The organism is Methylobacillus draconifructus, from assembly GCF_045984385.1.
In the GTDB taxonomy this organism is placed as follows: domain Bacteria; phylum Pseudomonadota; class Gammaproteobacteria; order Burkholderiales; family Methylophilaceae; genus Methylobacillus; species Methylobacillus flagellatus_A.
On sequence record NZ_JBJQIJ010000004.1, the window covers coordinates 113,954 to 170,014 of the forward strand.

Genomic DNA, 56,061 nt, shown 5'->3' on the forward strand with positions numbered 1-56,061 from the left:
GAACCGAACTAAAGCCCTTGGATACCTGGATCTTGGATAGATCGTAGGTCGTGAAACGGCCCAAATCAACATAGCCGTCATAGCTGACGTATACCGGGATGCCATCAATATAAATAGGAATCTGGCGCAGGTTGAATCCGCGAATCTGTACCATTTGTTCGTTACGTTGGGCACCGTTACCTGCTTGTTGAACGCCAGTCAAACTGACGCCAGGAAGCATGTTCAATGCAGAACCTACAGTTTCACGATTAAACAGTCGCAAGTCATCCTGGGTAATGGTGTCATTTGACAGCCTGGCAGCTTCTTCTTTGAAAGTTGTGACATTGATTTCACCCAAGGTATAAGGCGCAACTTCCGCCAAAGCGACTTGAGTATTGGCTGCCAGCGCGGCAATCACTGCCAGCTTGAGCGGTTTTAGGTAATTGGACATTGATCTCCCCGATGCTAAGTAGTTGAAACAAAGGCGGGATTAAATATTAATTCAATATATTTGTAAATATATAACGAATATTATTTTAATGAACCTGGAAGATGCACATGCATAGATGACAGGGTTAGGGGAGAAACCTTGCGCAGCTTGAATTAATCAATTGTTCTGGTAGGCTTGCCTGAAACTTTTAATAGGTATTGCCGTGTCGCCGCTATCAGAAATCCGCAAGTATCTTGAGTCCGCTGCGCAGAGCTCCTTGGACGATATCTATGCGATCGATCCGCATAGCTTGCAGTTGGTGGGGGTGCTGGTGGATGGCGCGGAAGCGCAGATTACCGATCATCCCTTGGACGACTTGCTGCAGGCGTTGAGGGAGCCAGAAGCCAGGGAGCTTCTGGATGCGGTGCCGATGGAACTGGCGATGGCGGATATCAGCCATGAGTTGCATACCATCAACCGTTATTTTGGCGAGTTCCGCTTGCTCATGGTGGGGCGAGGCAGCGGGCGGGTGTTGTTGGTGATGCGCGACAGCCAGGCGTTCAGCCGGCACATCCTGCACGTGCTGAACGAGGGCGCCAATTTGAGTGCCCTGATTTCGAATGCGCCTGGAGTGGTATACCAAGCCCATATGAGCCGTGATGGCGTCATGGGGTTTCTTTATCTCAGCGATGCTTGCAAGCCGCTGCTGGGCGAAGACGCCGAGGTACTGATTGCCAATCCTGACATTTTTCTTTCTTTGATCGATGAAGAGGATCGCGGAGCTTATGAAAAGAATGTCAGCCAGTCTGCCCATAGTTTGAGTGTGCTGAACTGGACCGGCCGTTTCTGGATGCAGGCGTGGCAGGATACCAAGTGGATCAACCTGCGTGCCAGCCCGCGCAAGATGCCTGACGGTACCGTGGTGTGGGAGGGCATCATGACGAATATCACGCAGAGCCGGCGCGAACAGCAGGCGATTCGGCAATCGCATGAAAAGCTGGCAAGGCTTTCTGCCCAAATGGCCCAGATCAAGGAGAAGGAACGCTTGAGAATCGCCCAGGAGGTGCATGACGACCTAGGAGGAAATTTGACGGCCATCCGGCTTGGGCTCTCTTCCATTATCAAGCGGTTGGGGCCTGGGCAGGAGGCCTTGCTTGCCAAGGCCAAGCAGCTTGAGGCTATCGTCGACGATACATTTGAAGCTACGCACCGGATTGCGAGCGACTTGCGGCCCAATGTCCTTGAGTTGGGCATCGTGGCTGCCTTGGAGTGGCAGGCTATCCAGTTCGTGGACAAAATCGGCATTCCATGCGAGTTTGTTTGCAATCACGCGGAAGTCGATGTCTCTACCGACCATGCGATCACCTTGTTCAGGATTTGCCAGGAGGCCATGTCCAATATCGCCAAATATGCGAAGGCCAACCATGTCGAGGTGACGCTGGAAGCTACGCTTGAGGAAATCGTGATGCAGGTCATTGATGATGGCGTTGGCATTGCGCCAGTGGACAGGCTGAAAGCCAACGCATTCGGTATCAGCGGCATGGCGGAACGGGCTGTGGCTCTAGCTGGACAATGCAGGGTGCAAGCCGGCAAGCAAGGAGGTACAATAGTCAGCGTTACTTTGCCGTTGCAACCCGTGAATATCGAGGCTGCCGGTTGAATAATAAAAATTACTTTTAATCATTAGCATTGCTCATGTCGCCCACTTCCACTATCAAAGTCATTATTGCTGACGATCACGCGATCCTGCGTGAAGGCTTGAAGCAGATTCTTGCTGAAACCGAGGATATAGAAGTGGTCGCCGATGCGAAGAACGCGGCTGAAGCCATCAAGCTTGCAGGTACCAAGGGCGTGGACGTGCTGGTGCTGGATATCTCGCTGCCCGATCGAAGCGGTATCGAGGCATGCAATATCATCAAGAAGGAATATTCCCGAGTGGCCGTCCTGATGCTGTCCATGCACCGGGAAGATGCTTATGCGATCCGGGCTCTGCGCGCAGGCGCTGCCGGGTACTTGAGCAAGCAAAGCGCTTCAGACCAGTTGGTGACGGCAATACGCACCGTTGCCAAGGGCAAGAAATACATCAGCGCGGAAGTGGCATTGGCGCTGGCCGACCAAGTGGACGGGGGCTTGGATAAACCTATCCACGATACGCTCTCCAACCGTGAGTTCCAGACGCTGACCATGATCGCGTCGGGTTTGTCCGTCAGTGAAATTGCCGACAATCTGTCGCTTTCGGTCAAGACCGTCAGCATGTACCGGGCACGGCTGCTGGAGAAGCTGAACCTGCGCCATAACGCAGAGCTCACGCACTACGCGATCAAGAACGACCTGATCGATTAAGAGCAGCTGACAAAACACTCCTGCGTCGTTGCTGCCTTGTGTTTTACTGTACTGCCTGCGGCAGAGCGCCTAGCCAGGATCGCTTCGCTGAGTTTTGCTGGCTGCTCCTAGTTTCAAGCGCAGATCTGGCGCTTTTTACCCCGCCTGTTATCCCAATTGCCTTGTCTTGCCGCCCGGTAAGATGTCGTCATGCCTCAAGCAGCAGTTTTTTTTATTCAGGCAAACGTTCGTGATTAACTGCCTGAAAACTTTAGGGTTAAAAATAAAATTTTTTTATATTTTTATTTAACTATCTGAATTTAATATATTTTTTATTTGATGGACATTGCAGGAAAGAGAGGGCTCTAAAGATTTTTTTAATCAATCCGACATCAGGGGCATGGCATTGCAATCAGATGCTGCTCGAGAGAAAAACAAGTGCAGTAAAGCTCCTAAATTTTCTCCTGAAGCGACCGATAACAGTCTTAACAGTGATGTGATTCAAGGCTGTAAAGCGATACCAAACGCAACAAAGTGTTTGATGGAAATTAACTAAATCGAAGGAGAACCAACATGGCTGCAGTTATCAACACCAACCTGGCTTCGCTGAATGCGCAACGTAACCTGACGACTTCGCAATCCAGTCTGAATTCATCCCTGCAACGCTTGTCTTCCGGCCTGCGCGTCAACAGCGCCAAGGACGACGCTGCCGGCCTTTCCATTGCAACTCGTATGGATGCGCAAGTACGCGGCCAGACAGTGGCAATTCGTAACGCCAACGATGCGATTTCGCTGGCGCAAACTGCTGAAGGCGCACTGGGCAAGATTACCGACGCCTTGCAGCGTATGCGTGAACTGGCTGTGCAGTCCGCCAATGCGACCAATGAAGAAGGCGATCGCGACAACCTGCAAGCTGAATTCAAGCAATTGCAAGATGAAATCACCCGTATCACTGCCGGCACCAAGTTCAATAACAAGGCGTTGTTCACTGGCAGCAGTGGCCTGACATTCCAAGTAGGCGCGGGCACTACAAGCCAAGATACCATCACTGTGGATGCGATCAACCTGACTTCCGCCGCAACTGGATCGACAAGTGGCGTAGCCGCAGCTGCTGCAACCGGAACCGTAGCCATCAGTGGCGCCTCTGCAGATAACGCAACTGCCGCGATTGATGCGATTGACGATGCACTGGATGCCGTCAACACCAGCCGCGCCACCTTGGGTGCCGTGCAAAACCGCTTCGAGTCCGTGATCAGCAGCTTGCAAGTGTCGGTCGAGAACCAATCTGCTGCCAAGTCCCGTATCCTCGATGCTGACTTCGCTGCGGAAACGGCCAACCTGACCCGGGCGCAAATTCTGCAACAGGCGGGTACTGCGATGCTGGCACAAGCCAACTCTGTCCCTAACAATGTGCTGACCCTGTTACGTGGCTAAGCAGGTGGCAGGTTAGTATGAAAGTCCCGCAGTCTTCTTGAATAAGGAAGCTGCGGGTTTTGCTTGAGGAACTCAACATGGCGATCACGAATATAGAAGCATACAGTCAGGCAGGTAGCCTGGCTTCTACAGTACGCAATGCGGGGCCTGCCGTACCTTTGCCGGGTGCTGGATCAAAAGAAGCGGAGCAACAGGCGTCTGTGGCAAGTGATGCCGATGTCCGGTCCGCGGTGGAACAGATCAACGAGTTTATCTCGCCTATCATGCAGTCGATCCAGTTTTCCACGGATGCCGATTCTGGCCGGGTAGTGGTCAAGGTGGTGGATTCCGAGACGCAAAAAGTATTGCGACAAATCCCGAATGAAGAAGTATTGGCGATTTCAAAAACTCTGGACAAGCTCCAAGGGTTGATCATCAGGCAGACGGCCTGACTTTTAATTTCAAGTATTCAGGGAAGCGAGGTATTGTCATGGCAAGCACTAGCGGGATTTCTGCCAGTACCAATTTTGATATCGATTCAATCGTCAGCAGCTTGATGGCGGTCGAGCAAAAGCCTTTGACATTGCTGAGCCAGCAGAAGACGTCCTATCAATCGAAGATATCTGCCTATGCGACCTTGCAAAGCTCGCTTTCCAGTTTCCAGACGGCGTTAGCCAACCTTTCCACCAGCAGCAAGTTCAATGTGCAGTCTGCCACTTCGGGCGACAGCGCGGTGTTTACCGCAACCTCCAGCGGCAGTGCAACCGTCAGTAATTATGCGATCAAGGTCGGCCAACTCGCGCAATCCCATAAAGTTGCCACTTCGAATTTTTCCAACACCAGTGCCGCTGTCGGCACGGGCACGATCACGATCGCCCTGGGCACATATGACGAGGCAACTAACACCTTTACCGCCAATCCGGACAAGGCAGCAAAAAGTGTGACCATCTCCGCTTCCAACAATAGCTTGGCGGGCATCCGGGATGCCATCAATGCAGGCGACATGGGAGTGACGGCGACCATTGTCAACGACGGCCAGAGCGGCGGTGGCCGCCTGGTATTGACTTCAAAGGAGTCCGGTGAGGTCAACAGCATCAAGGTGAGTATTGCCGATGCCGATGGTGACAATACGGACAGCGACGGGCTGTCCCGCCTTGCTTACGATCCCGCGGCCGCTTCCGGTGCCGGCAAGAACCTGGTTGAATTGCAGGAGGCACGCAACGCCAAGCTCAATATCGACGGCATCGATGTCGAAAGCGCCAGCAATGTCGTGACCGGCGTCTTGAGCGGCATTACGCTGAATTTATTCAAGACCAGCCCCGATACGGCCGTTTCCTTGAACGTAACCAAGAACGTGACCGCGATCAAGGATTCGGTCACCGCCTTTGTCAATGCCTTCAATGCAGTGAATACCACGCTGCGCAACCTGACCAAGTTCGACGACAGCACGACGACGGCCGCCGATAGAAAAAACGGCGCATTGCTCGGGGACGCGACAGCGCGCTCAATTTCCTCCCAGATCAAGATGGCGCTCACCAAGTCCGTGGGCGGTACGGATAACTTCAGTTCGCTCAGCCAGATCGGCGTCGCGATACAGCGCGATGGCTCCTTGGCCCTGGATTCCAGCAAGCTGGAAAAAGCCATCGAAACTAACTTGGACGACGTCGCCAAGCTGTTCGCCGCCGTGGGGAGTGCCTCGGATGTCGAGACAAGGTTCGTGACTCAGGGAAGCAAGACCCAGCCTGGCAATTACGCTATCAACATCACGCAGGCCGCCACACGCGGCGCATTGACCGGAAGCGCCGCGCCTGACCTGAATATCATCGCCGGCGTGAACGACACGCTTGCGGTCAAAATCAACGGTTCAAGTTACAACCTGACGCTTGCCGCCGGCAGCTATGCATCGGTGGACGAGCTTGCTCAACAGCTGCGGACACAGCTTGCCAATGCCAAGTCCTCTGCTGAGGTGGCTGTCGAAGGCGGGATGCTGAAAATTATTTCACCGGAATACGGCACCGGCTCAACTGTGGAAATCACCGGCGGCACGGCGGCAAGCAGCCTGTTTGGCAGCGATCCGGTCTCCGTCGAGGGGTTGGATGTCGCCGGCACCATCAATGGGGCTGAAGCAACGGGCAAGGGGCAAGTGTTGACGAGCACTGCCGTCGGCAATCCGGCAGAGGGCCTGGTGGTCTCGGTACGCGGCACGGCAACAGGTGACAGGGGCAGTATTTCCTTGAGCCTGGGCTATGCCGCGCAACTGAACGAGCTGGTAAAAGGATTCGTCAGCGATACCGGCCTGCTGGCCAGCAGGACCGACGGCCTGCAGGACTCCATCAAGCGCGTGACCAAGCAGGAAGAGGCGATACAGGTCAGGCTGACGGCAGTGGAGGCGCGCTATCGCGCTCAGTTTGTCGCGCTGGACGTGCTGATGACCCAGATGCAGACGACCCAGTCCTATCTCACCCAGCAACTAGCAGCGATTAGTGCTAACAGTTAATTAAGGAGCTTTCATGTTCGGGTTCAACGCAGGTGTCAATGCCTATGCAAAAGTCGGGGTGGAAACTGGCGTGGTGGCTGCCAGCCCTACCCGCTTGATCGTCATGTTGTATGAAGGCGCCATTGCCGCGTGCAACCTTGCCATCAAGCATATCCGCGAGCAGGATTATGCGGGCAAGAGCGCCGACCTGACCAAGGCTATTTCGATCATAGAAAACGGCTTGCGTGCCAGCCTGGACAGCAAGGCGGGCGGAGAGATCGCCAACAGTCTGGATTCCTTGTACGCCTATATGAGCAAGCGCCTGTATCTTGCCAATAGCCAAAGCGATATTGCGGCAGTGGAAGAGGTGGTAAGATTGCTCAACGAGCTGAACGAGGCTTGGTCTGCTCTTGCGGGCCAATCGCCGGATGCGGCCCCGCGTCAGGACATTCAACAACAAAACCAGCACCAGTTGGAAAAGGCATATTCATGAGCACTCAGCAAACCTTGTCTTTATATGCGGCCGTGGCGGACATTACCGACCAAATGCTGGCGGCCGCCAAGCAGCATGACTGGGAGAAGCTGGCTGTGCTCGAGGCCGAGTGCGCCGCACGTATCAAGCGTGCCGACGAGGATACATGCGACGAGCCACTGCGCGAGCCTGAGCAGAAAATCAAGTTTTCCCATCTCAAGCGCATCCTGGATTCCGACCGTGAAATCCGCAACATCATCGACCCGTGGATGGTGCGTCTTTCCGATATCCTCACCAACAACACTGCCAACCGGCAGATGTTCGATACCTACAAGCAGTTGATACGGCCCGGCAGATGATTATCAAGCAATCTCCCGACCCTGCCGCCGCTGTCGCCCCGCTTGCCAGGGTCGCTCCGGCGCAGGCGGTCGAGGAGATTGCCAGCAATGTCCAGGACCTTAATTTCCGCATTGCCCAGCTGACCAAGGGTCAGAATTACTTCGGCCAAGTGATGAGCCGCCTGCAACCAGGCGTCTTCCAGGTCAACGTGCAGGGCAACACCTTCAAGATGGAACTTGGCCAGCAGGCTGCCGTGGGCCAGCAGATGCTGCTGCGCTTCGTTGGCGACAGCCCCGTTCCCACTTTCCGCTTGCTGGGTCAGCAGGCAGGCCAGCTCGAAACTGCAAAACTGCCAGGCACCTTGCTCTCCGCAATGCCGCTGGCGACGCCTGCAGCCGATCACGGCGTGTCGGCTGCGCTCAGCAATGGGGCACGTATCCTGAGCCAGCAGTTGGCACAGGCGGCCAGCGGTGAAACTTCCAAGGCCTTGATCAGCCAGCAAGTCCTGACCCATGCGCCGCAAAACCCGCGTATGATGGCGCAGGACATGCAAAGGGCATTGGCCACCTCCGGCCTGTTCTACGAATCACACCTTGAAAAATTCACCGCAGGCAAGCTGCCATTGGCTCAACTGTTGCAGGAGCCACAGAACCAGCCGCATGTGGCCGCCGAAGCCATGATCAACAAGCAGATCGCCGTGCTGGAGAACCAACGCATTCATTGGCAGGGAGAAGTCTGGTCCGGACAAAAAATGGATTGGCAAGTGCAACTGCATGAAGGGACGGTCAACCCTGACGAGCATGGGGCGAACGCTGATCCCGAGAACCGCCCGGTATCAAGCAATATGCAGTTGGAGCTGCCGAGCCTGGGCGCCATTGCTGCGAACATTACCTTGCATGCAGGGCACTTGCGCGTACGTATCGCCGCGGCGGACCAGACAGCCATCAAGCGCCTGAAGGCCGAACTGCCGGCACTGGCCACAGCATTGACCAGTCACGGGCAAGCATTGGATGCCTTGACGGTGGTACGTGATGAGTGATCCCGTATTGCAACAGCAGGCGATCGCGCTTGCTTACGAATCCGGCGATTTCGCGCCGCGCATGGTCGCCAAGGGCAAGGGCATCATTGCCGAGCAGATCATTGCCAAGGCCAAGGAGCATGACGTATTCGTCCATGAATCCAGGGAGCTGCTGGCGTTGCTGATGCAGGTCGACCTGGATGACCATATCCCGCCAGCCTTGTATCAGGCCATTGCAGAGATACTGGCCTGGCTGTATCGCCTGGAGCATGGCGAGGATGCATCGCCGCCGAAGCCCCTGATTCCATCTGAAATCAGCTAACTGGCTGCATTAGCTGGTGAGTTAAGATATTGAACAGGCTATTACACCTGCATGTTCATGATGTCCTGATAGGCGGATACCAGCCGGTTGCGTACCTGGATGGTGGCTTGCAGTGAGATGTTGGCTTTTTGCCCGGCAATCATGACGTCAGACAAGCTGACCCTGTCATCGCCCATCGCAAAGCTTTTGCCTAAACCCTCCGCCTTTACTTGTGCCTGGTTGACCTGGTTGATCGAGGATTTCAGCACCTCCGCAAAATCAACGCGGTTGGTCGCTTGCGGCTTCTGGGCAATGCCGCTACCGGTAACGCCCTGTACCAACGTCTCCGTACTCGGTTTCTGAGCAGCCGCCTTGAGCTGCGCAAGCATGGCTTCTATCCTGCCCGAGTCTATCGCTGAAGTTTTCATGGAATTCTCCTGGTTGCTGCGATCCTTGCGGACTTATTTCAACATGGCAGCAGCTTAACACTCGCCAAAATGCTTCTTTGATGGGAATAGGGCGGTAAAACCTGGCTTATTTTCCTGATTAAACTTGCAAGCTGATCGCGATAATGGCATCGCAGTGATAAGAGCCGTTCACAAACCTCTTCTGGCATTGTTGCTCTGCCTTTCCGTACCAGTTTGTACTGTCTGCGGCAGAGCGCCTAGCCAGAAATCGCTACGCTGAGGTTTATGAACGGCTCTAAAGGACCAGTTTTTGCCATCGCATGGGAGAAGTAATATGGCAGCAGCCAACGAAGCGGCCCTGGCCGCGGACACCACCACCGGAGCACCAGCACCTGGCTCGTTCAACTTCAAGTCGCTCTTGGAGAACAAGCTGCTGCTGGCCTTGGGTGCCGCTGCCGTGATCGCCTTGATGGTGGTGTTCTGGCTCTGGAGCCAGAAGCCGGAATACCGCGTATTGTTCTCCAGCTATTCTGACAAGGACGGAGGCGCGATTGTCGCAGCGCTGGAGCAGATGAACGTACCGTACAAGATCGCCGAAGGCGGCAGCGCCATCCTGGTGCCCGCGAACAATGTGCATGACATCAGGCTCAAGCTGGCGTCCCAAGGATTGCCCAAGGGCGGCAATATCGGCTTTGAATTGCTGGAGAACCAGAAGTTCGGCGTTTCCCAGTTTGTAGAGCAAGTGAATTTCCAGCGCGGCCTGGAGGGCGAGCTTGAGCGCACCATCCAGTCGATCGGCGCGGTGCAGGCGGCACGCATCCACCTGGCCATGCCGAAACCTACCGTGTTCACGCGCGACCAGCAGAAGCCGACGGCTTCCGTCATGCTGAACCTGCATCCTGGCCGGGCCCTGGACCAGCGCCAGGTGAGTGCTATTGTGCACTTGGTGGCCAGCAGTGTCCCTGAGTTGCCGACCTCCAACGTGACCGTGGTCGACCAGAACGGCAACCTGCTCTCGGACAACGGCAAGGATGCCGGCGCAAATAACCAGCTCGACCCCACCCAGTTGAAGTATGTGGATGAGCTCCAGCAAAACATTGTGCGCCGGGTCGAGTCCATTATTGCGCCACTGGTCGGCGCCAAGAACGTCCATGCCGAAGCCAGCGCTGAAGTGGATTTTTCCGTGGTGGAGCAAGCTGCCGAAATCTACAAGCCCAACCAGGCACCAGACAGTGCAGCCATCCGCAGCAGCCAGAACAATGAGTCACAGACATTGCCTGGGCAAGGGACGGGCGGCGTGCCCGGCGCGTTGACCAACCAGCCGCCGGCGCCAGCCACTGCGCCGATTGTCGCCCCCGGCAGCGAACCCACCACCACGACCAATGCCAATGTGGTGACGACCACGACGACGACACCGCCCGGCACCACGGTGACGACCCCGATCATGAATTCGGAGCGCAATACCACGACCAATTATGAAGTGGACAAGACCGTCCGTTACCAGCAGCAGCCAATGGGCGGCATCAAGCGCCTGACCGTGGCGGTGGTGGTGAATCATAAGTCGGTGGTGGATGCGCAAGGCAAGGTGACTACGCGCCCGCTGACCGACGACGAGAAGACCCAGATCAGCGACCTTGCCAAGCAGGCCATGGGTTTCAATGAAGAGCGCGGCGACTCGCTGAGCGTGGTCAACAGCTCCTTCATGCCGGATATTGCCGAGGTTTTCCCTGAAGTGCCGTTGTGGAAGGATCCGGAAAATATCGACATGGCCAAGGAGTGGCTGAAGAACGGCCTGGTCCTGCTGGTGTTGTACATGCTGTACCGCCGCTTCCTGCGCCCTTTGCTGCGCAAGCTTTCGCCAGAGGAGGAAAAGAAGGACGAGCTTGCCAAACTGGATGAAGAGGATCAGGATGCAATCGTCCGCCTGTCCGACGGCGAGGGCGGCATGGCGGCCGGAAGCCTGGAAGAAGAGGAAGCCAGGAGCCCGGCGGAGCGGACCTACAAAAAGAACCTGGAAACTGCGCGGAAGCTTGCAAAGGAAAACCCCAAGGTAGTGGCCAGCATTGTGACGAACTGGGTGAACGGCAATGAGTGAGAATGGCGTAGTCAAAAGCGCGGTACTGATGCTCGCCCTCGGCGAGGACGAGGCTGCCGAGGTGATGAAATACCTTGGCCCGCGTGAAGTGCAGAAGCTGGGCACCGCCATGGCGTCGATGAAGTCGATCGGACACGACCAGGTGGAGTCCGTGTTGGCCTCTTTCATGGACGAGGCGGAAAAGAATACGGAGATCGGCCTGGATTCCGACGAATACATCCGCTCGGTGCTCACCAAGGCGCTGGGCAACGACAAGGCTTCAGGCCTGTTGAACCGCATCCTGCAGACGCGTGACTCCAGCGGCATCGAAAGCCTGAAATGGATGGATGCGCAGACAGTGGCCGAGTTCATCAAGAACGAGCATCCGCAGATCATTGCCACGATTCTGGTGCATTTGGAGCCGGACCAGGCTGCGGAAATCCTCGGCTATTTCACCGAGCGCCTGCGCCAGGATGCCATGTTGCGCATTGCTACCCTGGACGGCATCAAGCCGACGGCGCTGCGCGAGCTCAACGATGTGCTGACCAAGCTGCTGAGTGGGAATGAAAGCATCAAGAAGCAGCAGATCGGCGGCGTAAAGGCAGCAGCCGAAATCATGAACTACATGAATAGTGAAAATGAAACCCACCTGATGGACGGGTTCAAGAGTTACGATAGTGAAATGGCGCAACGGATCATGGACGAAATGTTCGTGTTCGATAACATCATGGATATTGACGACAAGGGCATCCAGATCATGCTGCGCGAGGTGCAGTCCGAAACACTGATCGTGGCATTGAAAGGCACGACCGACGAATTGCGGGACAAGATATTCCGCAATATGTCCAGCCGTGCCGCTGAAATGATGAAGGAAGACCTTGAAAGCAAGGGCCCGGTCAGGCTGTCCGAGGTGGAAACCCAGCAGAAACAGATACTGCAGATAGTCCGCAGGCTGGCCGACGAAGGCCAGATCGTACTGGGCGGCAAGGGTGAGGATGCTTATGTCTAATGTGGTGATTCCCAAAGAGAAGCAAACAGCGTATCAGCGCTGGGAGATGGCTTCTTTTGCCGAGGAAGCATCGGAGAAAACAATCGCTGCAGCGCCTGTGGCACCGCAAATTGTCCAGGAAAGCGAGGAAGAGAAGAACGCGCGCCTGGAGGCTGAGCTGGAACAGGCAAGGCGCGAAGGCTACAAAATCGGCTTGCAGCAGGGCTTTGATACCGGCATTGCCGATGCCGCATCGCAGGTGCAGCAGGACCGCGAGCGTCTGCTTGCCGTCCTCGGCAGCATGGAAGAAGCGCTCAAGACGGCCGATGAGGCGATTTCGGAACAACTGCTTGCCCTGGCGCTGGATATTGCCAAGGCGATGGTCAAGGACAGGTTGAGGGTGGATCCTACCGTGATTCTGCCTATCGTGCAGGAGTCTATTCATTACTTGCCTACAGTGCAGAAACCGGCAAGGCTGATCGTGCATCCGGACGATGCGCTGGTCGTGAAAAAATACCTGCAAGAGGATATGGCCGACAGCAACTGGCATATCCATGAAGACAGCAGCCTGGAGCGCGGCGGTTGCATGGTGGAAACGGGCGACAACCAGATCGACGCCAGCAACGGCACGCGTTGGAAGCGCATCTGCGATGCTCTTGCGCAACATAACAACTGGGTAGAGCCGAATGAATAGCGCGCTGGCCCATCAGCAAGGCTGGAAGGAGTATCTCAATGATTGCAGCGAGATACTGGAGATCGTCGAGTCGTTGGAAGTCTCCGGCCGCATCACCAAGTTGACGGGCCTGGTGATGGAGGCGGTCGGCATCAAGCTGCCGATCGGCAGCGCATGTTATGTACCCCTTGCGGAAGGCCGCCGTGTCGAGGCCGAGGTTGTCGGCTTCGATGGCGGACGTATGTTGCTGATGCCGCAGAGCGGCGTCGAGGGCGTGACCCCGGGCGCCAAGGTCTTTGCACTAGAAGTGGCAGAGGCATTGCCCAAGCCCAACCAGGCCAAGCATCCGCGCCGCCGAGCGATTGACCGTGCGCGGCATCTGCCGGTAGGCGAGGCCTTGCTTGGCCGCGTTGTCGACGCTGCAGGACGCCCCTTGGACGAATTGGGGCCGCTCAATAGTGAAAACAGCGTGCCGCTCAACACGCGCCCCCTCAATCCCTTGTCGCGTGCGCCGATCGAGGACGTGCTGGATGTCGGGGTGCGCGCCATCAACAGCATGCTGACCGTCGGCCGCGGTCAGCGCATGGGTTTGTTCGCGGGTTCGGGCGTGGGCAAGAGCGTGCTGCTCGGCATGATGGCGCGGTATACGACGGCGGAAGTCATTGTCGTGGGCTTGATCGGCGAACGTGGCCGCGAGGTGAAGGAATTCATCGAGCAGATTCTCGGCGCTGAAGGGCTGGCACGTTCCGTGGTGGTAGCCGCGCCTGCGGATGTACCGGCGCTCATGAGATTGCAGGGCGCGAGTTACGCCACGGCGATTGCCGAATATTTCCGCAACCAGGGCAAAGACGTATTGCTGATCATGGACTCCCTGACGCGCTATGCGATGGCGCAGCGCGAGATCGCCCTGGCGATCGGCGAGCCGCCTGCAACCAAGGGTTATCCGCCTTCGGTATTTGCCAAACTGCCTGCGCTGGTGGAGCGTGCGGGCAACGGCAGGCCAGGCGAGGGCTCGATCACGGCGTTTTATACCGTGCTGACCGAGGGCGACGACCAGCAGGACCCGATTGCCGATTCCGCGCGTGCGATCCTCGATGGACACATTGTCTTGAGCCGCAGCCTGGCCGAGAGCGGGCATTACCCTGCCATCGATATAGAGCAGTCGATCAGCCGCGCGATGCATAACATCACATCGCTGGAACACCAGAAAAACGCACGCAAGCTCAAGCAGCTAAATTCCCGCTACACCCGCAACCAGGATTTGATCAATGTCGGCGCTTATGAAAGCGGGAGCGACCCGGTGCTGGACGAGGCCATCATGCGGCATGAGGCGATCGAGGCGTTTCTGCAGCAGGACATTAAAGAATCTGCCAGCTGGCAGGACAGCGTCGATGCGCTGGCCGGCCTGGTGGGAACAGCGGGAGTGCATTAATGAACAAGCCAGAGGGGAAACGGCATGTCTAGCCAGAAAAAGGTGGTATTGAATACGTTGCAGGGATTGGCGGAGAAGGATGTGGACGTTGCAACCGACCGCCTGGGCGAGGCCAGCCGGCAGTTGGCCGAGGCGGAAAAAAGCCTGAACCTGCTGATGCAATACCGTGCCGATTATGTCAGCCAGCGCGACCATGCCATGACGAACGGCATGACGGCGGAAATCTACCAGAACTACCAGAGCTTTCTCGGCAAGTTGTCGCAAGCCATCTTCAGCCAGACCGAGAATGTGGAGCGCTTGCGCCAGGTGCATCATCTGCGCAAGCAGGAATGGCAGGAATGCCAGAAGAAGAAAATGTCCTACGACGTGCTGATCGACCGTGCCGACAAGCGTGCGAACGCGATCGAGCTCAAGCGGGACCAGAAAATGATGGATGAACACGCAACGCGTGTGAGCCGCAACCAGACAAGGCAATAAGCAGGAGCTTCAATATGCAGAATATTCCCGTGCCCAATCAGGCGGCGATTCTCAACAATACCGCGGCCAGCGCTGCGGCTGCCAAGGCGGCAAAGCAGGCGAATGGTGCCAATGACGGACCGGCCTTCAAGGATGTGCTTGCCAAGCAGGTGCAAAACGAAGCCAGGCTGGCCGGCAGCGCGGAGCAGGCATTGCTGCGCCAGCGCCTGCAATTGCAGCTCAGTCTGGGGAGCGAAGGGCAGCAAGCAGTGAACCTTGAGAATCCTGAACTGGTTGCGCCCGAACTCATCGCTGGACAAGGCCTTGCGCCCGAGGATGTGGTGCCGGAGGTTACCGGAGAAGACGTGTTGCAGGCTAAGGATGCGACATTGACCGCCGCTGAAGAGGCGCCTTTGCCCATTGATGGGCAGCCGACGCTGGCTGCGGTCACCCCCGACGTGCAACGCCGGCCTATCGTGGAGGTTGCCGAACTGCCTGACAGGCTGGATGTGAAGCGTGAGCCTGTGGAGTGGCTTGGCAAGGACAAGATGGATGACGTCGAGCCCGAATGGGACAAGGCAGCCGTGCAGGCAACGGCTGCATCGACAGCCAAGGCTGTGGCCGGTAACGAACAATCCGCACCGTTTGCTGATGCACTGGAACAGGTGCAGCAGGCACAGCCCGGCGTGACGGCGTCCTTGCCGCAGGCGCAGCAAGCACAGCAGGCAGCTGCGACGATGGATGTGCGCAGCAACCAGGTGCCTACGCCTTTTGGACAGCCCGGCTGGAACCAGGCCATCGGGCAAAAAGTGGTGTGGATGGCGGCCGGTGGCGAGCAGACAGCTTCCCTGACGTTGAATCCGCCGGATCTCGGGCCGTTGCAGGTGGTGATCCATGTGCACAACAACCAGGCAGATACCACCTTCCTCTCCGACCAGGCGGACGTGCGCCGGGCGCTGGAGGACGGCATGGACAACCTGCGCCAGATGATGAGCGAATCCGGGTTGCAGCTGGGGCAGGCCAATGTGCGGTCCGGACAGCAGGAGGCCCAGCAACAGGCGGCCGGCATGGTCCGTAGCAATCCCGCTAGCCAGGGCGAAGAAACCAGCCAAGTATTGACCAAAGCCGCGAAGGTGATGGGCTTGGTCGATACTTTTGCCTGAGAGTACAGCTAACAAAACTCTCCTGGCGTCGTTGCGCTGCCTTGCCACTGCTTGTATTGTCTATAGTAGAGCGCCTAGCCAGGAACGCTTCGCTGAGTTTTAAGCATCTCTGACAACGTGCTTCTGGCCTCTCTGTGCTGCCTATGACAAAGCCGGAAAGCGGTTTAGTTCTCTACCTCACTGCTCGAGAAGACAATCCCTTGGCTGTCAGCCTAGCGTCTATCCATGGATTTGGCGCGATTTCCTCCTTCTATTTCCCGCATGCTATTCTGGCAATTCTTTCATAATATTTCCTAACGGATAGTAAACGGCGAAGGATTGCAGATGGCGCAACAGGCGGCAAAACAAGAGGCGGCGAAAGAGGCTCCGCCAAAAAAATCAAAAAAAGGCCTGATCCTGGCATTGGTCGGGGGCTTGCTGATCCTGGCGCTCGGCGCAGGCGGCGCCTACTGGTATTTCAGCCAGCAACAGTCCGGCAACCACCAGGATAAGCCCAAGGAGGAAAAGGTGGTGACGAAGGAGCCCGTGTTCGTTACCCTGGATACATTCACCGTTAACCTGCAGCCTGATCCCGACGACCAATATCTGCAAGTGGACCTGACGGTGCAGGTGGGGGACCAGGCCCAGGCCGATATCATCAAGATGCACATGCCCAGCGTGCGCAACCGTATCCTGATCCTGTTGAGCGGCAAGAAGTCTTCGGAGCTGCTGAGCATGGAGGGCAAGAAGACCCTAGCCCAAGAAATCATCGCCCAGCTTTCGGAGCCGTTTTCACCGGGAGCCAAGCCGCAGGCGGTGAATGATGTGTTCTTTACTTCATTCGTGATCCAGTAATCATCCATTAAGCACACAGACCATGGCGGATAATTTTCTCTCCCAGGAAGAAGTCGACGCCCTGCTCAGGGGGGTAACCAACGAGCAGGAAGATGACACGCCTGCCGTCGATCCGGCCGGGGTGCGCAATTACAATCTGGCCACTCAGGAGCGCATTGTCCGCGGGCGCATGCCGACATTGGAAATCATCAATGAACGGTTTGCCCGTTTGCTGCGTATCGGCCTGTTCAATTTCCTGCGTCGTACCACAGAGGTGTCGGTAGGCCCGGTCAAGATTTCCAAGTACAGCGAGTTCATCCGCAACCTGGTGGTCCCGACCAACCTCAACCTGGTGCAGATGAAGCCGTTGCGCGGCACGGCGCTGATGGTGTTCGACCCGACGCTGGTGTTCCTGATCGTGGATAACCTGTTCGGCGGCGACGGGCGCTTCCATACGCGCGTCGAGGGCCGGGACTTCACGCAGACCGAACAGCGCATCATCCAGCGCGTGCTGGCGATCGTGTTCGAGACTTATGCCAAGTCCTGGGAGCCGGTATACAAGCTCGATTTCGAGTATATCCGTTCCGAGATGAACACCCAGTTCGCCAATATCGCCACGCCCAACGAAGTCGTGGTGTCCACCACCTTCAATATCGAGCTGGGTTCCGTCAGCGGCGAGATCCATTTCTGCTTCCCCTATTCGATGATCGAGCCGATCCGCGACGTGCTCACTTCACCCCTGCAAGGCGAGGCGCTGGGCGTGGACAAGCGCTGGGTGCGCCTCATGACGCAGCAGATACAGAGCGCGGAAGTGATGCTCATCGCCGACCTGGCGAAGGCGGAAATGACGTTGGGGGACATCCTCAACATGAAGGTGGGCGACGTGATCCCGCTGTCGATTTCCGAGGCGGTCGAGGCCAAGGTCGACAACGTGCCGGTCATGCAATGCAAGTATGGTGTCTTTAATGGTCAATATGCATTACGTGTAGAGAAATTGCTGCGATCAAATTCCAGTGAATATGTAAAAGGAGAGGTATCCGATGGCGATTGATCCCAATGACGAGCAGTTGATGGACGACTGGGGCGCCGCCATGGCGGAGCAAAGCCAGGCAGAAGAGGCCGAGGCCTCGGCGCTGCAGGGCGGCAAGGCGGAGCAGGCGCCGGTGTTCACCGAGTTTTCTGCCAAGAACAAACTGCACGAAACCCAGAATGATATCGACTTCATCCTGGATATCCCGGTACAGCTCACCGTAGAGCTAGGCCGCACCAAGATCGCGATCAAGAACCTGCTGCAGCTCGCCCAAGGCTCGGTTGTCGAATTGGACGGATTGGCAGGCGAACCGATGGACGTGCTGGTGAACGGCTGCCTGATCGCCCAAGGCGAGGTCGTCGTGGTAAACGACAAGTTCGGTATCCGGCTGACCGACATCATCACGCCCGCTGAGCGCATTCGTAAAATTAACAAGTAACAGAGCCGGTTTCCATGAAGAATACAGAACGCCTGGCTGCATACAGGCTGGCCTTGTCGGGCTTGCTGCTCAGCCCGGCAGTGACATGGGCGGCCGCCGAAGAGGTTTCCGCGACCGGCAGCTTGTTGCGCATGGTATTGGGCCTGGCATTGGTGCTGGGTGTGATGATAGGCATTGCCTGGCTGATGAAGCGCATGACGCCAGGGCTCAAGCAGCAATCCGTGGTGCGCATCGTCGGCGGCGTGAGCGTCGGCAGCCGCGAGCGCGTGGTGGTGGTCGAGGTTGCTGGGCGCTGGCTGGTGCTGGGAGTCGCGCCCGGGCAAGTCACCAGCCTCGCTGATCTCGAGCCGGGAGAGGAAATTCCGCCGGCGGGCCCTGCAACCAGCCAGGCGGCGACGCCGTTTTCAGCCTGGCTGAACAAATCCCTGCAAAGAAAGCCCTGAGAACCGCCATGCCATCACGCTATCTCCACGTTTTACTGTCGTTGGCGCTGCTTGGCCTGCCGTTGCTGGGTCACGCCGCGGAGCCCGGCGGCCTGGGCCTGATCAATAGCCAGCCGGCGGCAGGCGGGGGACAGAATTACTCGTTGAGCATCCAAACCCTGATCCTGCTCACCTCGCTGTCGTTCCTGCCCGCCGCCTTGCTTATGATGACTGGGTTCACCCGCATCATCATCGTGCTGTCATTGTTGCGCCAGGCATTGGGCACGCAGTCATCTCCGCCCAACCAGGTGCTGGTGGGGCTGGCGTTGTTCCTGACCTTTTTCGTCATGGGGCCGGTATTTGAGCGCATCTATACCGAGGCCTACCAGCCGTTCGACGAGGAGCGCATCACCATGCAGGAAGCCATGGTACGCGGTTCCATTCCGCTCAAGGAGTTCATGCTCAAGCAAACGCGCGAATCCGACCTGGCCTTGTTTTTTAAGATGTCGCGCACCGATGCCGTTGCCACCCCTGAAGAGGTGCCGTTGCGCGTCTTGGTGCCGGCGTTCGTGACCAGTGAATTGAAAACCGCCTTCCAGATCGGCTTTGCGATCTTCATCCCGTTCCTCATCATCGATATGGTGGTGGCCAGCATCCTGATGTCGATGGGGATGATGATGGTATCGCCGGCCATTGTGGCTTTGCCGTTCAAGCTAATGCTGTTCGTGCTGGTGGACGGCTGGCAATTGCTGCTGGGTTCCCTGGCGCAGAGTTTCTATTGAGAGGGCAGATAGATGAGCATGAGTCCCGAACAAGTCATGACCATGGGGCGCCAGGCGGCGGAGGTATTGTTGATGATGGCCGGCCCGATATTGCTGGTAGTATTGGCCATCGGCTTGCTGGTGAGCATTTTCCAGGCCGCGACCCAGATCAACGAAACCACGCTGACCTTTATCCCGAAGCTTCTGGGCGTTTTTGCCACCCTGCTGATTGCCGGGCCCTGGATGCTGTCGGTATTTACGGATTACCTCAGGACGGTATTCACGAGCATTCCCACCCTGGCGGGGTGAATGAATCCGCATGGTGACGATCCCCAGCGAGTTCCTGCAGGTGTGGGTGGCGACCCTGATGTGGCCGCTCACGCGTATACTCGCCTTCATCGCAATCGCGCCGTTGTTCAACCACCGCGCGCTGCCGAACAATATCAAGCTGGGGTTCGGCCTGGTATTGACGGTGGCAGTGATCCCGGCCATCCCCGATATCCCGCCGGTATCGGTGTTTTCCATGAACGGTTTGCTGATCCTGTGCCAGCAAGTCCTCATTGGCGCGGCGATGGGCTTCAGCCTGCGCATCATCTTCTCGGCGGTAGAGCTGGCGGGACATGCCGCGGGGATGACCATGGGACTGGGGTTCGCCATGTTCTACGATCCGCAGACTCAGGGGCAGAGCACCGCAATCGGGCAGTTCCTGGTGGTGCTGTCCATGCTGATCTTCCTGAGCATCAACGGCCACCTGGTCGTGATTTCCACGCTGGCCGAGAGTTTTTCCAGCTTTCCTATCACCGCAGAGCCGAATTTCGGCCTGAATCCCTATAAAATCGCCCTGTGGGGAGGCAAGATATTCAGTGCCGGCTTGTTGATCTCGTTGCCCATCATCACGGCATTGCTGCTGGCAAACCTGGCGCTCGGCGTATTGACCAGGGCTGCGCCGCAACTCAACCTGTTCGGCATCGGTTTCCCGATTACAATATCGTTGGGATTCCTGTTGCTGATGCTGGCATTGCCCTACATGATGCAGCCTGTGCAGAAGCTGATGCACGAGAGCATGAGCTTCATGCAGGAGATAGCGCATCCTGTCGTCAAGGCGCCAAGGGAATAATAAAAGCGAAAAGCGGTTCGCAGAACATTTCATTGCTTCGCCCCATCAAGTTTTGCTTTTATTGGCCGCTTAAATAGAACGTCATCTGGAAATTTTGATTGTATGGAACAAGATCAGGCATATATCGGCCGTCAACCCATCATGAACCCATCGCAGGAGATCGTGGCCTACGAGCTGTTCTTCCGCCATAGCGCCGAGGCGACGACCGCGGTATACGAAAACAGTCTGCAGGCCTGCAACCGCGTGCTGATGAACACTATCAACGACATGGGCACCCAATGGCTGCTGGGCGACAAGCTGGCCTTCCTCAACATCAGCGAGGAAATGCTGCACAGCGAGCTCCTGGAACTATTGCCTCCGGCAAAGACCGTGCTCGAGCTGGAGGCATTGGTGGCGCCGAGCAATGAAGTGTTGGAGCGCTGCCAGTTCCTGCGCCAGCGCGGCTACCGGATCGCGCTCAAGGACAAAGGCGAGTCGTTGGTGGGCTCCGCATTGATCGATTATGCCGATTACGTCAAGATCGATATCCTCGCCTATACCATGGACGAAGTAGCGCGGCGCTTCCTGGAATACCAGATTCTCGGTGTCACGGTGGTGGCGGAGAAAGTCGAGCATCATCACCAGTATGAGGCGTGCCATCATATTGGCTTCCACCTGATCCAGGGCTTCTATTTCGCCCATACCGAGACCTTCACCGCCAAGGTGATCAATCCTGCGTTTGCCGCCGTGCTGGACCTGCTGAACATGATCAGCCGCGATGCCGACATGCCCGATATCGAGAACGGCTTCAAGCGTGATGCCGCACTCTCGTTCAAGCTGCTGCGCTATATCAACTCCGTCGGGTTTGGCTTGTCCTGCGAAATACAATCCCTGCGCCATGCGCTCACGATCATCGGCACCAAGCAGTTGTATCGCTGGCTGACCTTGCTGATGGTGACGGCAGGAGAAAACTCCGCCGCGCCGGCGCTGATGAAAACCTCGATCACGCGCGGCCGGTTGACTGAACTCCTTGGGGAGGGCTATTTCGACAAGACCGGGCGCGACAACCTGTTTGTGACCGGCGTGTTCTCCATGCTCGACCTGATGCTGGAAATGCCGATGGAAAAGGTGCTGGAAAAGATAGACCTGCCCGATGCCATCCAGGATGCCTTGCTGCGCCGGCAGGGCGTCTACGGGCCGTTCCTGCAACTGGCGGAGGCTTGCGAAAACCAGGACAACAGCCGCATCATCGCCTTGGCGGAAAGCCTGCAGCTTGACCCGAACAAGGTCAACGACTCGCATATCGCTGCCCTGTCATGGGTGGAGGCGCTCGGGGTATAGCACGCCTAGTCTGAGGAGCAAACAAAAAGCCGGAGTGTTCCTCCGGCTTTTTGTTTGAAAGCGGCTGGTATCGTTGCTTAGTCCCAGCTCCACTTGGCGCTATTGACAGGAGCGGCTGACAAAACCCAGCGAAGCGATCCTGGCTAGGCGCTCTGCCACAGGCCGTACAAGCGGTACGACAAGGCAGGGCAACAACGCCAGGAGAGTGTTGTTGGCCGCGCTTGGGATTTAGATCAAGTTGAACAGGGAAAGGCTGGTGGTGGCAACGAAAGCCTTCTGCGCGGCCTCGAGCACAGTCTGCTGCTTGGCCAGGTCGGACAATGCCTTGGCGTAATCGAGATCCTGCAGTTCCGATAGAGACTTGGCATATTGCAACTCGCGGCTGTCGCCGTCGCTATTGAGTGCCGTGATCTCCTTGAGGGCGGAACCATTGCGGGCCCGCACGGTGAGCACATTGTCTAGGGTGCCTTGCAAGGCATTGCTGGCCGCCGTCAGTCCATCCTGCAACGCCTGGGCGTCGGCCGGGCTGCTTACCGGAGTCTGCAGCAAGTCGGTAATCGTCGCCAATGCGGCAAATATATCGTTGCCGTTCGCCTGGAAGACATTGGGGCCGTTGTCGGCAACCGGCAGTTGGCGGGTATTGGATACCTGCAATTGGCGGACCTGGTTGTCGCCGTTGTAGGTGGCGCCTGCCGCATTGAGCGTGTAGGGCACGGTGTCCGTGCTGTAGCCGGCATACAGGTAGTTGCCGCTGCCATCCTGGGCGTTGGCCAGGCCGACCAGCGCTTCGAGATCGTTTTTCAGGTCAATGGCGATATAGCTGCGCTGGGTGTCGTCATAGGAGGCGTTGCCTGCCTCGGTGAGCCTGGCCTTGGCTGCAATCAGCAAGTCTGTGACACTTTGCAGGTTGCCTTCTATCGCGTTCATGCCGTTTTCGGCGAACATGCGGTTGCGCTCGAATTGCGTGTTGACGCGTTGCGCGTTTTGCAATTCCAGCGCGCGTGCTGCGCCTACAGGGTCGTCTGCAGGTGTCAGAATGCGCTTCTTGCTCGAAATCTGCTGCATGAGGCGGTCTTGCTCAACCTGCAGCTGCGAGAGTCTGTTCAGGCCGTTCTGGTATAGGGTGTTGGTGCTGATACGCATGGCACGTTCCTCGTTTATCTGATCGATAGCACTGTTTCAAACAGCGTGCTGGCAATCTGCATCACCTTGCCTGCCGCCTGGTAGGCTTGCTGGTAACGGATCAGGTTGACTGCCTCTTCATCCAGGTTGACGCCGGATTCGCTTTGCTGCGCGGTAATCGATTGCGCCAGCAGCGCATCCTCGGCAGCCCCCGTGACTTGCAGTTCGCGGGTGCGATTGCCGATGTAGCTCACCAGCTGGTTGAAGGTGTCCTGGTAGGATGCGGTGCCGCTGAGCATGGTCTTCGCGGTTTGCAAGGCAGCCAGTTGCAGCGCGTTGCGGTTATCGCCCGCGGCATTGCTGGTATTGGCCGCAATTGTGAACTGGTCGCCATCCGCCGGGGCGCCGCTCAGGCTGAAGCTGATGCCTGCCACGCTGATAGTGGCGCCGGCGCTGTACGGGACTGTGCTGCCCGCCGGATAAGTCGTGGTGACGCCCGCGCTGGTGGTGACCGTGATGGCCTCGCCGGCGGGGAAGCCGCTCAGGTCGCCGCTGTTGTAGCTCAGGGTGAACGGGCTCGCGAGCGGGGCGCTGGCGTAGCCGTTGCTCACGGTGGCGCCGCTGATCGCGCCGCTGCCGGTGTTGCCGCTCGCAGCCGAAGTCGCGATGACGGGCGCGCCGGCGGCGATGTCAGCGATCTGCTTGACTGCCACGGAGAGATCGGTCGCCGCATTGGCTGTCGGCCTGATGAGGAATTCATCGCCCGTGTTCATGGCGCCGCCTGCCAGGGTGAAGCTGACGCCGTCTATCGTCTGCGGCAGGCTGCCGAAGGTTTGCACGGTATTGTCGCTGAGGCGGGTGACGATGTAGTTCGACCCGTCATAACGCAGGCGGTAGTCGCTTGCCGTCAACAGGTTGGCATCGGTAATGCTGCTGGAAATATCGGCATTGCCGGTATTGCGGCTGCTGGCATTCACCTGCGGTGAGGGGATGTTGAAGAAATTGCCGCCTTGCACGTTGTTGTTGGTCAGGCCTTGCTGGTGCTGGGTGTTGAACGACTGCGCCAGTGCGACGGCGATCTGCCCCAATGTATTCTGGGCCTTGTCCAGGGATTCGCGGCGGTATTCGATCAAGCCGCCGATGACGCCGCCCTGCAGGCTTTGTTCGGAGAGAATGGAGACGGTCGAGCCGACTTGGTAGGCGACTTCCAGCTTGCCCGGGTTGGTGGGCGAGTTGACCGTGGTGAGCGAATACGCGGTCAGTCCGTTGACCAGCGGGATGCCGTTGCCGATGGAGATATTGTATTTGTTGCCGTCCTGCACCACGACGGTACCCTTGATTTCCTTGTTCAGCGCGAGCACCAATTGGTCGCGTTGGTCCAGCAGATCGTTCGGCGGCTGGCCCGTGCTGGTTGTCGCCAGGTCGATGGCTTCGTTGAGCCGCGCGATTTCCTTGGCGTAGTGGTTGACCGTATTGACGCTGGCGGTCAGCTGCGAATTCACCGAACTCTGCATTTCCTGCAGGCGGGTTCCCAGGCTGTTGAAGCGGCTGACCAAGGCTTCCGCGTTGGACAGCATGGCCTGGCGCGACGCCGCGTCGTTGGGTGCGGACGACAGGTCGTTGATCGAGTCGAAGAAATCCTGGATAGCAGGAGAAAGGCCCGCTTCCGAATCGGCCAGCATGTCGTTGATCTGGTTGATATTGGAAAGCTGGGTGTTGATCGAACTGGCGATGGACTGGCTGTTGCTGATCTGGCGCGACAGCAAGTCGTTGTAGATACGCTTGACCGTGTCGACCTGCGTCCCGTTGCCCAGGTAGCCGAAGCCCCAGTTCTGCGCCTGGTTGGTGGACTGCACGATCACCTGGCGCGAATAGCCCTCGGTATTGGCATTGGCGATGTTGTGCCCTGTGACGCTGATGCCTACCTGGGCGGCATTGAGTGCAGTTTTGCCGATGTTGAATATATTGGACATGGGGCGTATCGATCAAGGTTACGTAAGTGGGTGAACGGCATAAAATTTGTAAACTTTAAGCAGCCGTGACGTTTTCGATCACTCGCCGCAGCTTGCTGGCGTACTGGGGATCGGTGGCATAGCCCGCGTCCTGCATCGCCTGGGCGTAGCCAGCGGTGCTGCCGGTATTGCCCATTACATTCTCGTAGCGCGGGTTGTTGCGCATCATGTTGGCAAAGTCGCGGAACGAATCGGCATAGGAGTCATAGGCGCGGAATTTCTCGATGCGCTTTTGCGGCATGCCGTTGATATATTCGGTGGTGAGCGCGTCTACCGTCTTGCCTTTCCAGTTCGGCCCGGCCTTGATGCCGAACAGGTTGTTGCTGGGAGTGCCGTCGGCGCCAGTAATCTGGCGCTTGCCCCAGCCTGTTTCCAGCGCCGCCTGGCCCAGCATCAGGTGGGCGGGGATGCCGCTGTCCTGGCTGGCCGCCTCCGCATGCTGGCTCATCTGCTGCACGAATTCACGCGCATTCTGCGGCAGGGCTTGATTGGCGCTGGCTGCCGACTGGCTCGCATTGAGCGGCATGCTTCTCGGGGTAGGAGCCAGGGAGTCCAGCGCTTCCGGCGGCACGCTGGTGAGGCTGCCTTGCAGCTGGCGGGCCAGCATGTCGGCAAGGCCGGTGCCGCGGTTGGCTATCTGCTGGCTGAGCTGCTGGTCTAACATTGAAGTAAAGGTGCGGCTTTGCTCGCTGTCGAACATGCTTTCCTTGGGCGTGGCGTCGCGCATGCTTTTCAGCATCATGTTGATCATCAAGGCTTCGAACTGCACTGCCGCGGCCTTGATCGATTCCGGGCTGTTGTCGCGCGCAGCGTATTTCAGGTTGTTCAGGCTGTTGGCATCGGCCGCCATCCTGCCGTTGATATCCATATTGAGATTGTAGGCAGCCATGTCGCCGTGCTCCTAGATGATTTCCAGGTCGGCGCGCAGCGAGCCAGCCGCCTTCATGGCCTGCAGGATGGCCAGCAAATCCTGCGGCGTGGCGCCGATGGCATTCAGCGCCTTCACCACGTCGGCAAGCGAGGTGCCCTTATCCAGCTTGATGACCTTGCCCGGCTCCTTGTTGATTTCCACCTGGGAAACCTGGGTGGCCACCGTCTGTCCGCCGGAGAACGGGCCTGGCTGGCTGATGGCGGGAGCGGTGTTGATGACCACGGAGAGGTTGCCATGGGAAATGGCGCAGTCATCCAGCGTCACGGCCTGGTTCATGACCACGGAACCGGTGCGTGCGTTGAGGATCACCTTGGCCGGGCCCTGGGACGGCTTGACGTCGAGGTTCTCCAGGTTGCCGATGAAGGCGATCCTGTTGGTGTCCATGGGGGGCTGCACCTGGATCACGCGCCCATCGAGCGGCGTGGCGGTGCCATTGCCGAAGCGCTTGTTGATGGCGTCGACCACCATGCTGGCGGTGGAGAAATCGGCTTCCTTGAGCTCCAGCCTGATGGTGCTGGTTTCGGTCAGCTGGCTAGGCACGGCGCGTTCCACGATGGCGCCGGCAGAAATGCGCCCTGCGCCAAGGTGGTTGATCTGCGTGCTGGTGCCGTTGGCGCCCGCTCCCGCGCCGCCGATGACCAGGTTGCCCTGGGCCATGGCATACACCTGGTTGTCCGCGCCCTTGAGCGGGGTCATGAGCAGGGTGCCGCCGCGCAGGCTGCGCGCGTTGCCCATGGACGATACCGTGACGTCCATGTTCTGGCCGGGCTGGGCGAAGGGCGGCAAGTTGCCGGTGACCATGACAGCGGCCACGTTGCGCAATTGCAGGTTGGTGCCGCTGGGCAGGTTGATGCCCATCTGCTGCATCATGCTGACGATGCTTTGCACCGTGAACGGGGTTTGCGTGGTCTGGTCGCCCGTGCCGTCCAGGCCGACGACCAAGCCATAGCCGATGAGCTGGTTGGAGCGCACGCCCTGGACGGTGGTGAGGTCCTTGATGCGCTCCGCATCGGCCGGCAGAGCCAACAATAAGGCAGCGAGCGCGGAGATCAGGGCGAGAGGGCGTGTGAGTGTCATGGTGTCAACCTTACAAAGGCACGAAGCTCAGGAAGAAGCGGGTGAGGATGGACATCACCTGGGCAGCGTCCATATTGCTGTTGGTGCGGTATTCAATGCGTGCATCGGCAACGCGGCTCGAGGCGACGGTATTGCCGGCGGCGACATACATCGGGTCCACCACGCCTGAAAAGCGCACGAACTCGGTGCCGCGGTCGAACGCTACCTGTTTTTCGCCGCTGACGACCAGGTGGCCGTTGGGCAGGACTTCCGTCACGGTGGCGCTGATGGTGCCGGTGAACACGTTGCGAGAGTTGGATGCGGCGGCATCGTCGTAGGAGTTGTCCGAGGCGGCATTGAAGCTTGCCTTGGGCACGTTGTGGCCGAACAGGCCGGTAATGCCGGCATTGACCGCGCCCGACTTGCTGGCGGAATTGGTGCCCGACTTGGTGGCGGAAGTGTTCTCGGTGATGTTGATGACGATGGTGTCGCCGACCAGGCGCGCACGCTTGTCTTCAAGCAAGGGGCGGTAGGTCGCCGGGCTGTAGATGCCGCCGCTATTATAGGCCGTCTGCACGGGGGCGACGGGGCGCGCAGTATTGGGCGCCTGGGTAATGGTCTTGGGGGTGACGGCGCACCCGCTGCCGAGCAGCAATAGGCCCAATGCCAGCCAGGTCCTTGAGTAGATAAGCGATCGCATATATTGTCCTTTGCCACCCATGTTCATGCCGGGGTTACAGTTGCGACAGGCGTTGCAGCATCTGGTCCGAAGTGGAAATCGCCTTGCTGTTGATCTCATAGGCGCGCTGGGTCTGGATCATGCTGACCAGCTCTTCCGCCACGTTGACGTTGGAGGTTTCCAGGTATTGGTGTATCAGCAAGCCGGTGCCATTCATGCCGGGCTGGTTGATGTTGGCGGCCCCGGAAGCGGCGGTCTCGATATACAGGTTCTCGCCGCGCGACTGCAGGCCGGCCGGGTTGATGAAGGTCGCCAGCTGGAAGGTGCCGATCTGCACGGCGTTGTTCGGGTTGTCCGGCAACACCACGGACACCGTGCCGTCGCGCGCTACCGTGAGGCTTAGCGCATTCGGCGGGACGATGATGGCCGGCTGCACGGTGAAGCCGCTGGCTGTCACCAGCTGGCCCTGGTTATCAAGCTGGAAAGCGCCATCGCGGGTATAAGCCGTGGAGCCGTCAGGGAGCAGCACCTGGAAGAAACCTTCGCCGCTGATGGCGACGTCCTTGTTGTTGCCGGTCTGCTGCAGGTTGCCCTGGATATGGATGCGTTCGGTCGCCACAGGACGGACGCCGGTACCCAGTTGCAGGCCCGAAGGCAGCTGGGTCTGCTGGGAGGATTGCGCGCCGGGTTGGCGGATGTTCTGGTAGAGCAGGTCCTCGAATACGGCGCGGGTTTTCTTGAAGCCGTTGGTGCTGACGTTGGCCAGGTTGTTGGCAATCACGTCCATCTGCGTTTGCTGGGCATCAAGGCCGGTCTTGGCGATCCATAGCGAACGTATCATGGTCTGCTCCTTTGCAATGGCAGCATCGGGCTGCCGGGATTCTGGAATCTAAGAACCTGTTCAAAGCCCTTTTATAGGATACGCAAGGCCCCAAAACGCGTCTGGTCAAGGCGCAGTCCGCAGGTAATGCTTATTGCCTTGCCAAGGACTGTAACGCGGAGCGGGCGCGTTTTGGAGCCTTGCCCTCCGGGTTGTCCGGCCAGCGCAGCCGCTGCGGTGTTGCAAATCCTTGCCGGGCAATAAGCCCGTCTGCGGTTTGCGCCTTGCATCGACTACCCCGGCCGCACAACGTACTCTATGAAAGGACTTTAAACAGGTTCTAGGGCCTATGCTACTCCAGCACCGCTCAACTTAAACTGAAGATCTGACCCGCTTTTGTGGCGTTATTCTCCGCGTTCTGGATCAACTTGGTTTGCAGGTCGAACTGGCGCGCCTGGGAGATCATGTTGACCATTTCTTCCACGACGTTCACATTGCTGCCTTCCAGCGCGCCGCTTGCCACCGTCACCGTGGCGTCGGCGTTCAGGGGCTGGCGGTTCTTAGTCTCGAACAGGCCGTCCGTTCCGCGCACCAGGTCCGCGTCGTTCGGGTTGACCAGCTTCAGCCGGCCTATGAGGTTGGTGAACAGCGGCACGACATTGGTGGCGACAGCGGAGACCGTGCCGTCATTGGCAATCGCAATCTTGGCCTCGGGCGGGATCGTAATCGGGCCGCCGTCGCCCACGACCGTGAGGCCGTCCTGGGTTTGCAGGACGCCGTTCTCGTTCAGCTTGAAATTGCCGTTGCGGGTATAAGCCTCGGTGCCATCCGGCCTTTGCACCGCGAACCAGCCGCGGTCGCGGATGGCGACGTCGAGCTCGCGGCCGGTGGTGTTGATGACGCCGCTGTTGAAATTAGTGCCTACCGTGGCATCGACAACGAATGCGCGGGTAGGCAGGCCGTCGCTCAATACGGGAACCGCACGGAAACTGTCTATCTGGGCACGGAAGCCGGTTGTCGTGGAGTTCGCCAGGTTGTTGGCCGTGGTCGATTGCTGCTCCATGATGTGTTTCAGGCCGGTCATGGCGGTATAGATCAGGCGGTCCATGGTGGTTCCTTTCTCTTGTTAGCGGTTAACAAAACTCTCCTGGCGTTGTTGCTCTGCCTTGCCGTACTACTTGTACTGTCTGCGGCAGAGCGCCTAGCCAGGAGCGCTTCGCTGAGTTTTGTTAACCGCTTTTATTACTGTAGTGGTTGGATGGCTTTGCATTCGCGCGTAGAACAAGGCGGGCTGCCGCAGACCGTGCTTTTCGCATGGCAAGGCAGCCCAAGGCGGTTATACGCTTGAAGGCGAATCCATGTTCAATCAATCAACGCAGGTTGACCAAGGTCTGCATGATCTGGTCCTCGGTCTTGATGGTTTGCGCATTGGCCTGGTAGACGCGCTGCGCGGTGATCATATTGACCAGTTCAGCCGTCAGGTCGACGTTGGAATCCTCCAAACGGTAGGATTGCAGCACGCCCAGGCCGCCGGAGTTGGCGACGCCGACGATGGGAGGGCCGGACTCGGAAGTTTCAGCCCATTGGTTGTCTCCCAACGGCTGGAGGCCGTTGAGGTTGCGGAAGTTGGCAAGAGCGACTTGGCCCAGTATCGCGCTTTGACCGTTGGAGTAGCGGCCGAGAATGGAACCGTCGGAGCCTACGCTGAAGCTCGACAAACGGCCCGCGCTGTAACCATCCTGCCCAAGGTCGCTTTCGCTGAAGGAGTTGGCGAACTGAGTACTGCCAGCCAGATTCAAGGTAACCGACATGGGGGTGAGGCCGCCGGTTCCGACCGGAATGCTGATGTTCGGGGTCGCCGGCGTGATTGTCGGATTGATGCCTGAGCCGGTGAATACCATGGTGCCGACAGGAACGGGAGGCGTGCCCACGGGCGTCTGGACGCCATCTGCGCTTGCCATGATCGTCCATGTGGTGGTGGCGGGCGTTACGGCGGTATCAACGCCTGTCTTGAGGTAATACAGCTGCACCGCGTGCGAGTTGCCCAGCGAGTCGAACACCTCGATCGGGGTCGAGTGGCTGTAAGTGCTGGGGTCGTTGATGTCGAACAGATCCGGATCCAGGATGTCCGCGCGTGAGTCCAGGTTCAACGGCCCGGTAATGGAGGTGGTGGCGCGCGGAGCAAGGTCTGCGGCATCAATGCGCAGCTCGGTCAGGGCGCCGGTCTGGATTTGGCCGTTGACTAGGGCATATCCTGTCAAGCGCTGCCCGGAAGCGTTCTCGATATAACCATCCTTGCTCAACTGGAACTGTCCGTTGCGGCTGTAGGTGATGGCACCGTTGTCGCTCATGCGGAAGAAGCCGTTGCCATTGATAGCCACGTCCAGCGGGTTTTGCGAGTTGGAAATGTTGCCTTGCGTGAACTGCTGGGTGATCGCGGCGATCTTGGTGCCGATGCCGATCTTGGACGCGTTGCCGCCGCCCAGGGAGTTGGCATAGACGTCGGCGAACTCCGTGCGCGATTGTTTGAAGCCGACGGTGCTCGCATTGGCAACGTTGTTGCCGATGACTTCAATGTTCTTGGAAGCGGCGTTGAGCCCGCTCAAACCCTGTTGGAAAGCCATGTTGTTCTCCTGGTGGTAGATACCTGGGTTGTGGTTAGAAAATCTGCTTGATCTGGTCTGTGGTAATTGCTGCCAAATTGCTCAGGTTGAGCTTGACGCCGTCGCTGCCGGTGGACACGCTCATGACCTGTTCATAGCTGAGCGTGGTCGACGCAACGGTGCTGTTGCCCGTGGTTGCGGTCGCTTCGATGGTATAGCGGCCGTCTGTCAGTTTCGCGCCGTCGTCGCCATAGCCATTCCAGCCCAGGGGCGTGATGCCGGCTTGCTGGTTGGTTACGGTGATGGTTTTCACCACCGCGCCCGAGCTGTCCTTGATATTGACGGTGAGCTTGTCCGCACCGACAGGCAGCTCGACGCCGAAATAGGCAGCGGACTCGCCCTCGGTTTCGGTAGGGGCGAGATAGGTGCTGTTGCCTTCCACCAGGACAGTATTGCCGATCAGGCTGGAGGCTTGCAGGGCCTGTGTCGCCTGCATGCTGCTGATGAACGTGGACAGCGTGGCGTTCATCTTCTCGATCCCGGTCACGGTGGACAGTTGCGCCATCTGGCTCGTCACCTCGGCGTTGTCCATCGGGTTGAGCGGGTCCTGGTTCTTCATCTGGGCGATCAACAGCTTCATGAACCGGTCCTGGGTTTCGGAAATGCTGCTGGCACTGCTGGTCGAGCTAGTGCCGTTCATGCTGGTGAGCAGTGAGTCGGAAATGCCTGAGGTGCTTGCCATGATCGTTACTCGCTTTCAGGGTCTGAGGTTTATTGGCCGATGGTCAGGGTCTTGAGCAGCATGGATTTGGCTGCATTCATGGTTTCAACATTGTTCTGGTACGACCTGGATGCCGAGATCATGTTGACCATCTCTTCGGTGACGTTGACGTTGGGCATGGCGACATAGCCGTTGGCGTCAGCCAGGGGGTGCTTGGGATCGTACTTGAGCTGCGGCGGCGCCTGGTCTTCCACGACCTGCTGCACCTTGACGCCTTGCGCATCGCCGTTGGGGTTCACCGGCACGGCGGAAAACACAATATGCTTGGCGCGGTAGGGCTGGCCGTTGGAGCTGGTCACGCTATCGGCATTGGCCAGGTTGCTTGCCACGACGTTCAGGCGCTGGCCCTGCGCACTCATGGCCGACCCGGAAATATTGAATACATTAAAAAGTGACATTCACGTCTCCTTCAAGATTTAGGCGGCCGCCATTACTGGCCTTGTATCGCGGACAGCAGCTTCTTGATCTGCCCGCTGATCATGGTGGCGCTGGCTTCGTAGCGTAATGCGTTGTCGGCGAACTGGTTGCGTTCCACGTCCATGTCGACCGTATTGCCGTCGACGCTGCCCTGGATAATGGAGCGGTACAGCACGCCGTTCTGATGGCTGGCGGTGGCGGGGATATGGCCGGGGTTGGTGGTGTCCGCTTTCAGTCCGCCGGAGGCGCCGGCGAGGGCCTGTTTGAAAGTGTCGGCAAAATTGATGTCGCGCGCCTTGTAGCCCGGGGTATCGGCATTGGCGATATTGGCCGCCAGCAGTTCCTGGCGTTGCCCGCGCACGCGCAGCGCGGTTTCATGGAAATTGAGTGCGGCATCCAGTTTGTTCATCGTACAACCTCCCTTGCTAACGGCGGCGGTCAAGAAATGCGTGCGACTGCCGTTATTTCAGATGATTGCGAGTCTAGAACCTGTCGTGCAAATTCCATTGCATGAACAAGGGGGAAATTCCCCTCTTGTTTCCTGCTTATGTACTTGCATGCCTCAGTAAAATGCACCTTGATCTGAATTCCAACCACTATCCTGAATGAATAGTGCCAACCCGGAGCCGAGGAGGGGTGCAATGAAGCGAGTATATATCACTGGGCGTATCGTTGCCTTGCTGATTGCCTGCCTGTGCGGGATGCCGGTGCATGCAGCGGCCAACCACCAGGATTTGACGCAGCTGCGGGTCCAGGTAGAGCAGTTCTTGTTGAGCCAGAGTGCAGGAATGCCCGGCAAGGTGTCGGTATCGGCAGTCGCCGTGGACTCGCGCCTCAAGCTGGCAAGTTGCGACAATCTACAGATGTCATTGCCTCCCGGCAGCAAAATCTGGGGACGGACCAGCGTGGGCGTGCGCTGCAATGCGCCGCAAGTCTGGACCATCTATGTACAGGCCAACGTGCAGGTCATGGCGGAATACCTGATTGCCGCAGGCCCGCTCGCGCAAGGGCATATCATTACCGAGCAGGATCTGGCCAAGAGTCAGGGGGATCTTGCCAAGCTGCCGCCGGGCGTGTTCACGGATGCGAGCCAGGCAGTCGGACGAGCGGTATACGTGCCGTTGAGCGCAGGCACGGTGCTGCGGCAGGAAATGCTGCGCGTATTGCCGGTCGTGCAGCAGGGGCAGAAAGTAGTGCTCAACACCATAGGCGAAGGCTTCAGGGTGTCGGCGGAAGGTACGGCACTGAGCAACGCGGGCGAAGGCCAGCGTGTGAAGGTGAAGGTGGGCAACGGCCAGGTGGTCAGCGGGCTGGCGCGCCAGGGCGGCTTGATTGAGGTCATTTTCTAGCGCAGTCATACTCAAGGCATTTTCGATACGGGCTTTGTGACTTTGGCAAAAGGCTTTAAACTTTTTTACTAAAGTTAACAAAAATGCCGCCGATAAGAGCAATATATCGGTATGCGGTTTTGCCGTAGATGAAACTAGCTTAAGGAATTGCCATGAAAATTGATGACGCACTTCAGAAAGCGGTTGCGCTTAGCAATGACAAGACTGAGAACAGGCCTGCTCCTCGCACCAGCGAGACCAAAACGCCTGTTGCTGGCGAAAGTGTCACCTTGTCCCCCTTGGCTTCGCAATTGCAATCCATTGAAGCCGCCGGAGCCAATGAGCAAGTATATGACGCGGACAAAGTCAGCGCGATCAAATCTGCTATTTCCAGCGGCCAGTTCAGGGTTGACTCTGAAAAGGTCGCAGATGGCCTTATCAACACAGTAAAAGATCTGTTGACAGCCCAACGTTAAGGCTGCGCAGGAAGAAAGGGTATCCTGACATGACCACAGCCAGCTTCGAGCGTGAAATTGCGTTGACCGACAACCTGCTGGAGCTTTTGAAGCGCGAGCAGGCCTGCCTGGTCAAGGTGGATGTGGATGCCATGGAAGGCTTGCTCAATGAAAAGTCCCGCGTCTTGCAGGACATCAACGCCACTACCCAGGCCCGTTACCAAGCGGTGGCAGCCTTGGGCTTCGGTACGGACGAGCGCGGCCTTGCCGCCTGGATCGCAGCCCAGGATGTCGTCATCCAGGAGTCCTGGAGCAGGTTCCAGGGCCTGATAGACCAGGCCAAAGAGCTCAATCGCGTGAATGGCGTCCTTATCAACAAACAGTTCCATCGCAACCAGCAGGTGCTCGACACCTTGGGCAGGCCACCGTCCGCAGGACAGTTCTACGGCCCGAACGGCCAGGCCAGTTCGGGTTCAGGCCTCTACAATGCGCATGCCTGAAAAATAGTACAAGGATAACGAAAAGCCGGGATGTTTCCGGCTTTTTTATTGCTGGATGTCTGCTGCTTGGAGTTTCTCGGGTTTGCGGTAGAGCACCATGATAGAGACGCGGCGGTTCTGCGCGCGCCCTTCGGCGGTCTCGTTGTCAGCGACGGGTTGCGTGTCGCTATAACCGACAGCGCTGAGCCGTTCTGCATCGATGCCGTTTTCTATCATCTTGCGCACTACGCTGGTGGCACGCATCGAAGACAGCTCCCAGTTGGAGGGAAACTGGGCATTGCTGATCGGGGCGTTGTCGGTATGGCCTTCCACCTGGATGGCAGATTGCTGGTCAGCCAGCACCTGGGTGATTTCATTGATGGGAGCGTTCGCTTCCGCCTTGATGGCGGCCGAGCCTGCCTGGAACAGCACGCCGTCGGCAATGTCGATGCGCACGCCCCGGCTGGTCTTGCTGATATTGATCTTGCCGTTCGTGGCCAGGCTGCCGAGCGTGCGATTCAGGTTGGCGATCATGGCGCTGATGTTTTCCTGTTCCTGGCGCTGTTTTTCCTTCTGCAGGCGTGCCAGCGGCAGGGCGTTGATCAACGAGCTGGTGGGAGGGGTCTTGAGGACACTCTTACCTGCGGGGGACTTGGCGTCGGGCGGAGGATTCGCCTCTTTGTCGGGCGGGGTGCCGCTGAATGCGCTGCCCAACGCGGAGGTGAGTTCCTTGTATTTCTGGTCGTTGACCGACGAAATGCCATACATGACCACGAAGAAGGCGAACAGCAGGGTAATGAAGTCGGCGTAGGAGACTAGCCAACGGTCATGGTTGTCCGGGTCATCCTCAAATTTTCTTCTTCTTCCCATATCGCCCTGAGATTAGCGTAAGTATGCATTCAAGCGCTCTTCCACGATCTTGTGGTTTTCGCCATTCGCGATTCCCACCATGCCCTCGACCACCATTTCGCGGCGTGTGGTCTCCAGTTGCACAAGCGCCTTGAGCTTGTTGGCGACCGGCAGGAAGAGCAGGTTGGCAAAGCCGACGCCGTAGATGGTCGCAACGAAGGCAATCGCGATGCCGCTGCCCAGCTTGCTCGGGTCGGAGAGGTTCTCCATGACATGGATCAGGCCGAGCACTGCACCCAGGATGCCGATGGTCGGGGCGTAGCCGCCGGCCGCTTCCCATATTTTGACCGCGTTGCGCTGCGCTGCCTCATAGCGGTTGATATCCACGTTGCAGATATCGCGGATTTTCTCGGGGGGCGTGCCGTCTATCACCAGGCGCAATGCCGTTTTCACGAAGGGGTCCGGTTCCGAGTACATATGGTTTTCCAGCAGCAGGATGCCGTCCTTGCGCGCAATCTGGCTCCAGGTGCTGATGCGGCGCGCCAGTTTTTCCCTGTCGTCCGCCGGGGGCAACACCACCCATTTCAATAGGCGTATCCCCTGGATGAAGAACACGGGGCGGGTTTGCAACAGCACCGCGCCTATGGTGCCGAACAGCACGATCATGAATGCGGCGGGCTGGACGAGCGAGCTGAACTTGCCGCCTTCAAGCGCTTGCCCAAGCAGGATGCCGGCAAGGGCGAGGAGTATGCCGCCTAGGCTGCTCCAGTCCACAACTTTTCTTTCAGGTTGGTGCGCAGGCGTGCAACAGCCTGGGTGTGCAATTGGCAAACCCGGGATTCGGATACGCTCATGATGGCGCCGATTTCCTTGAGGTTCATTTCTTGTTCGTAGTAAAGGCCCATGAGGATTTTCTCGCGTTCAGGCAGCGAGTCGATGGCGTCGATCAATGCTTCGCGGAAGTCGGTGGAAAGCAAGGCTCTCAGCGGGTCTCCGGAGTCATCGGACTGATAGCGGTCCAGGAAGTGGTCGCCGCTGTCCTGCTCGCTGAAATCTTCGTAATAGATGAGTTGGTGGCCGCTGCAGTCATCCAGCATTTCTTGGAAATCATCCATGGAAAGGTTGAGTTCGCGCGCAATTTCGCCCTCGGTGGGCGGCCGGCCGAGTTTCTGCTCCAGCAGGTGCACGGCCGTCTCGACATCGCGCATATTCTTGCGCACGCTGCGCGGCAGCCAGTCGGCGCGGCGCAGTTCGTCGATCATGGAGCCGCGGATGCGTTGTGCGGCATACGTCTCGAATTGCGCGCCATGGTTGTCTTCATAGCGGTTGGTGGCATCGAGCAGCCCCATCATGCCGGCTTGTATCAGGTCGTCGATATCGACGCTGGCGGGCAGCTTGGCCTTGAGCTGGTAAGCAATTTTCTTGACCAGGCTTGCATGCTGCTTCAGCAGTTCTTCCTTCGGGCTGGTTTTTCCATGCAAGGTGTACATCACTTGGGTCCTCTTAGCTGAGCGACGTTTCCAATAAACCATGATTATGGTCTATTTTGCCCGCTAATGCCTTAAATGCTGCCGCAGCCTTGGTCATGGGGAAGGCTTCGATGACGCTGCGGCCGAGTTTCGCGGCGATGCCCAGATGTTCGTCGGACGGGATCATCCCGGCAAAATCGAGCTCGATATAAAGGTGCCGGCGCGCCACTTCTGCAATGTTGTTGAAGACGACGCGCGCCTGCGCCTCGCTGGCATGCGACACCACGATGTCGAAGGAGCGCCTGCCTATCTGGCCGCATAGTTGCTTGATCAGGGTGTAAGCCTGGGTAATGGAACCGACATCCCGTGTCATGTGTATCAGTATCTCCCCATGATGTAGTACGTCCAGCGGCATGGCGTCTTGAGCGTTGAGCGCCGCATCCACCAGAACGATGTCGTGCTGGCTTGCCATGGCAAGGAATATCCGCTCGAGCTGCTGTTTGATGTTGTCGTTTTGCAGAAAACGGCCGGCGGAATTTCCTGACAGCAATTTTGCAACAGAATAGCCTTGGCTGTCATTGTTTATTAACGGCTGGTGCAGTTCCGGCCGCATGATGGCTTCCAGCAATGTTCCCTGCTCGGCATTGATGCCGTAATGGCCGACCTCGCGCATCAAGGCGCTGGTCGCCTCCACGATCAGCACCTTGTTTCCTTGCCGGTAAAGCGGGGCGGCAAGGTTGGTCATGAATCTGGCGTGCTCAGGTTTGCTGGCCGCGGAAAGCAGGGAGATGATCCTGGGCTTGGGGCCTGCCATGAGGCGGCGCAGGCCGGCCGCCTGGTCTTTATGCTGTTGGTTCATGCGAGGCCTCCTGCGATTTTTCCGCTGCTGGCGATGTTGGCCATCAGGAACGGCATTTCCGCATCGCGGAACTGGAATTGCTCCGCCTTCTTGCGCGTCATCTTGAATGCATGGTGCGCGAGGAAGTTGTTGTTGGCGATATGGATGTCCTCGGGCACGCGCTGGCCGTTGGCGACGTAATACAGCTTGAGGCGCTCTCGGATGGTGATGTCGAGCACGCTGCCGATCGAGGCGGCCTCGTCCAGCTTTGTGATGATGCCGCCGTCCAGGCCGTAGCGTTTGTAGACGTCCATGACGTCGGCCAGGGTTTCGCCGGAGCTGGTGGCGTTCATGCACAGGATCTTCTTGATCGGCAGGCCGGTCTTGGACAGCATGGCAATTTGCTCCGCCACCATGCGGTCGCGCTGGCTGACGCCTACCGTGTCGATCAGGATGGTGTGCTTGCCCTTGAGCTCGTTCAGGGCAATGCGCAGGTCGGCCTCGTCCTTGACCGCATGCACCATGACGCCGAGGATCTTGCCGTAGATGCGCAATTGCTCGTGCCCGCCTATACGGTAAGAGTCGGTCGTGATCAGGGCCAGTTTTCCCGGGCCGTGCTTCATCACGAAGCGGGCGGCAAGTTTGGCGGTGGTGGTGGTCTTGCCGACGCCGGTCGGGCCGACCAGCGCATAAATGCCGCCCTGGTCGAGAATCTGTTGTTCGTCGGTGATGGTGTTGATGTTGTTGCTGAGCACGTTGTGCAGCCATTTCATGGCTTCGGCCTCGCTGTGGCCAGCAGGGACTTTTTCGGCAATCTGGCGCGAGAGGCCGGCGCTGAAGCCGGCCGAGATCATCTTGCCGAGCACGCTGGACTTCACCGGGTCACGTTGCTGGATATTGGTCCAGGTGATTTCGGTCAGCTGCGACTCGATGGCGCCGCGCATGGAGCGCAGCTCCTGCATCATATTGGCCATTTCTCGCTGGGCCATGCGGTCTTGAGCGGCCTGTTCGCTCACCGGCTGGGCGTTGTTCTTCACCAGGGGCTTGGCGACTTGGGGCAAGGCTGCCTGTATCTCCGGGCGTACGGGCTGCTTGCTTGCGGCTTGCGCGCGCTGTTGCTGCAGCGCCTGGTGGTTCAGCGGCTCCGCCGTTTTCAGGATGCGCTGGTTGCGGCTCAGCATGGACACCAGGGTTTCTTCCACGTCTGGCATCGGAGCCTGCGCCTTGGTGGCGGCCGGCTTCGGCTTGTCGCGCGCCACCAGCGTCGCCATGTCCTCCTCGCGGAACGCCAGGATTTCGTTACCGCCTTCGACGGCACGGTTGGAGAGGATGACGGCATTGGCCCCCAGTTCTTGCTTGACCATGTTCAAGGCCTCGCGGGAGTTTTTTCCGAAGTAACGTTTGATGTTCATGCTTGGCCTCCAATTAGGCTGGTAACGCGTATGGTTTTGGTGTCAGGAAGTTCTTCATGCGAGAGCACACGCAGGCGCGGGGCTGCGCGGCGCAGGAATCTGGATAGTGCGGTGCGTAGCGAGCTGGGAACCAGCAGCACCGGGGCCAGGCCCATTTGCTCCTGCTGTTTGGCCGCATTGGCGGTCTGGGTCGAGAGGGTCTCCGCCAGCCCCGGCTCGATGGCCGCGCCGCCATTGGCGCTGGCTTGCAATGCCTGCATCAGCAAGCGTTCCAGGTTGTGGTCCAGGGTCATGACCGGCACCTCGTTGCCGGTGGGGAACAGCTGCTGCACGATGGCGCGCCCGAGCTGGATGCGTACCAGCGAGGTGAGCTCGTCGGTATCCTGGGTGCGCGGGCCATGCTCGGACAGGGTTTCGATGATGGTGCGCATGTCGCGGATATGCACGCCTTCCATCAGCAGGTTCTGCAGCACTTTCTGCACGCTGGACAGGCTGAGCGACTTGGGCACCAGGTCTTCCACCAGCTTGGGGGATTCCTTGCCCACATGGTCGAGCAATTGCTGTACTTCCTGGCGGCCCAGCAATTCCGCCGCGTGTGAAGTGATCATGTGGTTGAGGTGGGTGGCGATCACCGTGCTGGTATCGACCACGGTATATCCCATGGCTTGCGCCTGGTCGCGGATATTGGCCTCGATCCATACTGCCGGCAGCCCGAATGCGGGATCGGTCGTGGCCGTGCCGCTGAGCGGGCCGGTGACGTTGCCCGGGTCGATCGCCAGGTATTGGCCGGGAAAGGATTCTCCGTTGCCGATCTCGACGCCTTTCAATGTGATGCGGTAGCCTGCAGGGCGCAGCTCCAGGTTGTCGCGGATATGGATGGGCGGGGGCAGGAAGCCGACTTCCTGGGCGAATTTCTTGCGCAATCCCTTTATGCGCTTCAACAAGTCGCCGCCCTGGGCGACATCGACGAGGGGGATCAGCCGGTAGCCGACCTCCAGGCCGATGACATCCACCGGCATCACGTCGTCCCAGCTGGCTTCCGGGGAATCGGTGGCTGGCGCAGGCGTTTTTTCAGGTTCGGCTTCCTTGACTTGCTGTTTCTTTTCGGCTGCATAGGCAATGCCGGCCAGCAAGCCTGCAAGCAGCAGGAAGGCGAAATGGGGCATGCCGGGGATCAGGCCCAGGCCGGCAATGATGGCAGCGGTGATATAGATGGCGCGGGGATTGGCAAACAGCTGTTCCGTCAACTGGTTACCGATGTCGCGATCGTCGGCAACCCGGGATACGACGACGCCGGCAGCCACCGAAATGATCAGGGCTGGAATCTGCGCCACCAGGCCGTCGCCGATCGCCAGCAGGGTATAGTTCTTGACCGCGTCGGCAAAGCTGAGATCGTGCTGAACCATGCCGACGATCAAGCCCCCGAGGATGTTGATCACGATCACCAGGATGCCTGCCACCGCATCGCCGCGCACATACTTGCTGGCACCGTCCATGGCGCCGTAGAACTCGGCTTCCTGGCCAATTTCCTTGCGGCGGCTGCGTGCCTCCTCTTCGCCGATCAGGCCGGCGTTCAGGTCCGCATCGATCGCCATTTGCTTGCCGGGCATCGCATCCAGCGTGAACCGCGCGCCGACTTCCGCGATACGGCCCGCACCCTTGGTGACCACGACGAAATTGATGATGGTCAGAATGACAAATACCACAATCCCCACAGTGTAGTTGCCGCCGATCAGGAAGTGCCCGAACGCCTCGATCACCTTGCCGGCCGCATCCGGGCCGGTGTGTCCTTCTGTCAATACGACACGGGTGGAGGCGACGTTGAGCGAAAGCCGCAGCATGGTGGTGACCAGCAATACGGTCGGGAAGGCGATGAAATCCAGCGGCTTGGAGGTTTGCAGGCCAACCAGCAGCACCAGAATGGAGAGCGCGATATTGAAACTGAACAAGGCATCCAGCGCGATGGCCGGCAATGGCAGGATCATCATGGCGAGCAGCATGATGATAATGATGGGCGCCGCCATCGAGGCTCCGCCGTTCAGCCACGAAGGGAGTTTGAAAGCATTCATGACTTAGTTGGCTCCTTTCATATGGGGGTCCATCGCGTCCGGCACGTCCAATGCGGTCGGCATGTCGGGGTAGTAGCCGCCATGCGTCTTGTAGCTGCGCAGCTGGAAGATATAAGCCAGGATTTCGGCGACGGCGGCATAGAGCGCCTGCGGGATTTCATCGCCCAGTTCGGTATGGGCGAAAAGCGCCCGCGCCAGCTTGGGGGATTCAAGGATCGCGACTTTATGTTCGCCGGCGATTTCCCTGATCTTGAGCGCGATATCGTCGGCGCCCTTGGCGATCACGCGCGGCGCCGCCATGGATTGGTCGTCATACTTGATGGCAACGGCATAGTGGGTCGGGTTGGTGATCACCACATCTGCCTTGGGAATCTCCGCCATCATGCGGCGGCGCGCCATTTCACGTTGCTGCTGACGGATACGCCCCTTGATCTGCGGGTTGCCTTCGCTTTCCTTGGCTTCCTGCTTGACCTCTTCCTTGGTCATCTTGAGCTTGTTGTTGTAGCTCCACCGCTGGTAGGGCACGTCGATCAGCGCAATCAGCACCAACGCCGACACGATGGAGAGGAATCCCTTAATCAGGATGCCGTCTACCTGGGCGATACCGGTTTCCAGGGGTTGCGTCGGCAGCGAGAGCAGGGTGTCGAAGTCGTGCGCCATCACCATGTAGGAAACAGTGCCTACCAGGGTTGCCTTCAATATGGCCTTGACCAGCTCCACCAGCGAATTCTTCGAAAACAGGTTCTTGATGCCATTGAGCGGGTTGAGCTTGCCGAACTTGGGGATGAAGGCCTTGTTGCTGAAGTTCCATCCGCCTACCAGCACCGGAGCGCCTACAATCACGACCAACAGCAGCAGGACCAGAGGCGCAAACGCAATCAGCAATTCCAGGATCCCGCTCGCAATCTTGCTGAGCAACAGGCTGAAGTCGAAGGCGGCCTCGCGGCTGATGCGCAGGTTGCTGTTCATATTGCTCAGCATGGCCTGGTTGAGCCGGCCGCCCAGCATCATGAGGCCAAGGCCGCCAGCCATCAGCACGACGCAAGTGGAAAACTCGCGCGAACGCGGCACGTCGCCGTCCTCGCGGGCTTTTTCTATGCGCCGCGGCGTGGGCTGTTCCGTTTTTTCCAAATCACTATCTTGAGCCATGCTCGTCCGTTCCCTGATGCAGGCAATATGTATTTTCTGTACACGTTGCCTTTCACGATGGCTGCATTATTCGTCACGGACAAAGCAATGAAATCGAAGAATAGAAGGGGGAAAACCAGTTATTCCTGATAAAAAAGTTAAAAATTATTTAAAGAAATTCCTAAAGTTTGGGTAAACCATGCCGATAGATGTACTGTATGGAAAATTTTTTCAAATAAATTTCCATATTAATTAATAACTTATAAAATTTTCGCAATTTTTTTTAAATTTGCCCTAAAGATTGACCAAGCGCTGCCGTTAAGCAGATATGGTTGCAAAAAAATATTTTGAGGATGCAAATCGTTAAATTGAGTTAGTACCTGAAAATTAGCAGTACTCCTCCTCTGGAAGCTTTATCTCCCAAGGCCGATACAGTGTTTGTAAGACAAACACTGTATCGGCTGTGTTCGTTCGTCTTACGTAAAAAACCGACAGACGCTAGTTTTTTCCTGATCCCAAAAAGTTCAAAGTACGTCTCACCTGCACTGCACATAGCAGCGCTGACTTCTAAGCAAGGGAGCTGGAAATGAACGAACAAGAAATCATGGCAGAGATTAAAGATGCTAACCTCAGTTATCTGATGCTGGCGCAACAAATGATTCGTGCAGACAAGGCTAGTGCAATTTTCCGCCTTGGGCTGAGCCAAGAGATTGCAGATTTGCTGGAAGGTCTGAGCAATGCGCAACTGCTGAAGCTGAGCAGCTTCAATATGATGCTGACACGTTTCCGCTTCGATGACACCGCGATTCTGGGCATGCTGACCAGCTACACCAAGGATCGCATGCAGGCACAAGCCCATGCCGCCATCTTGATGGCGGGCCAGGGCGTTGAAGAAATCGCCTGAAGATAAAAAACATTCAGTCGCAAGCATCGGCAGTTCATTGGGTATCGGGGGGTATCATGAGTAAGAGCGTCATCAACGAAGCAGAACAGATCCAGTTGGCCATCCAGATGATCCATCTTGGCGCGAGGCTGCAACTGCTCGAATCCCAAACGACTTTGTCTCGTGAACGCTTGATCAAGCTATATAAGGAAATCAAGGGCATGTCGCCGCCTAAGGGCATGCTTCCCTTCTCGACCGACTGGTTCCTGACCTGGCAGCCGAATATCCATTCCTCGATTTTTGTGAATATTTATCACTTCCTGATCCAGCATGCAGGCGTGACGGGAATCACAGCCGTCATGAAAGCTTACAGGCTGTATCTGCAGCAGGTGGGAAGCGAACCTGACGATGACGAGGTGGTGTTGTCGCTGACACGCGCCTGGACCCTGATCCGTTTTCTCGATAGCAATATGCTGAAGATGCAACGCTGCAGCTGCTGTGGCGGCGAATTTGTCGTAAACGCCTACGACCTCCATGAGCGCTATCAGTGCAACCTTTGCCATGTGCCTTCACGCGCCGGCAAGACCAAGAAAGCCAAGGAGCAGGCGGCAGCATTGATCGCGTAATCGTGAATATGTCGCTTCAACAGTTTTAATGGATCTTGCCCATGCGAATTGAGCAGGAGCCAAACCCGGAGTTGAGTGGTGCCAGGAAGCGGCTTCCCCCCGCTATCCTGGCTTTTTTTATTCAGTTTGCGGCGCTTGCGGCAGTCTGGTGTACCAGCCAATTGCTGTGGAGTCTCGGCTGGCAGGATTTGCCGGCCTGGGCTTTGTTCCTGCTGCAAGGAGTAGTTGCCTGCCTGTTGTCCATCATGCTGGCGATGGCCGCTTGGTGGCGGTGGATACACCTGTTGTTCCCGTTGGCGATCCTGGCTATGCTGCAATGGCAATTGCCCGCATGGATATATCTGCTGGCGTTTTGTTTTACCCTTGCTCTGTTCTGGAGCACGTATCGCACCCAGGTGCCCTTCTATCCGACCAGGCCCGCGACTTGGCGTCAGGTCAAAGAGCTGGTTCCCGCGGACAGGCCGGTCGGCGTGCTCGATATCGGCAGCGGCATGGGTGGGCTTGTCATCTATCTGGCCCGCGAATGCCCGAATGCCAGGTGCGCCGGAATTGAGCTAGCGCCTTTACCATGGCTGATTAGCGTCTTGTCGGCCTTCTTAAAAAAATCTCCCGCATCATTCAAGTATGGCGACTACCAGGCCGTTAATCTTTCTGAGTACGACGTAGTGTTCGCGTACCTCTCCCCGGCGGCGATGCCTGATGTTTGGCTCAAGGCTAAGAAGGAAATGCAGGCAGGTAGTTTGCTTATCAGTTATGAGTTTGAGATTCCGGGAGTGGCTCCCAAGTTGCAGATTCAGGATAAGTTCGATGCCCCGAGTATTTTCGTATGGGAATTGTAAGCGCGGGACATTGCGCTCTAGGAGGCGTTCAAGCCACGATGATTCAGATATAAAGGGTTATTGCACTTCAATTACCGCGATCAGAACATCAGCTTGATTGCTATGCTGAAAAAGAACTTAAGAAATCGGGTCTGTGAAGCCTGAGCGGAGCTTGCTGATATGCTGGTGATAGCGGGGTATCTGGTAGTACTGGGAAGTGTGTTTGGCGGTTTCGCCATGGCGGGCGGGCATCTGGCCGCCTTGTTCCAGCCAATAGAGTTGCTCATGATCGGCGGGGCGGCCATTGGCGCCTTCCTTGTCGGTAATGATGCCAAAGCGATCAAAGCGACGCTGAAGGCCCTGCCCAGCGTATTCAAAGGTTCGAAATACACCAAGTCGCGCTATATGGATCTATTGGCGCTGCTGTTTGAAATCCTCACCAAGATCCGCCGCGAAGGGATGATGGCGATCGAGAGCGACATCGACAATCCCGAATCCAGCCAGATTTTCTCCAAGTATCCGGACATCCTTTCCGACCACCACCTGATGGACTTCATCTGCGATTACCTGCGCCTGATGACGTCGGGCAACATGGATGCGTTCCAGATCGAAAACCTCATGGATAACGAAATCGACACTCATCACCATGAAAGCATGGTGCCTTCCCATTGTATTGCCCGCCTGGGCGACGGCATGCCGGCATTCGGCATCGTGGCGGCGGTGATGGGGGTGGTGCACACCATGGAGTCCGTGGGTCTGCCGCCGAACGAGCTCGGCATGCTGATTGCCCACGCACTGGTGGGAACCTTCCTCGGCATTTTACTCGCCTATGGTTTTGTCGGCCCGCTGGCGAGCCTGCTGGAGCGCAAGGCCGACGAGTCATCCAAGATGTTCCAGTGTGCCAAGGTGACTTTCCTCGCCAGCCTGAACAGCTACGCCCCGGCGATTGCGGTGGAGTTCGGCCGCAAGGTGCTGTACTCGACCGAGCGCCCCGAGTTCGCCGAACTGGAAGCTCACGTCAAGCAGGCCAAGGCCCGCTAGGGAACGGAAACGGCGGAGAACGAGATGGCCCAGGAAAACGTCCGGATTGTCGTCAAGCGCGTCAACAAGCATGGTGGCGGACACCATGGCGGCGCTTGGAAAATTGCCTATGCCGATTTCGTGACGGCGATGATGGCGTTCTTCCTTCTCATGTGGTTGCTGGGTTCTACCACCAAGGCCGATCTGCAGGGGATTTCGGAATATTTCAAGACGCCGCTCAAGGTGGCGATGCAGGGAGGGTCAGGCGCCGGTGCCAGCGATAGCGTGCTCAAGGGCGGCGGCAACGACATGACCAAGAAGCAGGGGCAGATCAGGAAGGCCGAGGATATCGAGGCCAAGAAAAAGCCCGATCTGAAGACGGCCAAGGAAGAAGTGGCCAAGGCCGAGCTGGAAAAGCTCAAGGAACTGAAGAAACGCATCGAGGAAGCCATCGAGGCCAGCACGACGTTGCGCCAGTTCAAGAAGCAACTGTTGCTGGACATCACCACGGAGGGCTTGCGTATCCAGATCGTGGATGAGCAGAACCGCCCGATGTTCGCTTCCTCCAAGGCGGAACTCCAGCCGTACGCGCGCCAGATCCTGCACGAGATCGGCCAGCTGCTCAATGACGTGCCGAACAAGATCAGCCTTTCCGGACATACCGACTCTGCCCCCTATCCGAGCGGTGAGCGTTATTACAGCAACTGGGAGCTATCGTCGGACCGTGCCAACGCCTCGCGCCGCGAACTCGTTTCCGGCGGCATGAAGGAAGAAAAGCTGTTGCGGGTGGTGGGTTTGTCCTCTGCGGTGCTGTTCGATAAGGACAACCCGCTCAATCCTATCAACCGTCGCATCAGCATCATCATCATGAACAAGAAGGCGGAGGAAGAAACGATTAACGACAATGGTTCGGCGGAAGTGGAAGCAGCCGACGATGTGCCTGCGCTGACCGAGACTTTCAACAAGTCATGATGTTGATCAAGCGGGACTTTTCTCTTGTTTTTTACAGATTGAATACGGTCTGGACAGGATAGTGTATATGGCAAGTCAGACTATACCGATAGATGAATTAAAAGAGTTGCTGGTCAGCCTTGGCGGCTGGGGCGAGGAGCACCTGGAGCATGTGGAGACTGACCTGGGCCAGGCCAATGCGCTGCTGCGCGAAGCGATCAGCATACTGGTGGATGGCTTCATGTCCATCAACCGGGCGGCGCAGGCACAGCAGCAGATACTGTTGAGCCTGAGCGTCAGTACGCAATTATCACAACAGCATATTGCCGAGGTGGCGATGTACAGCCGCCAGATCGAGAGCGAGGTGAACCGCGTCGTCACTGGCATGCAGTTCGAGGACATGACCAACCAGTTGCTCACGCGCGCTCTCGCCCGCGTCGGCGGGCTCAAGCTGTTGCTGCTGGCAATGGCGGACCAGCATGAGTCCTTGGTTGCCGGACATTCGCATCAAGATATCGCCGTCATTTTGCAAAAGATGAGCGAGTCTCTCAACGAAAAACGTGCCTCCATGCATCGCGATTTACAGTCGTCCGTGAATCAGCAGCATATGGGGGCGGGCGATATCGAGCTTTTTTAGGTTTCTCTTTTAACAATGTCAGGAACGTGCCGGAGCGCACAGGCGCGCAAGAACGGGGATTGAACGATATGGGAAAAACAATACTGGCTGTGGATGACTCCGGGTCGTTGAGGCAGATGGTGGTATTCAGCCTGAACGCCGCAGGCTACCAGGTGATAGAGGCAGTGGACGGCGAGGATGCCTTGAACAAGGCGCAGACCCAGGTCGTGGACCTGGTGCTGACTGACCAGAACATGCCCAGGATGGATGGGCTGACGCTGATTAAATCACTGCGCAGCCTCAGTTCTTACCAGAAAGTGCCGATATTAATGCTAACGACCGAGTCCAGTGACGAAATGAAGGCATTGGGCAAGGCAGCGGGTGCGACAGGATGGTTGGTCAAGCCATTTGATCCCAAGCGTTTACTAGATGTTGTTCAGCGTGTCATTGGGTGAGGTTGGTGCATTGCACAGGACTGATCTTCGTGTGGGGCGTGGATAGCATGAATCAATGTGGAGTTGAACAATGACAATTGACATGAGCCAGTTTTACCAGGTGTTCTTCGACGAGTCGGACGAACTGCTGGCGGAAGCTGAGCGCTTGCTGCTCGAGCTTGATATCGAGAACCCGAGCGCGGAAGACCTCAATGCCATTTTTCGTGCAGCGCATTCTATCAAGGGCGGGGCTGCGACTTTCGGCATGACCGACATGACCGAGATCACCCATGTGCTTGAGAACCTGCTGGACCGTATCCGCAAGAACGAGATGAAGCTCCAGGCAGAGCATGTGGACGTGTTCCTCGCCGCCAAGGACATTCTCAAGATGCAGCTGGATGGGCACCGGAACGGAAGCGCAGTGGATCAAGAGGCCGTCAGCGAGATCAAGGCGACATTGCATAGCCTGGCCCAGGAGGGCGGACAGGCTGTCGCTGCCCCGACGGAGGCATTGCCCGCGGCTGGGCAAGCGCCCGCGGAGGCCAAGCCCGGCAATGCAGTTGCCTCAGCGCCAGCTGCCGGTTCGACCAGGCAATACCAAGTGCAGTTGCCGGAATTGCCGGAAAAGGACGTGACGGCATTGACTGAGGAGCTGGCACTGTTGGGTACGGTGGAAGCATTGCCTGCGGTCGGCAACCGCCATGTGCTCAAGTTGAGCACGGAAGAGAGCCTGGACGACATCGTGGCCATCTGTTCTTTCATCCTCGACCCGGACGACCTGGTCATTACCGAGCTCGACGCTGGCGAACGCGACGCGCCCCTGGCCAAGCCAGCGGCTGGCGGCAGCCAGGCCTTTTTGATCGAAATCTCGGAAATTCTGGACAAGGATTGGAGCACGCTGGTTTCAGAGCTCGAATTGCTCGGCAAGGTCGCCGTGCAGCCTGTGGTGGGCAACTTGCATTCGCTCTGGCTGGAAACCGAAGAGGACCGTGACAGCATCCTCGCGGTGAGTTCCTTTGTCGTCGACGTCGACAAGATCAAAGTGACAAAGAGAAGTGATGCTCCGCTAACAGAAAGCGTGCAGGCAGAACCGGTTCAGGCTAAGGAAAAGCCGTTGGATGAGGGTGATTTCGGTTTGTTTGATGAAAGCGCCGTCAAACCGGAGCCTGTGAAGAAGCCTGCCGTTGTAGAGGCAACCAAGGTGAATGCGGAACCGCCGGAAAACAAACGGGTGGCGCCGCGCCGCGAAGCTGACAAAGCGGCGGCAAGCCAGGAAACCACATCCATCCGTGTCGGGATCGAAAAGGTGGACCAATTGATCAACCTGGTCGGCGAGCTTGTCATCACCCAGGCCATGATAGAGCAGCGTACCGGCACGCTGGACCCCATGCTGCATGAGCGCCTGCTCAACAGCGTAGGCCAATTGACACGGAACACCCGCGATTTGCAGGAAGCCGTCATGTCGATCCGCATGATGCCGATGGACTATGTATTTTCCCGTTTCCCGCGCATGGTGCGCGATCTTGCGAGCAAGCTCGGCAAGAAGGTCGAGTTCGTCACCAACGGCGCGGCCACCGAGCTGGACAAGGGCCTGATCGAGCGTATTGTCGACCCATTGACCCACCTGGTGCGCAACAGTATCGACCATGGCATCGAGTCGCCCGAGGTGCGTGCCGCCGCAGGCAAGAGCCCGGTGGGCCGTTTGTCGCTTTCAGCAGGGCATCAGGGCGGCAATATCATTATTGAGGTGAGCGACGATGGTGGCGGCCTCAACCGCGAACGCATCCTCAACAAGGCCAAATCCTCGGGGCTGAGCGTTTCCGACAGCATGCCGGACGGCGACGTATGGCAACTGATCTTTGCTCCTGGCTTCTCTACGGCGGAACAGGTGACCGATGTCTCCGGCCGAGGGGTCGGCATGGATGTGGTCAAGCGCAATATCACCGCCATGGGCGGTGTGGTCGACATACGTTCCGCCGCCGGATACGGCACCACCATTTCTATTTCCCTGCCCTTGACCCTGGCGATTCTTGACGGCATGTCCGTCCGGGTCGGGGATGAGGTCTACATCCTGCCGCTCAGTTTTGTCATGGAGTCGCTGCAGCCGTCTGCGGGCGACGTCAAGGATGTGACCGGCCAGGGCCGCCTGGTCAAGGTGCGTGAAGATTACCTTCCGCTGATTCCGCTATACCAGATGTTTGGCATCGAACCACTCTATCGCGAGCCCGAGGACGGCATCCTCGTGGTTTTGCAGGCGGACGGCAAGAAAGCCGCATTGTTCGTTGATGAACTGGTGGGTCAGCAGCAAGTCGTGGTGAAGAATCTCGAATCCAATTACCGCAAGGTGGCGGGGATTTCCGGCGCGACCATCCTCGGCGATGGCGGCGTCTCGCTGATTCTGGATGTTGCCAATTTGCTGCGGTCCAGCAGGCAGTTGATCACTGAAACTTCCATTCATTAAGAGGTGTTGTCATGTTAGAACCAACAAGCAGTAAAGCAGAGAGCCAGTCGCAACCGGTTCCATCAGGGGCAGCGCAAGGTGAGAGCAGCGAGTTCCTCGCTTTTACGCTGGGCAGCGAGGAATACGGGATTGATATCCTCAAGGTGCAGGAGATCCGCGGCTACGAGAGCGTGACCAGGATCGTCAACGCGCCGGAATTCATCAAGGGCGTGATCAATCTGCGCGGCATCATTGTCCCGATCGTGGACATGCGCATCAGGTTCAACCTGGGCACGCCTACCTACGACCAGTTCACCGTCGTCATCATCCTCAATATCAACGGGCGTGTGACCGGGATCGTGGTGGACAGCGTTTCCGACGTCACGACGCTGAACGCGCAACAGATCAAGCCTGCGCCGGAGATGGGCTCTATCCTGAGTACGGACTATCTGATTGGCCTGGGAACGCTGGATGACCGCATGTTGATCCTGGTCGATATCGATAAATTGATGACCAGTTCGGAAATGGGCTTGGTCGACCATATCGTTGCCAACGCTTAATTATCCCTAGATAACGATAAAAACAGACATATTGGACTCGAAGGGCGGAGATTAGAAATGAAGCTACTAAATCCATTGATGAATTACATGTATGGTCAGAGGATCACCAAGCGCCTCGTGATCGGTTTTGGATCCTTGCTGGTGCTGCTGGCGGCGATCGTCATCCTCAGTTTCGTGCTGATGACATCCATGAATAATCGTACGGACGCGATTGTCGCGGAATCGGCGACCAAGCAGGCATTGCTGAATGATTGGAAGCTGTATACCAATATGAACATCGTCAATGCCGTGGCTTATATCAGGAACCGTAGCCAGAACCAGGAGGCATATTTCCTCGAAAAGATGGATGAGTATTCGAAAGAGGTCGACAAGCTGCAGGCGCAGGCCTTGGAATCCATGAAGGGCGACGAGTACCAACCTCTGTTAGAGAAAATCAACAAGGCGCGCGAGGAGTACCGCACCGTGCGCAGCGATGCCTTCAAGATCCGTGTCGCATTGAATGTGCGCGCAGCAGCGCTTGAGAACTGGCTGACCAATGAGCAAGTGAGCCTCGAGGAAAAGCGCAATGTCAGCAATAAGCTGGCAGCTGATGAAAAGGCATACTACGAAAGTATCGACAGCAGTTTCCAGGCTGCCCGCGACGCTTATCAGGGCGCCATGAACGAGTTGTTGCAGTATGAGCGCGACAGGGCAGTGGAATTAGCGGCGGCTAATAAGAGCGCCAGCATCCAGGGCCGTACCCTGGTGATCGTGCTGGGCTTGCTGGCCATCCTGCTGGGCGTGGTATTCGCGAGAGTGATTACGGTGTCCATCATCGAGCCGATCAATTACGGTATCCGCGTGATTGGCCGTGTCTCCAAGGGCGACCTGGCGCCGCGCCAGAACGACTTGCTCGACATGATCAATGAAAACGCCTCCGATGAACCTGGCAAGCTGCTGGTCGGTATCCGTTTCATGATCCAGGAACTGCGCAAGTTGGTGACAGAAGTGCGCGGCAGCACGGACACGATGCTGGTCGCGACCAGCGAGATTTCCTCCGGCAATGCCGACCTCTCTTCGCGTACCGAGTCGCAGGCTTCCAGCCTGGAAGAAACTGCCAGCTCCATGGAGGAGTTGACTTCCACCGTGCGCCAGAATGCGGACAACGCAAGACAGGCCAACCAATTGGTGATCACGGCTTCGGAGTCTGCGGTGCGTGGCGGACAAGTGGTCGACCAAGTCGTCAACACCATGGGCTCGATCAAGGAGAGCTCGCGCAAGATTGTGGACATCATCGGCGTCATCGACGGCATTGCCTTCCAGACCAATATCCTCGCGTTGAATGCTGCAGTTGAGGCTGCACGGGCGGGCGAACAGGGGCGCGGGTTCGCGGTGGTGGCGAGCGAGGTGCGCAACCTGGCCCAGCGTTCCGCGGCGGCGGCCAAGGAAATCAAGGGCCTGATCGGCGACTCCGTTGAAAAGGTCGATATCGGCAACAAGCTGGTGGATCAGGCCGGTACCACGATGAGCGAAATCGTGAGCTCGGTTCAACGCGTGGCCGACATCATGGGCGAGATTACCTCCGCCAGCCAGGAGCAAAGCTCTGGCATCGAGCAGGTGAACATCGCCATCGGCCAAATGGATGAAATGACCCAGCAGAATGCCGCCTTGGTTGAGCAGGCGGCGGCAGCGGCAGAAAGTCTTGAGGAACAGGCGCAGAAACTGTCCTCCACGGTCAGCGTATTCAAGATCAGTTAAAAAATAAAAATTTGTTTTCATTAAAAGGCAGAAAAAACGCACACGGGGCGGCCCGCATTTCCACCCCGGAAACAGGAGAGAAAAGAACATGCGTACCAATATGCCTGTGACAACGAATGAGTATTTGCTGCAGGACGGCCAGTCGATTCTGTCGACGACCGACCTGCAGGGCAAAATCACTTATATAAACCAGGATTTCATCGAGGTAAGCGGCTTTACGGAAGAAGAGCTGATTGGCGCGCCTCACAACCTGGTGCGTCATCCGGACATGCCCTCCGAAGCTTTTGCCGACATGTGGGCGACATTGAAAGCCGGACTGCCCTGGACGGGGATGGTCAAGAATCGGCGCAAGAACGGCGACTATTACTGGGTGTTGGCGAATGCCACGCCCATGCGCCAGAACGGCAGTGTCGTGGGATATATGTCCGTACGTGTCAAGCCCACACGCCAGCAAGTCGAGCAGGCCTCGCGGATTTACGCCAGCCTGCGCGAAAACAAGCGCCATGGCCTCAAGCTGTACCGTGGCGAGATCCTGAAAACAGATTTAATCTCGCGGATAAGAAGAGCAATGCAAATGACGTTGAAAACAAGAGTGACCGTGACAACCATCGCCATTATTCTGGCGATGATTGTCGTCATGGCGGCAGCGCTTAGCGGGCTGGGCATTGGCTTCGTGATCGGTGGCGCCTTGGTTGCCATCGTGGCGGCCGTGGGGCTTGCCATGTCGCTTTCCGCCTCAGTGATCAAGCCATTGCGCGAAGCAACCGACATCGCCAATTCGCTTGCGAGCGGCGATCTTTCACACAAGTTCAGCGCCAGCAAGACGGATGAGACCGGCATGCTGTTGCGGGCGCTCAACCAGATGAATGTCAACATCGTCGCCATGATCTCCGACATTCGTACCAATATGCAGCGCATCAATATAGGTGTCAGCGAGATCGCCAAGGGCAACAACGATCTTTCGGCACGTACCGAATCCCAGGCCAGTTCGCTGGAAGAAACGGCCAGTTCGATGGAAGAACTGGCCTCTACCGTGAAGCAGAATGCCGACAATGCGCGGCAGGCCAACCAACTGGTGATATCCGCCTCCAGCGTCGCGGCCCGTGGCGGCGAAGTGATTGGGGAAGCCAGGGACAGGATGCGCCTGATCAGCGAGTCGGCTAACAAGATTTCAGACATCATCGGCGTGATCGACGGCATCGCCTTCCAAACCAATATCCTGGCATTGAATGCCGCGGTCGAGGCGGCCCGTGCCGGCGAGCAAGGGCGGGGGTTTGCAGTGGTTGCTGCAGAAGTACGCAATCTTGCCCATCGTTCCGCGGCGGCAGCCAAGGAAATCAAGGGATTGATTTCCGATTCGGTGGAGCGGGTGGAGGCTGGGGTGGTGTTTGTCGACCAGGCCGGCACGACGATGACAGAGATCGTATCTTCGGTGCGTAGTGTCACCGATATCATGGCGGAAATATCAGCGGCCTCGACCGAGCAGAGCTCAGGTATTGACCAAGTGAACCACGCAGTCAATGACATGGACGAGGTCACCCAGCGCAATGCCGCGCTGGTCGAGGAGTCCGCCGCGGCGGCAGAGGCATTGAAACGGGATGTGTTGCAGCTCGAGCGTGCCGTCAGCGTGTTCAAGCTTGGCAACGGCAGGGATGTCGCGCTGGAGCAACAACAGCCTGTGGTTCAAGCCAAAGTTTCCGCACCGGTGTCGTCAAGGGCCGCGGTAGAGGTTAAGCCAAGCGCTTCTGCAACATCAAGCCCAGCCGCCAACGATGCGAAAATAAAAACTAAGGAAACTGCGACGCAGGCGGCACCCGCGTCCAAATCCGCACTACCCAGGAAGGTCATCGGTCCGGATCTTTCCAGCGACGAATGGGAAGAGTTCTGATCGCGCATGCGCATATGCAGAGGAACGTGTAATTGAATTCAAGCACAGTGAGCAAATCAAGTGCGGGCAAGGAGTTTGATTTTACAGAAGCGGATTTTGCCCGCGTACGCAAGCTGATCTATCAGGCGGCTGGCATTTCGCTGTCGGACTCCAAGCACGAGATGGTCTACAGCCGTCTTGCAAGGCGCTTGCGCGCGACTGGCATATCCAGCTTCCAGCATTACCTCGACGTGCTGGAAAGCGGCTCCGGCTCTGATGAGTGGGAAGCCTTTACCAACGCGCTCACCACCAACCTGACATCGTTCTTTCGCGAACATCACCATTTTCCCATTCTCGCGGAACATATTCGCAAGGCGGCTCAGCCCATTTCCATCTGGTGCTGCGCGAGTTCCACCGGCGAGGAGCCATACAGCCTGGCGATTACTGCGTGCGAAGCTTTCGGCACGCTGCGGCCGCCTGTCGAGATCATCGCCACCGATATTGACACCAATGTGCTGGCAACCGCTGCCGCCGGCATATACACCTACGACCGCATCGAGAAATTGCCCATGGAGCAGAAGAAGAAATTCTTCCTGCGCGGGACCGGCAAGCAGCAGGGCATGGTGCGGGTACGCGATGATTTGCGCAAGCTGATCAGTTTCAGGCCATTGAACCTGCTGGATGGCAATTGGCCTGTCAGAGGGCCGTTCGATGCGATCTTCTGCCGCAATGTCATGATCTATTTCGACAAGCCGACACAGGCGGCGATTCTCAAGCGCTTTGCCCCGTTGATGAAGCCGGACGGCTTGCTTTTCGCCGGGCATTCGGAAAATTTTCTTTACGCCACTGACGCATTCAAGCTATTGGGCAAGACGGTATACACCCTCGAGCGGCGAGGAGGCTGAGCATGGCCAGCCCGATAGAAGAGCAGTTGGCTACCAATCTGTATTTCGACAAGACCTTCAATTGCGAGGCGGCCAAGATTTTGCCTGGGGAGTATTACACGACCAACCAGGACATCGTGATCGTGACGGTGCTGGGTTCATGCGTATCCGCATGTATCCGCGACAAGGTTTCCGGCATTGGCGGCATGAATCATTTCATGCTGCCGGAGGGCAGCCCTGCGGATGCCAACAACCCGGTTTCAGAGTCGGCCCGTTATGGGACTTATGCCATGGAGGTGTTGATCAACCAGCTATTGAAGAACGGTGCGCGCCGGGAGAACCTTGAGGCCAAGATTTTTGGTGGCGGCAATGTGTTGAGCGGTTTCACCGCCATCAATATCGGCGAGAAGAATGCGGCATTTGTGCGCAAGTATTTGCGCGACGAGAATATCCGCGTGGTCGGCGAGGACCTGAACGATATCTATCCTCGCAAAGTGTATTTCTTCCCCAAGACCGGACGCGTATTGGTGAAGAAGCTGAAGCAGATGCATAACAACACCTTGATCACGCGTGAAGAAAGCTATGCCAAGAGGCTCAACACGAACAAGGTGGCTGGCGATGTGGAATTGTTTTGAGGCAGGCTCAACGGTGGTGGCTGGGAGGAGACCAGATGCCAGGTGATAGTTAAATAAAAAGGCAATGTCATGACCATAAAAGTTCTTATCATCGACGATTCAGCGCTGATTCGCAGCTTGTTGACGGAGATCATCAACCAACAGCCTGATCTCGAGGTGGTGGGCGCGGCTCCCGACCCCTTGATCGCGCGGGAAATGATCAAACAAAAGAATCCTGATGTGCTGACCCTTGACGTGGAAATGCCCAAAATGGACGGGCTGGATTTTCTCGAGCGCCTGATGCGGCTGCGCCCGACG

The 56,061-nt window shown here is 57.5% G+C and carries 60 protein-coding genes (2 of these 60 only partly in view); 40 read left to right on the top strand and 20 right to left on the bottom strand.

Annotation, left to right across the window (positions count from 1 at the left end; translation table 11 throughout):
* Positions 1-430: the start of a TonB-dependent receptor plug domain-containing protein gene (locus tag ACKF11_RS09550; protein ID WP_407996879.1), read on the bottom strand. Its footprint begins 1,613 nt before the window's first position; only the first 430 of its 2,043 coding nucleotides appear in the window; the start codon lies at positions 428-430; its stop codon lies beyond the left edge, outside the window.
* 202 nt (positions 431-632) lie between these two features.
* On the opposite strand from ACKF11_RS09550, the gene ACKF11_RS09555 reads away from it, so the two are divergent.
* The 9 genes from ACKF11_RS09555 (at position 633) to ACKF11_RS09595 (ending at position 8,771) form a co-directional block, all read left to right on the top strand.
* Complete coding sequence (locus ACKF11_RS09555) at positions 633-2,069, top strand: sensor histidine kinase (RefSeq protein ID WP_407996880.1); 1,437 nt, start codon at positions 633-635, stop codon at positions 2,067-2,069.
* A 35-nt stretch (positions 2,070-2,104) separates the two neighbouring features.
* A complete protein-coding gene (locus ACKF11_RS09560; protein WP_309566574.1) occupies positions 2,105-2,752 on the top strand; it encodes a response regulator in 648 nt (215 codons plus the stop codon).
* Between the two features lie 552 nt (positions 2,753-3,304).
* Entirely contained in the window at positions 3,305-4,165 is an 861-nt protein-coding gene (locus tag ACKF11_RS09565; protein WP_407996881.1) for a flagellin domain-containing protein, read from the top strand.
* A gap of 77 nt (positions 4,166-4,242) precedes the next feature.
* Positions 4,243-4,596: a flagellar protein FlaG gene (locus tag ACKF11_RS09570; protein WP_407996882.1), complete on the top strand. Its 354-nt coding sequence runs from the start codon at positions 4,243-4,245 to the stop codon at positions 4,594-4,596.
* Positions 4,597-4,634: 38 nt separating this feature from the next.
* Positions 4,635-6,641 (top strand): flagellar filament capping protein FliD, encoded by a 2,007-nt coding sequence (gene fliD / locus ACKF11_RS09575; protein WP_407996883.1) that lies wholly within the window; start codon positions 4,635-4,637, stop codon positions 6,639-6,641.
* A 13-nt stretch (positions 6,642-6,654) separates the two neighbouring features.
* Positions 6,655-7,113 (top strand): flagellar export chaperone FliS, encoded by a 459-nt coding sequence (gene fliS, locus ACKF11_RS09580; protein WP_407993885.1) that lies wholly within the window; start codon positions 6,655-6,657, stop codon positions 7,111-7,113.
* On the top strand, positions 7,110-7,451 hold the full coding sequence (locus tag ACKF11_RS09585) for a flagellar protein FliT (protein ID WP_407996884.1): 342 nt from the start codon (positions 7,110-7,112) through the stop codon (positions 7,449-7,451). The genes fliS and ACKF11_RS09585 overlap by 4 nt, the downstream gene beginning before the upstream one ends.
* Positions 7,448-8,470 (top strand): flagellar hook-length control protein FliK, encoded by a 1,023-nt coding sequence (gene fliK, locus ACKF11_RS09590; RefSeq protein WP_407996885.1) that lies wholly within the window; start codon positions 7,448-7,450, stop codon positions 8,468-8,470. The genes ACKF11_RS09585 and fliK overlap by 4 nt, the downstream gene beginning before the upstream one ends.
* Positions 8,463-8,771, top strand: a complete 309-nt coding sequence (locus tag ACKF11_RS09595) for an EscU/YscU/HrcU family type III secretion system export apparatus switch protein (RefSeq protein WP_407996886.1) — start codon at positions 8,463-8,465, stop codon at positions 8,769-8,771. Before fliK ends, ACKF11_RS09595 begins: the two co-directional genes overlap by 8 nt.
* Before the next feature lie 41 nt (positions 8,772-8,812).
* On the opposite strand, the gene fliE is transcribed toward ACKF11_RS09595, so the two are convergent.
* Entirely contained in the window at positions 8,813-9,178 is a 366-nt protein-coding gene (fliE, locus tag ACKF11_RS09600; protein ID WP_407996887.1) for a flagellar hook-basal body complex protein FliE, read from the bottom strand.
* Positions 9,179-9,491: 313 nt separating this feature from the next.
* Between fliE and fliF the strand changes: the two genes are divergently transcribed.
* The 14 genes from fliF (at position 9,492) to ACKF11_RS09670 (ending at position 21,845) form a co-directional block, all read left to right on the top strand.
* Positions 9,492-11,252, top strand: a complete 1,761-nt coding sequence (gene fliF, locus ACKF11_RS09605; RefSeq protein WP_309566565.1) for a flagellar basal-body MS-ring/collar protein FliF — start codon at positions 9,492-9,494, stop codon at positions 11,250-11,252.
* Positions 11,245-12,240, top strand: a complete 996-nt coding sequence (gene fliG / locus ACKF11_RS09610; protein ID WP_309566564.1) for a flagellar motor switch protein FliG — start codon at positions 11,245-11,247, stop codon at positions 12,238-12,240. Before fliF ends, fliG begins: the two co-directional genes overlap by 8 nt.
* Entirely contained in the window at positions 12,233-12,913 is a 681-nt protein-coding gene (locus ACKF11_RS09615; RefSeq protein WP_407993880.1) for a flagellar assembly protein FliH, read from the top strand. Before fliG ends, ACKF11_RS09615 begins: the two co-directional genes overlap by 8 nt.
* Positions 12,906-14,324 carry a flagellar protein export ATPase FliI gene (gene fliI, locus ACKF11_RS09620; protein ID WP_407996888.1) on the top strand — a complete coding sequence of 473 codons (1,419 nt, stop codon included), beginning with the start codon at positions 12,906-12,908 and terminating at the stop codon, positions 14,322-14,324. Before ACKF11_RS09615 ends, fliI begins: the two co-directional genes overlap by 8 nt.
* Positions 14,325-14,348: 24 nt before the next feature.
* On the top strand, positions 14,349-14,801 hold the full coding sequence (fliJ, locus tag ACKF11_RS09625; RefSeq protein ID WP_407996889.1) for a flagellar export protein FliJ: 453 nt from the start codon (positions 14,349-14,351) through the stop codon (positions 14,799-14,801).
* 14 nt (positions 14,802-14,815) lie between these two features.
* Entirely contained in the window at positions 14,816-15,943 is a 1,128-nt protein-coding gene (locus tag ACKF11_RS09630; protein WP_407996890.1) for a flagellar hook-length control protein FliK, read from the top strand.
* A gap of 324 nt (positions 15,944-16,267) precedes the next feature.
* On the top strand, positions 16,268-16,777 hold the full coding sequence (fliL, locus tag ACKF11_RS09635; protein WP_407996891.1) for a flagellar basal body-associated protein FliL: 510 nt from the start codon (positions 16,268-16,270) through the stop codon (positions 16,775-16,777).
* Between the two features lie 22 nt (positions 16,778-16,799).
* The gene (fliM, locus tag ACKF11_RS09640) at positions 16,800-17,807 is read left to right on the top strand and encodes a flagellar motor switch protein FliM (protein ID WP_407993875.1); all 1,008 of its coding nucleotides are present in this window, start codon (positions 16,800-16,802) and stop codon (positions 17,805-17,807) included.
* Positions 17,797-18,225 (top strand): flagellar motor switch protein FliN, encoded by a 429-nt coding sequence (gene fliN / locus ACKF11_RS09645; RefSeq protein WP_309566556.1) that lies wholly within the window; start codon positions 17,797-17,799, stop codon positions 18,223-18,225. Before fliM ends, fliN begins: the two co-directional genes overlap by 11 nt.
* Before the next feature lie 14 nt (positions 18,226-18,239).
* Entirely contained in the window at positions 18,240-18,668 is a 429-nt protein-coding gene (fliO, locus tag ACKF11_RS09650) for a flagellar biosynthetic protein FliO (protein ID WP_407996892.1), read from the top strand.
* Between the two features lie 8 nt (positions 18,669-18,676).
* Positions 18,677-19,429: a flagellar type III secretion system pore protein FliP gene (gene fliP / locus ACKF11_RS09655; protein ID WP_407996893.1), complete on the top strand. Its 753-nt coding sequence runs from the start codon at positions 18,677-18,679 to the stop codon at positions 19,427-19,429.
* An 18-nt stretch (positions 19,430-19,447) separates the two neighbouring features.
* Positions 19,448-19,717 carry a flagellar biosynthesis protein FliQ gene (gene fliQ / locus ACKF11_RS09660; protein WP_309566552.1) on the top strand — a complete coding sequence of 90 codons (270 nt, stop codon included), beginning with the start codon at positions 19,448-19,450 and terminating at the stop codon, positions 19,715-19,717.
* Between the two features lie 10 nt (positions 19,718-19,727).
* The gene (fliR, locus tag ACKF11_RS09665) at positions 19,728-20,525 is read left to right on the top strand and encodes a flagellar biosynthetic protein FliR (RefSeq protein ID WP_407993872.1); all 798 of its coding nucleotides are present in this window, start codon (positions 19,728-19,730) and stop codon (positions 20,523-20,525) included.
* Between the two features lie 102 nt (positions 20,526-20,627).
* Positions 20,628-21,845 carry an EAL and HDOD domain-containing protein gene (locus ACKF11_RS09670; protein ID WP_407996894.1) on the top strand — a complete coding sequence of 406 codons (1,218 nt, stop codon included), beginning with the start codon at positions 20,628-20,630 and terminating at the stop codon, positions 21,843-21,845.
* A gap of 228 nt (positions 21,846-22,073) precedes the next feature.
* Here ACKF11_RS09670 and flgL read toward each other — a convergent pair whose 3' ends face one another.
* The 11 genes from flgL to flgB all read right to left on the bottom strand — a co-directional run bounded on the left by flgL (position 22,074) and on the right by flgB (position 32,675).
* A complete protein-coding gene (gene flgL, locus ACKF11_RS09675; protein ID WP_407996895.1) occupies positions 22,074-22,988 on the bottom strand; it encodes a flagellar hook-associated protein FlgL in 915 nt (304 codons plus the stop codon).
* Positions 22,989-23,002: 14 nt separating this feature from the next.
* The gene (gene flgK, locus ACKF11_RS09680) at positions 23,003-24,940 is read right to left on the bottom strand and encodes a flagellar hook-associated protein FlgK (protein WP_309566547.1); all 1,938 of its coding nucleotides are present in this window, start codon (positions 24,938-24,940) and stop codon (positions 23,003-23,005) included.
* 55 nt (positions 24,941-24,995) lie between these two features.
* Entirely contained in the window at positions 24,996-25,868 is an 873-nt protein-coding gene (flgJ, locus tag ACKF11_RS09685) for a flagellar assembly peptidoglycan hydrolase FlgJ (RefSeq protein ID WP_407996896.1), read from the bottom strand.
* A gap of 12 nt (positions 25,869-25,880) precedes the next feature.
* A complete protein-coding gene (locus ACKF11_RS09690) occupies positions 25,881-26,987 on the bottom strand; it encodes a flagellar basal body P-ring protein FlgI (RefSeq protein ID WP_407996897.1) in 1,107 nt (368 codons plus the stop codon).
* A gap of 10 nt (positions 26,988-26,997) precedes the next feature.
* Positions 26,998-27,666, bottom strand: a complete 669-nt coding sequence (locus tag ACKF11_RS09695) for a flagellar basal body L-ring protein FlgH (protein WP_309566544.1) — start codon at positions 27,664-27,666, stop codon at positions 26,998-27,000.
* A gap of 34 nt (positions 27,667-27,700) precedes the next feature.
* A complete protein-coding gene (flgG, locus tag ACKF11_RS09700; RefSeq protein ID WP_309566543.1) occupies positions 27,701-28,486 on the bottom strand; it encodes a flagellar basal-body rod protein FlgG in 786 nt (261 codons plus the stop codon).
* Between the two features lie 346 nt (positions 28,487-28,832).
* Positions 28,833-29,573 carry a flagellar basal-body rod protein FlgF gene (gene flgF / locus ACKF11_RS09705; protein ID WP_407993866.1) on the bottom strand — a complete coding sequence of 247 codons (741 nt, stop codon included), beginning with the start codon at positions 29,571-29,573 and terminating at the stop codon, positions 28,833-28,835.
* 262 nt (positions 29,574-29,835) lie between these two features.
* On the bottom strand, positions 29,836-31,089 hold the full coding sequence (gene flgE, locus ACKF11_RS09710; protein WP_407996898.1) for a flagellar hook protein FlgE: 1,254 nt from the start codon (positions 31,087-31,089) through the stop codon (positions 29,836-29,838).
* A 34-nt stretch (positions 31,090-31,123) separates the two neighbouring features.
* Positions 31,124-31,810 carry a flagellar hook assembly protein FlgD gene (locus ACKF11_RS09715; protein WP_407996899.1) on the bottom strand — a complete coding sequence of 229 codons (687 nt, stop codon included), beginning with the start codon at positions 31,808-31,810 and terminating at the stop codon, positions 31,124-31,126.
* Between the two features lie 29 nt (positions 31,811-31,839).
* Entirely contained in the window at positions 31,840-32,247 is a 408-nt protein-coding gene (gene flgC, locus ACKF11_RS09720; RefSeq protein WP_309566538.1) for a flagellar basal body rod protein FlgC, read from the bottom strand.
* A gap of 32 nt (positions 32,248-32,279) precedes the next feature.
* Positions 32,280-32,675, bottom strand: a complete 396-nt coding sequence (gene flgB / locus ACKF11_RS09725) for a flagellar basal body rod protein FlgB (protein WP_309566537.1) — start codon at positions 32,673-32,675, stop codon at positions 32,280-32,282.
* Positions 32,676-32,907: 232 nt separating this feature from the next.
* Between flgB and flgA the strand changes: the two genes are divergently transcribed.
* The 3 genes from flgA (at position 32,908) to ACKF11_RS09740 (ending at position 34,549) form a co-directional block, all read left to right on the top strand.
* Complete coding sequence (flgA, locus tag ACKF11_RS09730) at positions 32,908-33,615, top strand: flagellar basal body P-ring formation chaperone FlgA (RefSeq protein ID WP_407996900.1); 708 nt, start codon at positions 32,908-32,910, stop codon at positions 33,613-33,615.
* A gap of 152 nt (positions 33,616-33,767) precedes the next feature.
* Positions 33,768-34,070, top strand: a complete 303-nt coding sequence (gene flgM / locus ACKF11_RS09735; protein ID WP_407993862.1) for a flagellar biosynthesis anti-sigma factor FlgM — start codon at positions 33,768-33,770, stop codon at positions 34,068-34,070.
* 29 nt (positions 34,071-34,099) lie between these two features.
* Positions 34,100-34,549 (top strand): flagellar protein FlgN, encoded by a 450-nt coding sequence (locus ACKF11_RS09740; RefSeq protein WP_407993861.1) that lies wholly within the window; start codon positions 34,100-34,102, stop codon positions 34,547-34,549.
* A gap of 45 nt (positions 34,550-34,594) precedes the next feature.
* Here ACKF11_RS09740 and motD read toward each other — a convergent pair whose 3' ends face one another.
* From motD to flhB, 7 genes are read right to left on the bottom strand one after another with little or no spacing between them, the layout of a single operon-like run.
* A complete protein-coding gene (gene motD / locus ACKF11_RS09745) occupies positions 34,595-35,398 on the bottom strand; it encodes a flagellar motor protein MotD (RefSeq protein WP_407996901.1) in 804 nt (267 codons plus the stop codon).
* Between the two features lie 12 nt (positions 35,399-35,410).
* Positions 35,411-36,151 carry a flagellar motor protein gene (locus ACKF11_RS09750; RefSeq protein ID WP_407996902.1) on the bottom strand — a complete coding sequence of 247 codons (741 nt, stop codon included), beginning with the start codon at positions 36,149-36,151 and terminating at the stop codon, positions 35,411-35,413.
* Positions 36,133-36,867: an RNA polymerase sigma factor FliA gene (locus ACKF11_RS09755; RefSeq protein ID WP_309566530.1), complete on the bottom strand. Its 735-nt coding sequence runs from the start codon at positions 36,865-36,867 to the stop codon at positions 36,133-36,135. The genes ACKF11_RS09750 and ACKF11_RS09755 overlap by 19 nt, the downstream gene beginning before the upstream one ends.
* A 13-nt stretch (positions 36,868-36,880) precedes the next feature.
* A complete protein-coding gene (locus ACKF11_RS09760) occupies positions 36,881-37,705 on the bottom strand; it encodes a MinD/ParA family ATP-binding protein (protein WP_407996903.1) in 825 nt (274 codons plus the stop codon).
* Positions 37,702-39,096 carry a flagellar biosynthesis GTPase FlhF gene (gene flhF, locus ACKF11_RS09765; protein WP_407996904.1) on the bottom strand — a complete coding sequence of 465 codons (1,395 nt, stop codon included), beginning with the start codon at positions 39,094-39,096 and terminating at the stop codon, positions 37,702-37,704. The genes ACKF11_RS09760 and flhF overlap by 4 nt, the downstream gene beginning before the upstream one ends.
* Positions 39,093-41,165 carry a flagellar biosynthesis protein FlhA gene (gene flhA / locus ACKF11_RS09770; protein ID WP_407996905.1) on the bottom strand — a complete coding sequence of 691 codons (2,073 nt, stop codon included), beginning with the start codon at positions 41,163-41,165 and terminating at the stop codon, positions 39,093-39,095. Before flhA ends, flhF begins: the two co-directional genes overlap by 4 nt.
* 3 nt (positions 41,166-41,168) lie before the next feature.
* Positions 41,169-42,314, bottom strand: coding sequence for a flagellar biosynthesis protein FlhB (gene flhB, locus ACKF11_RS09775; protein WP_407996906.1), 1,146 nt, complete (start codon positions 42,312-42,314; stop codon positions 41,169-41,171).
* Between the two features lie 565 nt (positions 42,315-42,879).
* Between flhB and flhD the strand changes: the two genes are divergently transcribed.
* From flhD to ACKF11_RS09845, 14 genes are all read left to right on the top strand, one after another.
* The gene (gene flhD / locus ACKF11_RS09780) at positions 42,880-43,197 is read left to right on the top strand and encodes a flagellar transcriptional regulator FlhD (RefSeq protein ID WP_011480164.1); all 318 of its coding nucleotides are present in this window, start codon (positions 42,880-42,882) and stop codon (positions 43,195-43,197) included.
* 53 nt (positions 43,198-43,250) lie between these two features.
* Positions 43,251-43,802 carry a flagellar transcriptional regulator FlhC gene (gene flhC, locus ACKF11_RS09785; RefSeq protein WP_407997168.1) on the top strand — a complete coding sequence of 184 codons (552 nt, stop codon included), beginning with the start codon at positions 43,251-43,253 and terminating at the stop codon, positions 43,800-43,802.
* 41 nt (positions 43,803-43,843) lie between these two features.
* Positions 43,844-44,641: a class I SAM-dependent methyltransferase gene (locus ACKF11_RS09790; RefSeq protein WP_407996907.1), complete on the top strand. Its 798-nt coding sequence runs from the start codon at positions 43,844-43,846 to the stop codon at positions 44,639-44,641.
* Between the two features lie 159 nt (positions 44,642-44,800).
* Positions 44,801-45,661, top strand: a complete 861-nt coding sequence (gene motA / locus ACKF11_RS09795; RefSeq protein WP_407996908.1) for a flagellar motor stator protein MotA — start codon at positions 44,801-44,803, stop codon at positions 45,659-45,661.
* A 24-nt stretch (positions 45,662-45,685) separates the two neighbouring features.
* On the top strand, positions 45,686-46,612 hold the full coding sequence (gene motB, locus ACKF11_RS09800) for a flagellar motor protein MotB (protein ID WP_407996909.1): 927 nt from the start codon (positions 45,686-45,688) through the stop codon (positions 46,610-46,612).
* A 67-nt stretch (positions 46,613-46,679) separates the two neighbouring features.
* A complete protein-coding gene (locus ACKF11_RS09805) occupies positions 46,680-47,228 on the top strand; it encodes a chemotaxis protein (RefSeq protein WP_407996910.1) in 549 nt (182 codons plus the stop codon).
* Between the two features lie 68 nt (positions 47,229-47,296).
* Positions 47,297-47,662 (top strand): response regulator, encoded by a 366-nt coding sequence (locus tag ACKF11_RS09810; RefSeq protein ID WP_407993850.1) that lies wholly within the window; start codon positions 47,297-47,299, stop codon positions 47,660-47,662.
* Between the two features lie 70 nt (positions 47,663-47,732).
* Positions 47,733-50,102: a chemotaxis protein CheW gene (locus ACKF11_RS09815; RefSeq protein WP_407996911.1), complete on the top strand. Its 2,370-nt coding sequence runs from the start codon at positions 47,733-47,735 to the stop codon at positions 50,100-50,102.
* 11 nt (positions 50,103-50,113) lie between these two features.
* Positions 50,114-50,641: a chemotaxis protein CheW gene (locus ACKF11_RS09820; RefSeq protein WP_309566518.1), complete on the top strand. Its 528-nt coding sequence runs from the start codon at positions 50,114-50,116 to the stop codon at positions 50,639-50,641.
* A 57-nt stretch (positions 50,642-50,698) separates the two neighbouring features.
* Positions 50,699-52,378 (top strand): methyl-accepting chemotaxis protein, encoded by a 1,680-nt coding sequence (locus ACKF11_RS09825; RefSeq protein ID WP_407996912.1) that lies wholly within the window; start codon positions 50,699-50,701, stop codon positions 52,376-52,378.
* A gap of 88 nt (positions 52,379-52,466) precedes the next feature.
* Complete coding sequence (locus ACKF11_RS09830) at positions 52,467-54,266, top strand: methyl-accepting chemotaxis protein (RefSeq protein ID WP_407996913.1); 1,800 nt, start codon at positions 52,467-52,469, stop codon at positions 54,264-54,266.
* A gap of 32 nt (positions 54,267-54,298) precedes the next feature.
* Positions 54,299-55,150 carry a CheR family methyltransferase gene (locus ACKF11_RS09835; RefSeq protein ID WP_407996914.1) on the top strand — a complete coding sequence of 284 codons (852 nt, stop codon included), beginning with the start codon at positions 54,299-54,301 and terminating at the stop codon, positions 55,148-55,150.
* Positions 55,151-55,152: 2 nt separating this feature from the next.
* Positions 55,153-55,764 carry a chemoreceptor glutamine deamidase CheD gene (gene cheD / locus ACKF11_RS09840; protein ID WP_407993845.1) on the top strand — a complete coding sequence of 204 codons (612 nt, stop codon included), beginning with the start codon at positions 55,153-55,155 and terminating at the stop codon, positions 55,762-55,764.
* A 69-nt stretch (positions 55,765-55,833) separates the two neighbouring features.
* Positions 55,834-56,061: the 5' portion of a protein-glutamate methylesterase/protein-glutamine glutaminase gene (locus ACKF11_RS09845; protein ID WP_407996915.1), read on the top strand. It continues 840 nt past the right edge of the window; only the first 228 of its 1,068 coding nucleotides appear in the window; its start codon is at positions 55,834-55,836; its stop codon lies beyond the right edge, outside the window.

Bases quoted from the DNA above. Each gene is read 5' to 3' on its own strand.
- ACKF11_RS09695 (WP_309566544.1), bottom strand. From the start codon at position 27,666: ATGCGATCGCTTATCTACTCAAGGACCTGGCTGGCATTGGGCCTATTG.
- flgB (WP_309566537.1), bottom strand. From the start codon at position 32,675: ATGAACAAACTGGATGCCGCACTCAATTTCCATGAAACCGCGCTGCGC.
- ACKF11_RS09810 (WP_407993850.1), top strand. From the start codon at position 47,297: ATGGGAAAAACAATACTGGCTGTGGATGACTCCGGGTCGTTGAGGCAG.
- fliF (WP_309566565.1), top strand. From the start codon at position 9,492: ATGGCAGCAGCCAACGAAGCGGCCCTGGCCGCGGACACCACCACCGGA.
- flgF (WP_407993866.1), bottom strand. From the start codon at position 29,573: ATGGACCGCCTGATCTATACCGCCATGACCGGCCTGAAACACATCATG.
- flgA (WP_407996900.1), top strand. From the start codon at position 32,908: ATGAAGCGAGTATATATCACTGGGCGTATCGTTGCCTTGCTGATTGCC.
- fliE (WP_407996887.1), bottom strand. From the start codon at position 9,178: ATGAAAACTTCAGCGATAGACTCGGGCAGGATAGAAGCCATGCTTGCG.
- fliR (WP_407993872.1), top strand. From the start codon at position 19,728: ATGGTGACGATCCCCAGCGAGTTCCTGCAGGTGTGGGTGGCGACCCTG.
- fliP (WP_407996893.1), top strand. From the start codon at position 18,677: ATGCCATCACGCTATCTCCACGTTTTACTGTCGTTGGCGCTGCTTGGC.
- ACKF11_RS09690 (WP_407996897.1), bottom strand. From the start codon at position 26,987: ATGACACTCACACGCCCTCTCGCCCTGATCTCCGCGCTCGCTGCCTTA.
- ACKF11_RS09830 (WP_407996913.1), top strand. From the start codon at position 52,467: ATGCGTACCAATATGCCTGTGACAACGAATGAGTATTTGCTGCAGGAC.
- flhD (WP_011480164.1), top strand. From the start codon at position 42,880: ATGAACGAACAAGAAATCATGGCAGAGATTAAAGATGCTAACCTCAGT.
- fliL (WP_407996891.1), top strand. From the start codon at position 16,268: ATGGCGCAACAGGCGGCAAAACAAGAGGCGGCGAAAGAGGCTCCGCCA.
- ACKF11_RS09570 (WP_407996882.1), top strand. From the start codon at position 4,243: ATGGCGATCACGAATATAGAAGCATACAGTCAGGCAGGTAGCCTGGCT.
- fliJ (WP_407996889.1), top strand. From the start codon at position 14,349: ATGTCTAGCCAGAAAAAGGTGGTATTGAATACGTTGCAGGGATTGGCG.
- ACKF11_RS09825 (WP_407996912.1), top strand. From the start codon at position 50,699: ATGAAGCTACTAAATCCATTGATGAATTACATGTATGGTCAGAGGATC.
- ACKF11_RS09585 (WP_407996884.1), top strand. From the start codon at position 7,110: ATGAGCACTCAGCAAACCTTGTCTTTATATGCGGCCGTGGCGGACATT.
- ACKF11_RS09565 (WP_407996881.1), top strand. From the start codon at position 3,305: ATGGCTGCAGTTATCAACACCAACCTGGCTTCGCTGAATGCGCAACGT.
- fliN (WP_309566556.1), top strand. From the start codon at position 17,797: ATGGCGATTGATCCCAATGACGAGCAGTTGATGGACGACTGGGGCGCC.
- ACKF11_RS09615 (WP_407993880.1), top strand. From the start codon at position 12,233: ATGTCTAATGTGGTGATTCCCAAAGAGAAGCAAACAGCGTATCAGCGC.
- fliI (WP_407996888.1), top strand. From the start codon at position 12,906: ATGAATAGCGCGCTGGCCCATCAGCAAGGCTGGAAGGAGTATCTCAAT.
- fliG (WP_309566564.1), top strand. From the start codon at position 11,245: ATGAGTGAGAATGGCGTAGTCAAAAGCGCGGTACTGATGCTCGCCCTC.
- fliM (WP_407993875.1), top strand. From the start codon at position 16,800: ATGGCGGATAATTTTCTCTCCCAGGAAGAAGTCGACGCCCTGCTCAGG.
- ACKF11_RS09755 (WP_309566530.1), bottom strand. From the start codon at position 36,867: ATGTACACCTTGCATGGAAAAACCAGCCCGAAGGAAGAACTGCTGAAG.
- flgK (WP_309566547.1), bottom strand. From the start codon at position 24,940: ATGTCCAATATATTCAACATCGGCAAAACTGCACTCAATGCCGCCCAG.
- ACKF11_RS09630 (WP_407996890.1), top strand. From the start codon at position 14,816: ATGCAGAATATTCCCGTGCCCAATCAGGCGGCGATTCTCAACAATACC.
- flgG (WP_309566543.1), bottom strand. From the start codon at position 28,486: ATGATACGTTCGCTATGGATCGCCAAGACCGGCCTTGATGCCCAGCAA.
- fliO (WP_407996892.1), top strand. From the start codon at position 18,240: ATGAAGAATACAGAACGCCTGGCTGCATACAGGCTGGCCTTGTCGGGC.
- motA (WP_407996908.1), top strand. From the start codon at position 44,801: ATGCTGGTGATAGCGGGGTATCTGGTAGTACTGGGAAGTGTGTTTGGC.
- flgE (WP_407996898.1), bottom strand. From the start codon at position 31,089: ATGGCTTTCCAACAGGGTTTGAGCGGGCTCAACGCCGCTTCCAAGAAC.
- flgM (WP_407993862.1), top strand. From the start codon at position 33,768: ATGAAAATTGATGACGCACTTCAGAAAGCGGTTGCGCTTAGCAATGAC.
- fliS (WP_407993885.1), top strand. From the start codon at position 6,655: ATGTTCGGGTTCAACGCAGGTGTCAATGCCTATGCAAAAGTCGGGGTG.
- flgC (WP_309566538.1), bottom strand. From the start codon at position 32,247: ATGTCACTTTTTAATGTATTCAATATTTCCGGGTCGGCCATGAGTGCG.
- motB (WP_407996909.1), top strand. From the start codon at position 45,686: ATGGCCCAGGAAAACGTCCGGATTGTCGTCAAGCGCGTCAACAAGCAT.
- ACKF11_RS09560 (WP_309566574.1), top strand. From the start codon at position 2,105: ATGTCGCCCACTTCCACTATCAAAGTCATTATTGCTGACGATCACGCG.
- ACKF11_RS09820 (WP_309566518.1), top strand. From the start codon at position 50,114: ATGTTAGAACCAACAAGCAGTAAAGCAGAGAGCCAGTCGCAACCGGTT.
- fliQ (WP_309566552.1), top strand. From the start codon at position 19,448: ATGAGTCCCGAACAAGTCATGACCATGGGGCGCCAGGCGGCGGAGGTA.
- ACKF11_RS09740 (WP_407993861.1), top strand. From the start codon at position 34,100: ATGACCACAGCCAGCTTCGAGCGTGAAATTGCGTTGACCGACAACCTG.
- ACKF11_RS09670 (WP_407996894.1), top strand. From the start codon at position 20,628: ATGGAACAAGATCAGGCATATATCGGCCGTCAACCCATCATGAACCCA.
- ACKF11_RS09760 (WP_407996903.1), bottom strand. From the start codon at position 37,705: ATGAACCAACAGCATAAAGACCAGGCGGCCGGCCTGCGCCGCCTCATG.
- motD (WP_407996901.1), bottom strand. From the start codon at position 35,398: ATGGGAAGAAGAAGAAAATTTGAGGATGACCCGGACAACCATGACCGT.
- fliD (WP_407996883.1), top strand. From the start codon at position 4,635: ATGGCAAGCACTAGCGGGATTTCTGCCAGTACCAATTTTGATATCGAT.
- flhB (WP_407996906.1), bottom strand. From the start codon at position 42,314: ATGGCTCAAGATAGTGATTTGGAAAAAACGGAACAGCCCACGCCGCGG.
- cheD (WP_407993845.1), top strand. From the start codon at position 55,153: ATGGCCAGCCCGATAGAAGAGCAGTTGGCTACCAATCTGTATTTCGAC.
- ACKF11_RS09815 (WP_407996911.1), top strand. From the start codon at position 47,733: ATGACAATTGACATGAGCCAGTTTTACCAGGTGTTCTTCGACGAGTCG.
- ACKF11_RS09715 (WP_407996899.1), bottom strand. From the start codon at position 31,810: ATGGCAAGCACCTCAGGCATTTCCGACTCACTGCTCACCAGCATGAAC.
- fliK (WP_407996885.1), top strand. From the start codon at position 7,448: ATGATTATCAAGCAATCTCCCGACCCTGCCGCCGCTGTCGCCCCGCTT.
- ACKF11_RS09805 (WP_407996910.1), top strand. From the start codon at position 46,680: ATGGCAAGTCAGACTATACCGATAGATGAATTAAAAGAGTTGCTGGTC.
- ACKF11_RS09790 (WP_407996907.1), top strand. From the start codon at position 43,844: ATGCGAATTGAGCAGGAGCCAAACCCGGAGTTGAGTGGTGCCAGGAAG.
- ACKF11_RS09595 (WP_407996886.1), top strand. From the start codon at position 8,463: ATGAGTGATCCCGTATTGCAACAGCAGGCGATCGCGCTTGCTTACGAA.
- flgL (WP_407996895.1), bottom strand. From the start codon at position 22,988: ATGCGTATCAGCACCAACACCCTATACCAGAACGGCCTGAACAGACTC.
- flgJ (WP_407996896.1), bottom strand. From the start codon at position 25,868: ATGGCTGCCTACAATCTCAATATGGATATCAACGGCAGGATGGCGGCC.
- flhF (WP_407996904.1), bottom strand. From the start codon at position 39,096: ATGAACATCAAACGTTACTTCGGAAAAAACTCCCGCGAGGCCTTGAAC.
- flhA (WP_407996905.1), bottom strand. From the start codon at position 41,165: ATGAATGCTTTCAAACTCCCTTCGTGGCTGAACGGCGGAGCCTCGATG.